General features: G+C 74.2%; 51 protein-coding genes (1 of these 51 cut by a window edge). 37 read left to right on the top strand and 14 right to left on the bottom strand.

The genetic code is table 11. The annotated features are described in order from the left end of the window. On the top strand, positions 1-201 hold the final stretch of the coding sequence (gene ggt, locus ACFV7Q_RS10690) for a gamma-glutamyltransferase (protein WP_385426443.1). Its footprint begins 1,605 nt before the window's first position; only the last 201 of its 1,806 coding nucleotides appear in the window; the start codon falls outside the window, past its left edge; it ends in the stop codon at positions 199-201. A gap of 12 nt (positions 202-213) precedes the next feature. Here ggt and map read toward each other — a convergent pair whose 3' ends face one another. Then, positions 214-981, bottom strand: coding sequence for a type I methionyl aminopeptidase (map, locus tag ACFV7Q_RS10685; RefSeq protein WP_385426440.1), 768 nt, complete (start codon positions 979-981; stop codon positions 214-216). Between the two features lie 64 nt (positions 982-1,045). Here map and ACFV7Q_RS10680 point away from each other — a divergent pair, with 64 nt between their 5' ends. The 9 genes from ACFV7Q_RS10680 (at position 1,046) to ACFV7Q_RS10640 (ending at position 9,156) form a co-directional block, all read left to right on the top strand. Next, positions 1,046-1,297 carry a helix-turn-helix domain-containing protein gene (locus ACFV7Q_RS10680; RefSeq protein WP_385426437.1) on the top strand — a complete coding sequence of 84 codons (252 nt, stop codon included), beginning with the start codon at positions 1,046-1,048 and terminating at the stop codon, positions 1,295-1,297. A 97-nt stretch (positions 1,298-1,394) separates the two neighbouring features. Further along, positions 1,395-1,565: a hypothetical protein gene (locus ACFV7Q_RS10675; protein WP_385426435.1), complete on the top strand. Its 171-nt coding sequence runs from the start codon at positions 1,395-1,397 to the stop codon at positions 1,563-1,565. Between the two features lie 85 nt (positions 1,566-1,650). Then, positions 1,651-1,998 (top strand): hypothetical protein, encoded by a 348-nt coding sequence (locus ACFV7Q_RS10670; protein WP_385426433.1) that lies wholly within the window; start codon positions 1,651-1,653, stop codon positions 1,996-1,998. A 99-nt stretch (positions 1,999-2,097) separates the two neighbouring features. After that, positions 2,098-2,478 carry a PPOX class F420-dependent oxidoreductase gene (locus tag ACFV7Q_RS10665; RefSeq protein ID WP_385426430.1) on the top strand — a complete coding sequence of 127 codons (381 nt, stop codon included), beginning with the start codon at positions 2,098-2,100 and terminating at the stop codon, positions 2,476-2,478. Between the two features lie 45 nt (positions 2,479-2,523). Next, positions 2,524-4,230 (top strand): hypothetical protein, encoded by a 1,707-nt coding sequence (locus ACFV7Q_RS10660; RefSeq protein WP_385426428.1) that lies wholly within the window; start codon positions 2,524-2,526, stop codon positions 4,228-4,230. A gap of 298 nt (positions 4,231-4,528) precedes the next feature. Continuing rightward, the gene (locus tag ACFV7Q_RS10655; RefSeq protein WP_385426425.1) at positions 4,529-5,371 is read left to right on the top strand and encodes a nitrilase-related carbon-nitrogen hydrolase; all 843 of its coding nucleotides are present in this window, start codon (positions 4,529-4,531) and stop codon (positions 5,369-5,371) included. After that, positions 5,368-6,663 (top strand): aspartate aminotransferase family protein, encoded by a 1,296-nt coding sequence (locus ACFV7Q_RS10650; RefSeq protein ID WP_385426422.1) that lies wholly within the window; start codon positions 5,368-5,370, stop codon positions 6,661-6,663. Before ACFV7Q_RS10655 ends, ACFV7Q_RS10650 begins: the two co-directional genes overlap by 4 nt. Positions 6,664-6,679: 16 nt before the next feature. Beyond that, positions 6,680-8,086, top strand: a complete 1,407-nt coding sequence (gene hydA, locus ACFV7Q_RS10645; RefSeq protein WP_385426419.1) for a dihydropyrimidinase — start codon at positions 6,680-6,682, stop codon at positions 8,084-8,086. Between the two features lie 53 nt (positions 8,087-8,139). After that, positions 8,140-9,156 (top strand): TIGR03842 family LLM class F420-dependent oxidoreductase, encoded by a 1,017-nt coding sequence (locus ACFV7Q_RS10640; protein ID WP_385426417.1) that lies wholly within the window; start codon positions 8,140-8,142, stop codon positions 9,154-9,156. 48 nt (positions 9,157-9,204) lie between these two features. On the opposite strand, the gene ACFV7Q_RS10635 is transcribed toward ACFV7Q_RS10640, so the two are convergent. The 3 genes from ACFV7Q_RS10635 to ACFV7Q_RS10625 all read right to left on the bottom strand — a co-directional run bounded on the left by ACFV7Q_RS10635 (position 9,205) and on the right by ACFV7Q_RS10625 (position 11,542). Beyond that, entirely contained in the window at positions 9,205-9,411 is a 207-nt protein-coding gene (locus ACFV7Q_RS10635) for a hypothetical protein (protein WP_385426415.1), read from the bottom strand. A gap of 167 nt (positions 9,412-9,578) precedes the next feature. After that, entirely contained in the window at positions 9,579-10,355 is a 777-nt protein-coding gene (locus tag ACFV7Q_RS10630; RefSeq protein ID WP_385426412.1) for a hypothetical protein, read from the bottom strand. Next, entirely contained in the window at positions 10,352-11,542 is a 1,191-nt protein-coding gene (locus ACFV7Q_RS10625; RefSeq protein WP_385426409.1) for a sensor histidine kinase, read from the bottom strand. Before ACFV7Q_RS10625 ends, ACFV7Q_RS10630 begins: the two co-directional genes overlap by 4 nt. A 247-nt stretch (positions 11,543-11,789) precedes the next feature. Here ACFV7Q_RS10625 and ACFV7Q_RS10620 point away from each other — a divergent pair, with 247 nt between their 5' ends. Further along, on the top strand, positions 11,790-13,127 hold the full coding sequence (locus tag ACFV7Q_RS10620; RefSeq protein WP_385426517.1) for a cytochrome P450: 1,338 nt from the start codon (positions 11,790-11,792) through the stop codon (positions 13,125-13,127). Between the two features lie 39 nt (positions 13,128-13,166). Here ACFV7Q_RS10620 and ACFV7Q_RS10615 read toward each other — a convergent pair whose 3' ends face one another. Further along, entirely contained in the window at positions 13,167-13,655 is a 489-nt protein-coding gene (locus tag ACFV7Q_RS10615; protein WP_385426406.1) for a hypothetical protein, read from the bottom strand. A gap of 91 nt (positions 13,656-13,746) precedes the next feature. On the opposite strand from ACFV7Q_RS10615, the gene ACFV7Q_RS10610 reads away from it, so the two are divergent. The 5 genes from ACFV7Q_RS10610 (at position 13,747) to ACFV7Q_RS10590 (ending at position 17,850) form a co-directional block, all read left to right on the top strand. Continuing rightward, positions 13,747-14,571, top strand: coding sequence for an inositol monophosphatase family protein (locus ACFV7Q_RS10610; RefSeq protein ID WP_385426403.1), 825 nt, complete (start codon positions 13,747-13,749; stop codon positions 14,569-14,571). 117 nt (positions 14,572-14,688) lie between these two features. Further along, a complete protein-coding gene (locus tag ACFV7Q_RS10605; RefSeq protein WP_385426400.1) occupies positions 14,689-16,110 on the top strand; it encodes a phytoene desaturase family protein in 1,422 nt (473 codons plus the stop codon). Further along, entirely contained in the window at positions 16,110-16,619 is a 510-nt protein-coding gene (locus tag ACFV7Q_RS10600; protein ID WP_385426398.1) for an O-acetyl-ADP-ribose deacetylase, read from the top strand. The genes ACFV7Q_RS10605 and ACFV7Q_RS10600 overlap by 1 nt, the downstream gene beginning before the upstream one ends. A 188-nt stretch (positions 16,620-16,807) precedes the next feature. After that, the gene (locus ACFV7Q_RS10595; protein WP_385426395.1) at positions 16,808-17,668 is read left to right on the top strand and encodes a helix-turn-helix domain-containing protein; all 861 of its coding nucleotides are present in this window, start codon (positions 16,808-16,810) and stop codon (positions 17,666-17,668) included. Next, positions 17,665-17,850: a DUF397 domain-containing protein gene (locus ACFV7Q_RS10590; RefSeq protein ID WP_385426392.1), complete on the top strand. Its 186-nt coding sequence runs from the start codon at positions 17,665-17,667 to the stop codon at positions 17,848-17,850. Before ACFV7Q_RS10595 ends, ACFV7Q_RS10590 begins: the two co-directional genes overlap by 4 nt. Before the next feature lie 181 nt (positions 17,851-18,031). Here the strand turns inward: ACFV7Q_RS10590 and ACFV7Q_RS10585 are convergent, their stop codons facing one another. After that, positions 18,032-18,451, bottom strand: coding sequence for a molybdopterin-binding protein (locus ACFV7Q_RS10585; protein ID WP_385426388.1), 420 nt, complete (start codon positions 18,449-18,451; stop codon positions 18,032-18,034). Between the two features lie 267 nt (positions 18,452-18,718). Between ACFV7Q_RS10585 and ACFV7Q_RS10580 the strand changes: the two genes are divergently transcribed. The 4 genes from ACFV7Q_RS10580 to ACFV7Q_RS10565 all read left to right on the top strand — a co-directional run bounded on the left by ACFV7Q_RS10580 (position 18,719) and on the right by ACFV7Q_RS10565 (position 24,308). Beyond that, positions 18,719-19,993, top strand: coding sequence for an APC family permease (locus tag ACFV7Q_RS10580; protein WP_385426386.1), 1,275 nt, complete (start codon positions 18,719-18,721; stop codon positions 19,991-19,993). A gap of 202 nt (positions 19,994-20,195) precedes the next feature. After that, on the top strand, positions 20,196-21,086 hold the full coding sequence (locus ACFV7Q_RS10575) for an ABC transporter ATP-binding protein (RefSeq protein WP_385426383.1): 891 nt from the start codon (positions 20,196-20,198) through the stop codon (positions 21,084-21,086). Positions 21,087-21,225: 139 nt separating this feature from the next. Beyond that, positions 21,226-22,209 (top strand): ABC transporter substrate-binding protein, encoded by a 984-nt coding sequence (locus tag ACFV7Q_RS10570; protein WP_385426381.1) that lies wholly within the window; start codon positions 21,226-21,228, stop codon positions 22,207-22,209. Further along, positions 22,209-24,308 (top strand): iron ABC transporter permease, encoded by a 2,100-nt coding sequence (locus ACFV7Q_RS10565; protein ID WP_385426378.1) that lies wholly within the window; start codon positions 22,209-22,211, stop codon positions 24,306-24,308. The genes ACFV7Q_RS10570 and ACFV7Q_RS10565 overlap by 1 nt, the downstream gene beginning before the upstream one ends. A 12-nt stretch (positions 24,309-24,320) precedes the next feature. On the opposite strand, the gene ACFV7Q_RS10560 is transcribed toward ACFV7Q_RS10565, so the two are convergent. After that, positions 24,321-25,805, bottom strand: a complete 1,485-nt coding sequence (locus ACFV7Q_RS10560) for an MFS transporter (RefSeq protein ID WP_385426514.1) — start codon at positions 25,803-25,805, stop codon at positions 24,321-24,323. 269 nt (positions 25,806-26,074) lie between these two features. Between ACFV7Q_RS10560 and ACFV7Q_RS10555 the strand changes: the two genes are divergently transcribed. From ACFV7Q_RS10555 to ACFV7Q_RS10525, 7 genes are all read left to right on the top strand, one after another. Further along, entirely contained in the window at positions 26,075-27,883 is a 1,809-nt protein-coding gene (locus ACFV7Q_RS10555; protein WP_385426375.1) for an IucA/IucC family protein, read from the top strand. Positions 27,884-27,894: 11 nt separating this feature from the next. Beyond that, the gene (locus tag ACFV7Q_RS10550) at positions 27,895-29,433 is read left to right on the top strand and encodes a pyridoxal phosphate-dependent decarboxylase family protein (RefSeq protein WP_385426372.1); all 1,539 of its coding nucleotides are present in this window, start codon (positions 27,895-27,897) and stop codon (positions 29,431-29,433) included. Beyond that, positions 29,430-31,220, top strand: coding sequence for an IucA/IucC family protein (locus ACFV7Q_RS10545; protein ID WP_385426370.1), 1,791 nt, complete (start codon positions 29,430-29,432; stop codon positions 31,218-31,220). The genes ACFV7Q_RS10550 and ACFV7Q_RS10545 overlap by 4 nt, the downstream gene beginning before the upstream one ends. Then, the gene (locus tag ACFV7Q_RS10540; RefSeq protein WP_385426368.1) at positions 31,217-31,822 is read left to right on the top strand and encodes a GNAT family N-acetyltransferase; all 606 of its coding nucleotides are present in this window, start codon (positions 31,217-31,219) and stop codon (positions 31,820-31,822) included. Before ACFV7Q_RS10545 ends, ACFV7Q_RS10540 begins: the two co-directional genes overlap by 4 nt. Beyond that, positions 31,819-33,123 carry a lysine N(6)-hydroxylase/L-ornithine N(5)-oxygenase family protein gene (locus ACFV7Q_RS10535; RefSeq protein WP_385426365.1) on the top strand — a complete coding sequence of 435 codons (1,305 nt, stop codon included), beginning with the start codon at positions 31,819-31,821 and terminating at the stop codon, positions 33,121-33,123. The genes ACFV7Q_RS10540 and ACFV7Q_RS10535 overlap by 4 nt, the downstream gene beginning before the upstream one ends. A 388-nt stretch (positions 33,124-33,511) precedes the next feature. Beyond that, positions 33,512-34,639 carry a molybdopterin-dependent oxidoreductase gene (locus ACFV7Q_RS10530; RefSeq protein WP_385426363.1) on the top strand — a complete coding sequence of 376 codons (1,128 nt, stop codon included), beginning with the start codon at positions 33,512-33,514 and terminating at the stop codon, positions 34,637-34,639. A 16-nt stretch (positions 34,640-34,655) separates the two neighbouring features. Further along, positions 34,656-36,005 (top strand): rhodanese-like domain-containing protein, encoded by a 1,350-nt coding sequence (locus ACFV7Q_RS10525; protein WP_385426360.1) that lies wholly within the window; start codon positions 34,656-34,658, stop codon positions 36,003-36,005. 19 nt (positions 36,006-36,024) lie between these two features. Here the strand turns inward: ACFV7Q_RS10525 and ACFV7Q_RS10520 are convergent, their stop codons facing one another. The 6 genes from ACFV7Q_RS10520 to ACFV7Q_RS10495 all read right to left on the bottom strand — a co-directional run bounded on the left by ACFV7Q_RS10520 (position 36,025) and on the right by ACFV7Q_RS10495 (position 42,002). Then, complete coding sequence (locus ACFV7Q_RS10520; RefSeq protein WP_385426358.1) at positions 36,025-36,783, bottom strand: class I SAM-dependent methyltransferase; 759 nt, start codon at positions 36,781-36,783, stop codon at positions 36,025-36,027. Between the two features lie 8 nt (positions 36,784-36,791). Continuing rightward, a complete protein-coding gene (locus ACFV7Q_RS10515) occupies positions 36,792-38,045 on the bottom strand; it encodes an aminotransferase class V-fold PLP-dependent enzyme (protein WP_385426355.1) in 1,254 nt (417 codons plus the stop codon). Next, complete coding sequence (locus ACFV7Q_RS10510; protein ID WP_385426352.1) at positions 38,045-39,364, bottom strand: pyridoxal-phosphate dependent enzyme; 1,320 nt, start codon at positions 39,362-39,364, stop codon at positions 38,045-38,047. The genes ACFV7Q_RS10515 and ACFV7Q_RS10510 overlap by 1 nt, the downstream gene beginning before the upstream one ends. A gap of 5 nt (positions 39,365-39,369) precedes the next feature. Next, positions 39,370-40,893, bottom strand: a complete 1,524-nt coding sequence (locus ACFV7Q_RS10505) for a Y4yA family PLP-dependent enzyme (RefSeq protein ID WP_385426349.1) — start codon at positions 40,891-40,893, stop codon at positions 39,370-39,372. A 143-nt stretch (positions 40,894-41,036) separates the two neighbouring features. Then, a complete protein-coding gene (locus ACFV7Q_RS10500) occupies positions 41,037-41,618 on the bottom strand; it encodes a GNAT family N-acetyltransferase (protein ID WP_385426347.1) in 582 nt (193 codons plus the stop codon). Between the two features lie 24 nt (positions 41,619-41,642). Then, on the bottom strand, positions 41,643-42,002 hold the full coding sequence (locus ACFV7Q_RS10495; protein WP_385426344.1) for an ArsR/SmtB family transcription factor: 360 nt from the start codon (positions 42,000-42,002) through the stop codon (positions 41,643-41,645). A 125-nt stretch (positions 42,003-42,127) separates the two neighbouring features. Between ACFV7Q_RS10495 and ACFV7Q_RS10490 the strand changes: the two genes are divergently transcribed. The 3 genes from ACFV7Q_RS10490 to ACFV7Q_RS10480 all read left to right on the top strand — a co-directional run bounded on the left by ACFV7Q_RS10490 (position 42,128) and on the right by ACFV7Q_RS10480 (position 47,210). After that, positions 42,128-43,555, top strand: a complete 1,428-nt coding sequence (locus ACFV7Q_RS10490; protein ID WP_385426342.1) for an MFS transporter — start codon at positions 42,128-42,130, stop codon at positions 43,553-43,555. 10 nt (positions 43,556-43,565) lie between these two features. After that, positions 43,566-45,566: a DNA helicase RecQ gene (gene recQ / locus ACFV7Q_RS10485; protein WP_385426340.1), complete on the top strand. Its 2,001-nt coding sequence runs from the start codon at positions 43,566-43,568 to the stop codon at positions 45,564-45,566. A gap of 66 nt (positions 45,567-45,632) precedes the next feature. Further along, positions 45,633-47,210 (top strand): IS4 family transposase, encoded by a 1,578-nt coding sequence (locus ACFV7Q_RS10480; protein ID WP_385426337.1) that lies wholly within the window; start codon positions 45,633-45,635, stop codon positions 47,208-47,210. A gap of 545 nt (positions 47,211-47,755) precedes the next feature. Here the strand turns inward: ACFV7Q_RS10480 and ACFV7Q_RS10475 are convergent. Next, entirely contained in the window at positions 47,756-48,679 is a 924-nt protein-coding gene (locus tag ACFV7Q_RS10475; protein ID WP_385426334.1) for a hypothetical protein, read from the bottom strand. Positions 48,680-48,828: 149 nt separating this feature from the next. Here ACFV7Q_RS10475 and ACFV7Q_RS10470 point away from each other — a divergent pair, with 149 nt between their 5' ends. The 7 genes from ACFV7Q_RS10470 to ACFV7Q_RS10440 form a co-directional block, all read left to right on the top strand. Then, positions 48,829-49,428 carry a DUF4255 domain-containing protein gene (locus ACFV7Q_RS10470; RefSeq protein ID WP_385426331.1) on the top strand — a complete coding sequence of 200 codons (600 nt, stop codon included), beginning with the start codon at positions 48,829-48,831 and terminating at the stop codon, positions 49,426-49,428. Beyond that, positions 49,425-50,339 carry a hypothetical protein gene (locus ACFV7Q_RS10465; protein WP_385426329.1) on the top strand — a complete coding sequence of 305 codons (915 nt, stop codon included), beginning with the start codon at positions 49,425-49,427 and terminating at the stop codon, positions 50,337-50,339. Before ACFV7Q_RS10470 ends, ACFV7Q_RS10465 begins: the two co-directional genes overlap by 4 nt. 23 nt (positions 50,340-50,362) lie before the next feature. After that, complete coding sequence (locus ACFV7Q_RS10460; RefSeq protein WP_385426326.1) at positions 50,363-52,231, top strand: phage tail sheath family protein; 1,869 nt, start codon at positions 50,363-50,365, stop codon at positions 52,229-52,231. Positions 52,232-52,273: 42 nt separating this feature from the next. After that, the gene (locus tag ACFV7Q_RS10455; protein ID WP_385426323.1) at positions 52,274-52,729 is read left to right on the top strand and encodes a phage tail protein; all 456 of its coding nucleotides are present in this window, start codon (positions 52,274-52,276) and stop codon (positions 52,727-52,729) included. After that, positions 52,726-54,765 (top strand): hypothetical protein, encoded by a 2,040-nt coding sequence (locus ACFV7Q_RS10450; protein WP_385426321.1) that lies wholly within the window; start codon positions 52,726-52,728, stop codon positions 54,763-54,765. The genes ACFV7Q_RS10455 and ACFV7Q_RS10450 overlap by 4 nt, the downstream gene beginning before the upstream one ends. An 8-nt stretch (positions 54,766-54,773) precedes the next feature. Further along, positions 54,774-55,382: a phage tail protein gene (locus tag ACFV7Q_RS10445; RefSeq protein ID WP_385426318.1), complete on the top strand. Its 609-nt coding sequence runs from the start codon at positions 54,774-54,776 to the stop codon at positions 55,380-55,382. Further along, positions 55,379-56,344: hypothetical protein (locus ACFV7Q_RS10440; RefSeq protein WP_385426315.1), on the top strand; the 966-nt coding region annotated here is incomplete at its 3' end. The genes ACFV7Q_RS10445 and ACFV7Q_RS10440, both read left to right, overlap by 4 nt.

The following is a 56,344-nucleotide window of genomic DNA, read 5'->3' as shown; positions in this document are numbered from 1 at the left end:
ACCGAGCTGGAACCCGCCCTGTGGAACAGCCCGCTGCGCGGTGAACTGGAGCAACTGGGCCAGGCGTTCCGGCTGAACCAGGAGATCGGCGCCGCCACCGGCGTCCAACGGCTCCCGGACGGGCGCTGGCTCGCGGCGGCCGAGAAGACCCGACGGGGCGGGGGCTCGGCGATGGCCGTCCACCCGCACGGCAAGCCGTAGCACGGTCACGGTTCACGGCGCGGTGAGGATCCTCGGGCCGTCGGCGGTGATCGCGACCGTGTGCTCCGCGTGGGCGGCGCGGCTGCCGTCGACGGTCCGCAGGGTCCACCCGTCCGCGTCGCACCGGTAGTCGTCCCCGCCGCCCGCCGTCAGCATCGGCTCGATCGCCAGGACCATGCCGGGGCGCAGCTTCATGCCGCGCCCCGGCCGGCCCTCGTTGGGCACGCCCGGGTCCTCGTGCATGCTGCGGCCCACGCCGTGGCCCCCGAATCCTTCCGGTACGCCGTACCCGGCGGCGCGGCAGACCGTGCCGACGGCGTGCGCGATGTCGCCGATCCGGTTGCCGGGCACGGCGGCGGCGATACCGGCCGCCAGGGCCGCCTCGGCCGTCCCGATCAGCCGCAGGTCGGCGGGGCGGGGGCGACCGACGGTGAAGCTGACCGCCGCGTCCCCGACCCAGCCGCCGAGCCGGGCCCCGCAGTCGATGCTGACCAGGTCGCCGTCGCGCAGCCGGCGGTCGTCCGGGATTCCGTGGACGATCGCGTCGTTGACGGAGGCGCAGATCACCGCGGGGAAGGGGACCGGCGCGAACTGCGGCCGGTAGCCGAGGAAGGGCGAGGTCGCCCCCGCCCCGGCGAGGACGCCGCGGGCCACCCGGTCCAGTTCCCGCAGGGACACCCCGACGCGCGCGGCGCCCCGTACCGCGGCCAGGGCGCGGGCGACGACCCGGCCCGCGGCGCGCATCTCATCGATCGACCGTTCTGTCTTGAGTTCCACCATGCCAATAACTATACCGGTAAAACAATACCGGTATGATCGTTGGGGCGGCCGGTACGATGGGCGCATGGTCCGTACCCCCCTGACCCCCGAAGAGCGCGAGCGGGGCGAGCGCCTCGGCGCGCTGCTGCGCGAGGCCCGCGGAGGCCGCAGCATGGTGGAGGTCGCGGCGACCGCCGGACTCTCCGCCGAGACCCTCCGCAAGATCGAGACGGGCCGGGCGCCCACCCCGGCCTTCTTCACCGTCGCAGCCCTCGCCGAGGCCCTGGGCCTCTCGCTGGACGACGTCGTCCGCCGCTGCGCGCTCGTAGCCGCCTGACCCGTTCCGGTGCCCGCGGGCTGTCGTTCGGGCGGCCGCGCGGGGCGAACGGCGCAATCGGCGAGGGCGGCGACCGGGCGCGGGGCAATGTGAAGGGGTGTCAGCCAGCAACGCAGCCGAACGACTCGGACTCGGACTCCTCGGCGCCCTCCTCGCGGGCGGGCTGCTGATCGCCGCCTGTACCGCCCCCGACGGCCGGCCGGCCGACGCGCGCCGCCACCCGACCGCACCGTCCCCCACCCCCGACGGGAGCGCCATGGCAAGGTGACGGGCCGGGGCATTCGGGTGAATGGTCGCCCCCCAGGCCGGGATGAAGCGTTTCGGCAGGTGAAGGCCCTCCTACGCTGCACGGCATGCACAACCGCACCACCGCGGCCGGCATCGCCGCCGCCTCCTCCTTCCTGCTCCTGTCCGCCGTCGGCCCGGCCGATGCGCACCCCGTGCCCGGCCAGCTGCTCTACGCGTACACCGATGACGACGGGCTTCCGGCCGTGGACGTCCTGAGGGCCCCGGAGAGCGGGGTGTGCATCGACCTGCCGGCCCTCGGCGACGCCCCGGCCGTGCACCTGCACAACGACAGCCCCGCCACGGTCAGGCTCTTCGGCACCCGCGGCTGCCTCGGCCACCCCCTCGCCTCGATGCGCCCCGGCGACCGCTCCGCGGTCCACTCCTTCTCGGTCTGGCTGGAACTGCCCCACTGACCCCTGGGCCCGGGCGGCCACAGCCGGTCGGCAGGCTGCTGCCGCCCGGCTCGCCAGGGGCCCGGGGCCGGGCGCCGGGCCGTGGCGTAGCCTCGGGGGATGACCCTCGAAGAGCTCGGGCGGGCGAAGTACGTCAGCCTCACCACCTTCCGGAAGGACGGCACGCCCGTCGCGACGCCCGTGTGGGCCGTGGCCGACGGCGGCGAGCTGTACGTCTGGACCAGGTCCGACTCGTGGAAGGTCAAGCGGATCCGGAACAACGGGCGGGTCACCCTCTCCCCGTGCGACGTACGAGGGCGGGTCGCGCCCGACGCGCCCGTGCTGGAGGGCCGGGCGCGGCTGCTGGACGAGGCCGGGCTGAAGCGGGTGCGGCGGCTGATGTCGCGGAAGTACACGTGGCAGTTCTGGTCGGTGGACGTGCCGGGCGCGCTCGTGCGGTTCGGGCGGCGCCCGCACACGGGGATCGCCGTCAAGGTTTGAGACTCCCGTAGTCCGCCTGTAACAACCGTGGGTTCCAATGCGGGCATGGAGACCGCGGTTACGCTGGTGATCACGCAACTCTCGGGCTATTTGAGCGGGTTGACGCAGAGACTGGACCCGGGGACGGGGTGGTACGGGGAGTTCCTGCGCCGGGACCCCGAGGGTCTGCGGGCCTGTCTGGACGGGGCCGTGATGCCGCCGTGGGACGTGGTGGAGTCGCTGCTCGACGATCTCGCGCGGGCGAGGGGGGCCGAGTTCGCGGCGCGGGAGACCCAGTACGCGGCCCGGCTCCGGGCGGAGGCCGCCGCCGCGTGGGACCGACTGCCGGGCGGCGCCGCGGAGTTACGGGCCCTGATCTCGGCCGCCGCCGAGCAGCGGGAGGCCGCGGAGGCGGCGGCGCGGGTCCTGACGGCGCGGCTCGCCGCCACGGCCGACCGGGCGGAGGCCCATGCGGTCGCGGGGGAGCTGGCCTGGCTCCGGGACGACGCGGCCCGGGCCGCGTCCCGGCACGAGGACCTCACGACCCGCCTGGCGGCCCTGACCGGTCCCGACCCGCTCCCCGCCGTCCCGCGTCAACGCGCCGACACGCCGGCCGCACCGCCCGTCGAACCCCCGGGCAGGGCGGCCGATGCGGCCGACGCCCCACGGGGCGGGTCCGCGGACCGGCAGCCGCACGAGCGGCCGGGCGCATCCTGGGGGGCCTCGGGGGAGCGGGATCCGTACGGGGGGTCGAGCGCCGGCTCGGGGCGGGCCTCCGGTGGGGAGGCGACGGACGGGTACGGCGGCCGGGTGTCCGGCGGAGCCGGTGGGAGCGCGGGCCACCCCGGGGACCCCCGCGGGGTTGCCGAGCAGCCCTCGGGCGCCCCGGCGGCCGAGGCGCAGCGGGGGTATGCGGGGCGGGAGTCGCGCGAGGGGCCGGGGCCGGCTCCGGGTGCTGCGGTGCCGGACAGGGCGCGTCGGGCCGAGGGGCGGCGGCTGCGGGGCGGCGCCGCCCGCAGGGGCGGAGGGGCGCGGTACGCCGGCTCGGCGGCCCCCGAGCCGACCCCCTTCGTCCCGCCGCCCGGGCACCCGGCCGGCCCCACCGCCGCCCCGCCGCGCGGTGCCCGCTTCGGGTCCCCGGAACCGCAGCCGCATGACGCCGGGGCCGGGGACGGTCCGTCGGGCGGGCGGCCCGAGTCGGGGCCCGGGGTGCACGGTGTCGGGGCAGGGCTGCCCCGGGAGGGGCGGGTCCAGGACACCGTGGCCGAGCTGATCACGCTGCGGGCCCAGGGGCGTAGTGGTGAGGCCCACGTGCTGCTGTGCGAGGCGGCCTCCTGGCCGCCCGCGCTGCTGCCGGACCTCGCCGCCGAGTTGGCCCGCGCGGGGCTGGGCGCCGACTGGGCCACCCTGCTGTGGGAGGCGGCCTCGCTCCCGCCCGAGCGGCTCGCCGCAGCCGCCGCGGCCCTCGGAGCGGCCGGCCGGCACGCCGACTGCGAGGCGCTGCTGCGCCAGGGCGTGTCCCGGCCCGCCGCCGAGATCGCCGAGGCGGCGGTGGCCCTGGCCGGGGCGGGCCGCCCCGGCGAGGCCGACGCCGTCCTCGGCGCCTTCGTCCGGGCCCGCACCGCCGAGGAGTCGGCGCGCCTCGCCCGGCGGGACCCGCAGTGGTTCGTTCCGCGCCTGCTCCGGGCCGCCGAGGCCGTCTCCGACGGCTGTCACCGTGACCTCGTGCACGCCCTCCGCGTCGCGAAGCTCCTCACGTCCCGAACTTCCTGACCCCCTGAAATCTCCTGAACTCCCCTGAACTCCCCTGAACTCCCCTGAACTCCCCTGAACTCCCCTGACTCCCTCGGCTTCCTGGACATCTGCGGCTCCTCCACGACCGGATACGACCACCGCCCCGCCACTATGCACCGGAACCGATCGAAAACGACCGGTGCGCGACCCGATCCGACCGACTGCGCCATCCGTGCAAGGCGGTCTTGCCCAGCGGTGTGACGGGGCCTACGTTCTAGTCCCTACGCACTGCGTCTACGTGCGTAGAAGTCGGCGTTCCCGTCGCGAGGAGCAGCTCATGGCCCAAGTCGTCCGCGCCGCACTCGTCCAGGCCACCTGGACCGGAGACACCGAGTCGATGATCGCCAAACACGAGGAGCACGCCCGCAGAGCGGCCGCCCAGGGCGCGCGGATCATCGGTTTCCAGGAGGTGTTCAACGCCCCCTACTTCTGCCAGGTCCAGGAGCCCGAGCACTACCGCTGGGCCGAGCCGGTCCCCGACGGCCCGACCGTCCGCCGGATGCAGGACCTCGCCCGCGAGACCGGCATGGTCGTCGTCGTGCCGGTCTTCGAGATCGAGGACTCCGGCTTCTACTACAACACCGCTGCCGTCATCGACGCCGACGGCAGCTACCTCGGCAAGTACCGCAAGCACCACATCCCGCAGGTCAAGGGCTTCTGGGAGAAGTACTACTTCCGCCCCGGCAACCTCGGCTGGCCCGTCTTCGACACCGCCGTCGGCAAGGTCGGCGTCTACATCTGCTACGACCGCCACTTCCCCGAGGGCTGGCGGGCCCTGGGCTTGGCCGGCGCCCAGCTCGTCTACAACCCGTCCGCCACCCACCGCGGCCTGTCCGCCCACCTGTGGCAGCTGGAGCAGCCCGCCGCGGCCGTCGCCAACGAGTACTTCGTCGCCGCCATCAACCGGGTCGGCCGGGAGGAGTACGGCGACAACGACTTCTACGGGACCAGCTACTTCGTCGACCCGCGCGGCCAGTTCGTCGGCGAGACGGCCGGCGACAAGGAAGAGGAACTCCTCGTCCGCGACCTCGACTTCGGCCTCATCGAAGAGGTCCGCACCCAGTGGGCGTTCTACCGCGACCGCCGACCCGACGCCTACGGAGGGCTCGTACAGCCGTGACCAACCCGATCCCCCTGCTCAGCCGCCACCGCTCCGTCCTGCCCGACTGGCTCGCGCTCTACTACGACCGCCCCCTGGAGCTCACCCACGGCGAGGGCCGCCACGTCTGGGACGCCGACGGCAACCGCTACCTCGACTTCTTCGGCGGCATCCTCACCACGATGACCGCCCACGCCCTGCCCGAGGTCACCAAGGCCGTCACCGAGCAGGCCGGGCGGCTCATCCACTCCTCCACCCTCTACCTCAACCGTCCGATGGTCGAGCTGGCCGAGCGGATCGCCGCCGTCTCCGGCATCCCCGAGCCACGGGTCTTCTTCACCACCTCCGGCACCGAGGCCAACGACACCGCCCTGCTGCTGGCGACCGCGTACCGCCGCTCCAACCAGATCCTGGCGATGCGCAACAGCTACCACGGCCGGTCCTTCTCCACCGTCTCCGTGACGGGCAACAGCGGCTGGTCCCCGACGAGCCTCTCGCCGCTCCAGACGTACTACGTCCACGGCGCGGTCCGCAGCCGCGGCCCCTTCGCGGAACTGTCCGACGAGGCGTTCACCGCCGCTGCCGTCGCCGACCTGGAGGACGTGCTCGGCCAGGCCCGGGGCTCCGTGGCCGCCCTGATCGCCGAGCCGATCCAGGGCGTCGGCGGCTTCACCTCCCCGCCCGACGGCCTGTACGCCGCCTTCCGCGAGGTGCTGGACCGGCACGGCATCCTCTGGATCAGCGACGAGGTGCAGACCGGCTGGGGCCGAACCGGTGACCACTTCTGGGGCTGGCAGGCGCACGCCCGGAGCGGCCCGCCGGACATGCTCACCTTCGCCAAGGGCATCGGCAACGGCATGTCCATCGGCGGCGTCGTCGCCCGCGCCGAGGTCATGAACTGCCTCGACACCAACTCCATCTCCACCTTCGGCGGCTCCCCGGTCACGATGGCCGCCGGTCTCGCCAACCTCGGCTACCTGCTGGAGCACGACCTCCAGGGCAACGCCCGCCGGGTCGGCGGCCTGCTCCTCGAACGGCTGCGCGCCATCGCCGCCACCGTGCCCGCCGTACGGGAGGTACGCGGCCGGGGCCTGATGGCGGGGGTGGAGCTGACCCGACCCGGCACCGACCGGGCCGACCCGGACGCGGCCGCCGCCGTCCTGGAGGCCGCCCGCGAAGGCGGCCTGCTGCTCGGCAAGGGCGGCGGGTACAACACCAGCGTGCTGCGCATCGCGCCGCCGCTGTCCCTCACCGTCGCCGAGGCGGAAGAGGGCGCCGACATCCTCGAACGGGCCCTGCGCAGCATCGTGTAGCCGGGAGGCGCCGCACATGTCCATCCGCACCCTGATCCGCGGCGGCCTCGTCATCACGGCCGCCGACGAAATGCACGCCGACGTGCTGGTCGAGGACGGCCGGGTGACCGCCCTCGCGGCGCACGGCTCCGACACCGCCGAGAGCTGGACGGCCGGCGCCGGCCGTGTCCTCGACGCGACCGGGAAGTACGTCATCCCCGGCGGCGTCGACGCCCACACCCACATGGAGCTGCCCTTCGGCGGCACCTTCGCCTCGGACACCTTCGAGACGGGGACCCGGGCCGCCGCCTGGGGCGGCACCACCACCATCGTCGACTTCGCCGTGCAGAGCGTGGGCCGCTCCCTGCGCGAGGGACTCGACGCCTGGTACGAGAAGGCCGACGGCACGTGCGCCGTCGACTACGGCTTCCACATGATCCTCTCGGACGTCAACGAGGGCACCCTGAAGGAGATGGACCTCCTCGTCGGGGAGGGCATCACCTCCTTCAAGCTCTTCATGGCCTACCCGGGGGTCTTCTACAGCGACGACGGACGGATCCTGCGCGCCATGCAGCGGGCCTCCGGCAACGGCGGGCTGATCATGATGCACGCCGAGAACGGCATCGCGATCGACGTGCTCGTCGAACAGGCCCTCGCCCGCGGGGAGACCGACCCCCGCTACCACGGCGAGGTGCGCAAGGCGCTGCTGGAGGCCGAGGCCACGCACCGGGCGATCCAGCTGGCCCGCGTGGCGGGCTCCCCGCTGTACGTCGTCCACGTCTCGGCGGAGGAGGCCGTGGCCGAGCTGGCGGCCGCCCGTGACAAGGGCCTGCCGGTGTTCGGGGAGACCTGCCCGCAGTACCTCTTCCTGTCCACCGACAACCTCGCGGAGCCGGACTTCGAGGGCGCCAAGTACGTCTGTTCGACACCGCTGCGGCCCCGCGAGCACCAGGCCGCGTTGTGGCGGGGCCTGCGCACCGACGACCTCCAGGTGGTCTCCACCGACCACTGCCCGTTCTGCTTCGAGGGGCAGAAGGAGCTGGGCCGGGGCGACTTCTCGAAGATCCCGAACGGCCTCCCGGGCGTGGAGAACCGGATGGACCTCCTCCACCAGGCGGTCCTGGACGGGCACCTCACCCGCCGCCGCTGGATCGAGATCGCCTGCGCGACCCCGGCCCGGATGTTCGGCATCTACCCGCAGAAGGGCACCATCGCCCCCGGCTCGGACGCCGACATCGTCCTCTACGACCCGCACGCCGAGCAGGTCATCTCCGCGCAGACGCACCACATGAACGTGGACTACTCGGCGTACGAGGGCAAGCGGATCACCGGCCGGGTCGACACCGTGCTGTCCCGCGGCGAACTCGTCATCGACCGACGCCAGTTCACCGGGCGCGCCGGGCACGGGGCCTTCGTGCCCCGCTCCACCAGCCAGTACCTGTGAGCCGCACCGGCACCCGCACCCGTACCCGCACCGCACCACGCAAGGAGCCGCCCATGGACTTCGGCCTCGTCCTGCAGACCGACCCGCCCGCCTCCCAGGTCGTGAGCCTCATGCGCCGAGCCGAACGCAACGGCTTCCGCTACGGCTGGACCTTCGACTCGGCCGTGCTGTGGCAGGAGCCGTTCGTCATCTACAGCCAGATCCTCGCCAACACGCAGAAGCTGCACGTCGGCCCGATGGTCACCAACCCGGGCACCCGGACCTGGGAGGTGACAGCCTCCACTTTCGCCACCCTCAACGACATGTACGGCAACCGCACGGTGTGCGGGATCGGACGCGGCGACTCGGCGATGCGGGTCGCCGGGCGCAAGCCCAACACCCTGGCCCGGCTCGGCGAGGCCATCGACGTCATCCGGGACCTCGCCGAGGGCCGCCAGGCGGTGGTCGACGGCAACCCGATCCGCATCCCCTGGATCAAGAACGGGAAACTTCCCGTCTGGATGGCCGCGTACGGGCCGAAGGCGCTGGCTCTCACCGGTCAGAAGGCCGACGGGTTCATCCTCCAGCTCGCCGACCTCTACCTCACCGAGTGGATGGTCAAGGCCGTCCGGCAGGCCGCGACCGAGGCGGGCCGCGACCCGGCGTCCCTCACCATCTGCGTGGCGGCCCCCGCCTACGTGACGGCCGACGACTCGACGGAGGCCCTGGCTCACGCCCGCGAGCAGTGCCGCTGGTTCGGCGGGATGGTCGGCAACCACGTCGCCGACCTGGTCGGCCGGTACGGCGAGCACTCCTCGATGGTCCCCGACGAGCTCACCGAGTACATCAAGGCCCGTCAGGGCTACGACTACAGCCACCACGGGCGGGCCGGGAACCCGTCCACGGACTTCGTCCCCGACGAGATCGTCGACCGGTTCTGCCTGCTGGGCCCGGCCGAGGCGCACATCGAGAAACTGCGGGCCCTGCGCGACCTGGGCGTCGACCAGTTCGCCGTCTACGACATGCACGACGCGAAGGAGGCCACCATCGACGCGTACGGGCAGCACGTGATCCCGGCGCTGAACGGCTGACCTCCACGACGGGGCCCCGGTACGACCGACGTCGTCCGGGGCGGACGGTCAGCCGCCGTACCGGGCTCGGAACCACCAGACGACCAGGGTGATCACCGTGGTCCCGGCGCCGTACGACGCACCCCGGAGGAACTGGTGCGCCGCCACGCGACGGCGGCGGGCGGCCCAGGACGCCAGTCGGCGGGCCCGGGCACGGGAAGCCCGGTAGCCGCGGACCGGGAGGGACAGAAGACGGGAGAGGAAACCGGAATTCACTGTGAGCTCCTTGGCGTGATCGTCCGTGTGCACCTGCGAGGGGACGCCGGACCCGGAAGCCGCGGGGAGTCCGCGCCCGCCGGCCGGCAGGGTGGGTGCACGTGTAACAGCGTGTCGATCACGGCCCGGCGCAGCCAGGACAGATGTCCCTCGCTCGCCGGGAGGTGTCACGGGTATGCGGCCCGGACGGCCTCGTCGAGGAAGAACTGCCAGTTCCCTGCCGCATAGCGGACCAGGTCGACGAAGGGGGTCCGGCTCTCCGGCAGGCCGATGTCGAACTCGGTGAGGTCCTGGTACATCTCGGGGATGAGCCTGCCCACCGTACGCGGCGCGTATCCGGCCAGCGTCCCGATCTCCTGCCGGGTGCGCGCGCCCAGGGCGACGGCCCGCCAGATGGCCCGCTTGGTCTCGTCCTCCAGCAGGATCCGGCTGGCCGACCGGGCCTTCCTGGAGGGCAGGTAGGGGTTGAGGACCGGGTCGACGTACGGCGCGCCGGCCACTGCCTGCCGTGCAGCAGCCTCCAGGACGTCCAGGCGCCCCGTTCCCGGGCTCTTGGAGCAGTAGGCGCGCACGCCGAGGTCCTGGTACGAGTACAACAGGTGGAGCCGCCGGTTGGCCTCCCCCGAGGTCCAGACGACGGTGGGGACCGGCGACGGGCGGTTCTGGAGGGTGCGGATCGCGGTCAGTCCGCTGACCAGCAGGGCGTTCCCCCGGATGCCGAGCTTCCCGGACGACCGGAGGGCGTCGAAGTCCTTGTTGAGGTGTTCGTACAGGAGGTCGACGACGGCCATGTCGAAGCGCTCCCGCTCCAATAAGCCGTCCAGCCCCAGGGGGTCGCGTACGGGCGTCACCACGTGGCCGTACTCCCGTTCGAGCTCCCTGCCCACCGCACCGGCCAGTAGATCGGAGTCCTCCACGAGGAGGATCCGCATGCCCTGCTTCATGTCGACGTCCTCTTGCTCTGAAGCGGAATGGTCAGTTTCATCGTGGTGCCGCTCCCACCCGGGCCGGGAAGTGCGGTCAGGTCGCCGCCGAGCGAACGGGCGGCGCCGCGCAACCGGTTGAGGCTGCGCGATTCGTCGTCCAGCACGCCCTCGGGAAGTCCGGGGCCGTCGTCCGTCACTTCCACCGCGACCCGGTCCCGGTTGATGTCGCCGTCGATGTCCACGGCGGTCGCACCGTACTTGGCCGAGTTGGACAGCAGATCACCCAGCGCCCGCCCGATCAGGACGGCGACCGGCCGGGCCACGGAGGCCGGCCCCACCCGTGGCGTGGAACCGATGCGCAGCACGCCGGAGAACGTGCGGATGCGTTCGCTGAGCAGTGCGGCCAACGGCACCTGCTCCCGCGTCAGGAGCAGCTCGATCCGGTAGTTGCCGACCGCCTGCTCCAGTTCGTCGAGCTTCTCCTGGACGCGCGGCGGATCCTGGACGTCGGCCCTGATGGCCGCGATGCCCGACTTCACGTGAGAGTGCAGGAAGTCGAAGAACTCCGAGAAGTTCTGCTGCTGGACCTCGATCTGCTTCTCCGCGGCCGCCATGCACATCTTGCTGATCGCCATGCCGAGGATGAAGCCGACGGAGAGCCACATCACGGAGACGCCGGCCGAGGCGGCGTGCGCCCAGGTGATCCTGCCGTTGTTCAGGTACACCAGGAGCAGGAAGAACAGGAAGTACCCGGCCAGCGCCGCCGCTTCGACCGCGCGCCGCCACCGCACCAGCCGCCCCGACGGCCACGGATAGTAGGCGAGGAACAGCCACATCGGAGCGGAGTAGTTGCAGCCCGGCACACAGAGGATCGACTGCCCGTACGTACCCGGGTCGGACATGGTCATGAGCAACGCGTTGACCAGCAGGCCCTGAACCGGATATCCGATCGTCCACCAGCCGCCGCGCGCCAGCGGGCCGTAACCGCGCAACCAGAACGGGACGAAGGCGAGGTGGGCGCACGCCAGCCACAGGACGATCGTGTTCCCCCGGCCGCCGTACGGATCGAACACCGAGCTGACGAACAGCGTCATCGCCTGGAACACCGGTCCGGACCATTCGAGGTTCCCGACCATGTACTTGATCGTCGTGCTGGTCAGTTGTTCCCGGTCCGCAAGGCGCCGGACCTCCGCGTCAGTGGCCACAGCACCGCCCAGGACGTGACTGCTCGCCGCGGAAGGGACCGGTGGGGCCGGCCCGGCCCGCGCAACCGGTGGGACGGGGACGATCGTTGCACACCCCGCGGCGCGAGGAGAGGACAACTGTCCTTCAGTCGAAGCGCGTTCCCCGGACACGCTGGCGCAGCCGCGTGAGGCGCCGCATCCCGCACGTTCGGGTCGGCGTGTCCCGGCAGCAGGACCGACCCAGCTCCGAGGAGTGCACGTGGCAAAGATGTTGGATACCTCGCTCCGTACCGACGACGCCGGGCCGTCCGGCACCCGCCCCCTCAACTACGTCCGTTTCCTCCGCAACCCCGCCCGCTACCTCCTCGACCGCGTCGCGCCGCTGGCCACCGAAGGCCTCACCCCCGTCAGCGGCCGCAACGGTGCGCTGCTGGTCGCCCGCGGCCAGGACGCCGTGAAGGCCTTCTTCACCGACGAGGGGGCGTTCGAGCGGGCGGACGGCGGCATCTTCTCCCTGCCGGCGGGGCAGGGCTGGTCCGGTATGTTCGACACCGTCCTCACCGCCAACGGCCGGGACCACCGCCGCCGCCGGAAGCTGATCGCACCGGCGTTCCACCGCGACCTGACCGACACCTACGCGCGCGTCTTCGAGGACACCTTCCGGGAGTCGAGGTTCGCCGACGCCGATGCGGGCACGTTCGACCTCGTCGCGGAGTGCCGGCGCATCGCCAGGGTCAACATGCTGGTCTGCCTCCTCGGCCTGCCCCCCGCCCCCGCGAACCTCCGCTTGGCCGCAGACGTCACCGACCTGCTGAACTCCATGTTCAACCCCTCGGTGATCCTGTTCCGGTCGTTCCGGACGTGGACGCCCTACGGGCGCTGGGCCCGGCGGGTCGAGAGCGCCTACCGGCGCCTCGCCGCCCTCGTCGAGCGCAGGCGGGAGGAGCCGCAGCAGCGGGACGCCCTGTCCGTGCTGTGCCACGCGGTCGACGAGGAGGGCGGGAAACTCACCACCCCGGAGATCGCGGCGGAGCTGCACGGCCTGTTCGCGGCGGGATACGAGACCACGGCGAGCGCCATGGTCTGGTCGGCACTGACCTGCATGAGCCGGCCCGACCTCGTGCCGGACGACCTGGACGCCGTGGTCAAGGAGACGCTGCGGATGCTCCCCCCGGTGGCCCTCTCGCTGCCGCGCAGGGCGTGCCGTGACGTCCGCCTCGGCGGCTCGGCCCTCGCACCGGCGGGCGCGGTGGTGTTCGTCTCGCCGCTGCTGGAGCACCGCAACCCGGAGGTCTTCGCCGATCCCCACCGCTTCCGGCCGGAGCGCTGGAAGGACCTGCGCCCCCTGCCGTACGCGTTCCTGCCCTTCGGGATCGGAAGGCGGCGGTGCCCGGGCGCCGGCTTCGCCGACCTGCAGGTGCGGACCACCCTCCGACTGCTCTTCGAACGGTCCGGCTGGCAGCTCCGGGACACCCACATCGGCTTCCGGACCGAGAGCGGCGTGATCCTGCTGCCCGACCGCCCCCTCCCGGTACGGCGGGGCCGCGGCCTGCCGCTGGAGCGGATCACGGGTCCGTTGGCGGCCGTCTGGCAGCCCGTCGGCTGACGTGCGCCGACGCGCGGCCGGCCGGGCCCCCGGGGGAGGTCACCCCGGCACGGGCGGGGCCGCAGGCTCCGCGGAGGCCGACGGCTCCGTCAGCCGCGGGTCCAGGGTGATCTGCTGCGGGGTGTAGCAGTCGGCCGTCTCCACGGCCACCTCGGCGCCGCACCCCGCACAGGCGAGGTTCGGCCCCTGCGAGCCGCTCGGCCCGCAGCAGCCCTGGCGGCGCCGCGGGATCGGCTCGACCCCGCGGACGTCGTCCGGGCCGATCACCGCGCTGCGCAGCCCGGAGCCGGGCCGCACGGGCGGCGCCGGCACTCCCTTCGGCGGATGCGTCCAGGACAGGTGGTAGGGCTCCGGGTCGTGGGCGAAGGTTCCCGGGGCCAGGCGCGGCGGGCACTCCTCCCCGTCGGGTACGGCGAACGGCAGCGGGGCCTCGTCCAGCGGCGGGAGCGGCACTTCCCGCACCGGTGCGGTCAGGGCGGTCCCACAGGCCGCACAGAGGAACACGATCACCCCGCCATCCTGCCGCATCCGGGGAGGTTCACCCGACGGTCACCGGGGGGACGGCCGTCGGTCCCCGATTCCGGTGGGGTTCGCCGGCCGGGCGTGGTGTGATGGGGGCATGATCGAAGAGTTCCTGGCACGTGACCTGTCCGCCGTCGAGGAAGCCGTCCGCAAGGCGGCCGCCGCCGAGATCATGCCGAGGTTCCGGCAGCTCGCCGAGCACGAGGTGGTCGAGAAGAGCGGCCCGCACGATCTGGTGACCGTCGCCGACCGCAAGGCCGAGGAACACCTGACGGCCGCCCTCACCCGGCTGCTGCCGGGCTCCGCGGTCGTCGGGGAGGAGGCGGTGCACGCCGACCCGACCGTGTACGGGGCGCTGCGCGGCGACGCCCCGGTCTGGGTCGTGGACCCCGTCGACGGCACCCGGCAGTTCGTCTCCGGCGACCCCCACTTCTGCACCCTGGTCGCGCTCGCCCACCGCGGGGAGGTCCTCGCCTCCTGGACCTTCGCCCCGGCCCTGGACGAGATGGCGACCGCCGTGCGCGGGCAGGGCGCGTACCTGGGAGAGGAGCGCCTGTCCTGCGGCTCCCCGGAGCCGGGTGCCGACCTGCGCGTCGCCATCGCCCACCCGCTGTACACCACCGACGGGGACAAGCGGATCCTGTCCCGCCTGGACGTGCCGGGTGTCGCCGCCCGCGCCTGCGGCTCGGCCGGGCTGGAGTACCTGAAGGTGGCCCGCGGCGAGGTGGACGGACTGGCCTTCACCTGGCCCTCGGCATGGGACCACGCGGCCGGGCTGCTGCTCGTCGCCGAGGCCGGCGGAGCGCAGAGCACCGTCGCGGGGGTGCCCTTCCGCATCGACCGGGACAACGAGCTGCCGTTCGCCGTGGGCCGCGACGAGGCCACCGCCGTACGGATCCGCGAACTGCTGCGCGGTGCCTGACCCCCGTCCCGATCCCGTTCTGACGAACCCGGGGGCCGCCGCGCCCGTACCAGGAGCCCGCGGAGGCGGTCCGAATATCCTGGAGGCGGTGGCGCCGCCGGACGAAGGAGTCGCAAAGTGCCGTCGATTCTCGATGCGGTCGTGGTGGGGGCGGGGCCCAACGGGCTGACGGCCGCCGTCGAACTGGCCCGGCGCGGCTTCTCGGTGGCCGTGTTCGAGGCCGCGGAGGCCGTCGGGGGCGGGGCCCGTACGGAGGAGCTCACACTCCCCGGGTTCCGGCACGACCCCTGCTCGGCGGTCCACCCGCTGGGCGCCGGCTCCCCGGCGTTCGCCGACATGCCGCTGAAGCGGTACGGGCTGGAATGGGTGCACGCCCCGCTGCCGATGGCCCACCCGTTCGACGACGGCACGGCCGCGGTCCTCTCCCGCTCCGTCGCCGAGACCGCAGCCTCCTTCGGGCCGCACGACGCGGGTTCGTACCGGCGGCTGGTCGCACCGTTCCTCGGCAAGTGGGACACCCTGGCCCGGGACTTCATGTCCCTGCCCGCCACCGCCCTGCCCCGCGACCCGGTCACCCTGGCCCGTTTCGGGCTGGCCGGACTGCCGCCGTCCACCTGGCTGTTGCGGCGGTTCCGCGACGAGCGGGCCAAGGCCCTGTTCGCGGGGCTCGTCGCCCACGTGATCGCACCGCTGGACGGCATCGCCACCGGCGCCATCGGCCTCGTCTTCGCCCTGGCCGCGCACGCGGGCGGCTGGCCCATGGCCCGCGGCGGATCCCAGTCGGTGTCCGACGCCCTCGCCGGCTACCTCGCCGACCTCGGCGGCAGCATCCACACGGACTTCGAGGTCAAGCGGCTCGACGAGCTCCCGCCGGCCCGCGCGTACGTCTTCGACACCTCACCGACCGCGCTGGCCCGCATCGCCCGCCTGGGGCGCGCGTACGACGGCTACCGGTACGGGGCCTCCGTCTTCAAGATCGACTATGCCCTTTCCGGGCCGGTTCCGTGGACCGCCGAGGCCCCGCGCCGGGCCGGCACCGTCCAGATCGGGCCGCGCACCCGCGACATCGACGCCGCCCTGCAACTCGCCACCAGCGGCCGGGCCCCCCGCACCCCGTTCCTCATCACCGCCCAGCCCAGCATCGCCGACCCGGGCCGGGCGCCCGAGGGCAAGCACGTCTTCTGGGCGTACGGGCACGTCCCCGCGGGCTGGGACGGGGACCTCACCGACGCCGTCGAACGACAACTGGAGCGCTTCGCACCGGGCTTCCGCGACCTGGTGCTCGCCCGGGCCACGGCCGGCCCGCCGCAGCTCGCCGCCCGCAACCCCAACTACGTGGGCGGGGACATCGCCTGTGGCGCGGCCTCCGGGCTCCAGCTGCTGCTGCGCCCGAAACTGTCCCTGTCCCCGTACACGACCTCCCACCCCGCCGTCTTCCTCTGCTCCTCCGCCACCCCGCCCGGTCCCGGTGTGCACGGCATGTCCGGCCACAACGCGGCCAAGGCGGTCTGGCGGCACCTGCGAAAGGCTGCCCCCTGATGGTCCGCATCACCCTCGTCCAGGGCGACATCACCGCCGAGCGGGCGGACGCGCTGGTCAACGCCGCCAACTCCTCGCTGCTGGGCGGCGGGGGAGTGGACGGCGCCATCCACCGGCGCGGCGGCCCGGAGATCCTGGAGGCCTGCCGCGCCCTGCGCGCCTCCCGCTACGGCAAGGGCCTCCCGACGGGCCGGGCCGTGGCCACGACCGCGGGCCGCCTCCACGCCCAGTGGGTGATCCACACGGTCGGCCCGGTCTGGTCCGCCACCGAGGACCGCTCGGACCTCCTGGCCTCCTGCTACCGCGAGTCGCTGCGCAGGGCGGACGAGCTGGGCGCCCGAACGGTCGCCTTTCCGGCCATCTCCACCGGCATCTACGGCTGGCCGATGGACGACGGCGCCCGCATCGCGGTGGAAACGGTCCGTGCGGCCGACACCTCGGTGGAAGAGGTCCGCTTCGTCCTCTTCGACGAGGCGGCGTACGCGGCGTTCGCCGACCAGGTCCGCTGACCGCGGCGTTCGGCTCGGCGGTGCGTCGCCGCACGTTCGCCCCGACGCAGGGAAACCCCGGAGGGGGCGTCCCGTACGCGCAGTCAGCGTACGGGCACACAGGGTGGACGGTACGGTGTGGCCGTCGTCACCCTGGGTGGGTCGAGCGCGGGGTGATCCCGCGGGTGCGTACGTGGAGGTGACCGCGCATGACGGTGGTCGAGGGTGGAGCGGACAGGACGTGCGGGGACTGGGAGCGGGAGCCGGACCCGTCGGACAGTCTGAGGACGTTCGGCGCGGTGGTCCAGGCCCTGAGGGAGCACGCCGGGCTCAGCCGGGTGGAGTTCGGCACGCGGGTCCGGTTCTCCAAGCACACGGTGGAGTCGGTGGAACTGGGCCGGCGGATGCCGGACGAGGCGTTCGTGGAACGGGCGGAGGAGGCCCTGGGCAACACGGGCGCGCTCAGGAAGGCGGCCAGGCATCTGACCCGGGGCGAACCGGGGCTGGCGGCGTGGTTCCGGCGGTGGGCGCGGCTGGAGAAGACGGCGGTGAGCCTGTGCACGTACGAGTGCCGGCTGGTGCCGGGGCTGTTGCAGCCGGAGCCCTACGTCCGTGCCGTGTTCGACAACAGCATCCCGCTGCTGACGGACGCGCAGGTGGAGGCTCAGGTCGCCGCTCGGCTGGACCGGCAGAAGATGCTGCGTGAGCGGCCGCACGTCCCGTTCAGCTTCATCGTGGAGGAGGCGGTGTTCCGGCGGAGGCTCGGCGGGCCCGAAGTCACGCGGACCTTGCTCGATCACGTGCTGGAGCAGAGTGCGCCGCGGAATGTGACGCTTCAGGTAGCGCCTCTGGGGGCGGAGTCGCATTCGTGCTTGGACGGGCCATTGCAACTGCTGGAAACCCCCGAGGGCAAGCGCCTTGCGTACTCCGAGGGACAGCAGAACGGGCGGCTGATCAGTGGCCCTCAGGAGGTGAGCCTCCTTCACCAGCGCTATGACACACTGCGCTCGCAGGCCCTGAACCCCAAAGAATCGCGGGGCTTGTTGGAGCAACTGCGAGGAGAGCTATGAGCGCGTCGGAACTCATGTGGTTCAAGTCCAGCTACAGCGGCACCCAGGGCGACAGCTGCGTGGAGGTGGCCGTCGCTGCGGAGGCCGTCCACGTGCGGGACTCGAAGGACCTCACCCGCCCGGCTTTCGCGGTCGGCCGCGAAGGCTGGGCCCGGTTCGTGCAGTACGCGGTCGATCACTGATCGGACGGGGCCAACCGTCCCGCGCGGGCCGTCGACACTGCCCCGCACCCGCTGTGCGGCCACGGGGCGACCTCGACGCGGCGGGACCGCAGCCGGTGGTGCCGTCCGACCGGTGCGGGGTGCGTTGCGCCAGCGCCGTGACCGACGTGCGGTTCGGGGCGCTGCGCCCGGGAGCAGCGGGTCAGGTGGCGGAGAGCAGGATCTCCGTCGACTTGATCAGTGCGACGACGGGGGAGCCGGCGGCCAGGCCGAGTGCCTCCGCCGCCTCGTTGGTGATCACGGCGGTCAGCCCGCCGCCCGGCACGTCCACCTGGACGGAGGCCATGGCGCCGCCGACGGCGACGGCCGCGACGGTCCCCGGGAGCTGGTTGCGGATGGAGATGCCGTCCACATGATCGGTGGCCAGGGCCACCTCGGTGGCCTTGACCAGCGCTTTCACCGGGGTGCCCGGGGCGATGCCGAGGTCCTTGACGGCTCCGGCGGTGACGGCGGCGGTGATGTGCTGGCCCCCGGCCAGTCGGACCTTCACCGTGGCCATGGCCTCGTCCGCGGTGACGGCGGTGACGGTGCCGGGGATCCGGTTGCGGATGCTCAGGCTCATGAGTTGCCCGTCCTCGTGGTGTGCTCGGTGCTGCGCCGGTCCGGCAGGACCGCTCAAGATCGACCGTAGTCGGCATTCCGCGGGCCCCGGTCCGGCCGCCCGGAACGGCCCGGCCGGAATCACCCGCCCGGCCCGGGAGCCGGCCGCCGCCCCCGAGGGATCCGCCCGCCCCGCCCCGTACCCTGCCCGCCCGCCCGTTCATGTCCGCCCGCTATCGTCTGCCGCGGTCGGGGCCCGGACGGGGTCCCGTGGCGAAAGGAGCAGGGCATGGCGGAGCCGGCGGCCGCGGCCGGGGGACCGGACGAGCTGCGGCGGCGGCTGGGGGTCACCGACGCGGTGGTCATCGGCCTGGGGTCGATGATCGGCGCGGGGATCTTCGCCGCCCTCGCCCCCGCCGCCCGCGCGGCGGGCTCCGGGCTGCTGATCGGCCTGGCCCTGGCGGCCGTGGTCGCGTTCTGCAACGCCACCTCCTCCGCCCGCCTCGCGGCCCGCTACCCGGCCTCCGGCGGCACCTACGTCTACGGCCGCGAGCGGCTCGGCCCGTTCTGGGGGTACCTCGCCGGGTGGGCCTTCGTCGTCGGCAAGACCGCCTCCTGCGCGGCGATGGCCCTGACCGTCGGCTCGTACGTGTGGCCCGGCCAGGCGCACGCGGTGGCCGTCGCGGCCGTCGTGGCGCTGACCGCGGTCAACTATGCCGGGGTGCAGAAGTCGGCGCTGCTGACCCGGGTCGTCGTGGCCGTCGTCTTGGCGGTGCTCGCCGCCGTCGTGGTCGCCGCCTCCACCTCGCCGGCGGCGGACGCGGCCCGGCTCGCCATCGGTTCCGGCACTGGCCCCGGCGGCGTGCTCCAGGCCGCGGGACTGCTGTTCTTCGCGTTCGCCGGGTACGCGCGCATCGCCACCCTCGGGGAGGAGGTCCGCGACCCGGCGCGTACGATCCCGCGGGCCGTCCCGATCGCGCTGGGCATCACCCTCGCCGTGTACGTGCTGGTCGCGCTCGCGGTCCTGGCGGTGCTCGGCCCGCAGGGGCTGGCGGACTCCAGCGCCCCGCTGTCGGACGCGGCCCGCGCGGCGGGCGCCGAGTGGCTGGTGCCGGTCGTCCGGGCCGGGGCGGCGGTGGCCGCACTCGGGTCGCTGCTGGCGCTGATCCTGGGCGTCTCCCGCACCACCCTGGCCATGGCCCGGGACCGGCACCTGCCGCACGCCCTGGCCGCCGTCCACCCGAGGTTCGGGGTCCCCCACCGGGCCGAGCTCCTCGTCGGCGGTGTCGTCGCGGTCCTCGCGGCGACGGCCGACCTGCGCGGCGCCATCGGCTTCTCCTCCTTCGGGGTGCTCGCGTACTACGCCGTCGCCAACGCCTCGGCATGGACCCTCGCCCCGGGCGAGGGCCGCCCGCCCCGCATCGTCCCCGTCCTCGGACTGACCGGCTGCCTGGTCCTGGCCTTCGCCCTGCCGGCCTCCTCGGTGGTCCAAGGGACCGCGGTGCTCGCCGCCGGAGCCGCCGCCTACGGGATCCGGAAGGCCGCGGCACGCCGCCGACCGTAGTCCCCGGAACGCACCCGGGCCGTGCGCCATTACCGGCCAACTCCGCTTCCCGCAAGGGGTGGTGAGTGTGTGCCGGGGGTGTGTGGTGGTGCACGGGATCTCGACATGGTCACAGCTCCCCCGGTCGTGGGAATGGATCTTAGGTCTGCCTTACCTAAGTTGTATGGTGGCGGTCGAGGACCTGAGACGGGGGAGGGACGCGGTGGCGTTAGGCGACGTCCGGCTGGTGGCGCAAAGACTCGACGTCGGGCATGCGGGCCGCCCGGTACTGGGGCAGGTGGACCTCAAGCTCCGCTCCGGTGCGATCACGGTGCTCGTCGGCCCCAACGGCTGTGGGAAGTCCACCCTGCTGCGCACGGTGGCCGGACTGCTGCCCCCCATCGGCGGAGAGGTGCGCATCGACGACGCGCCGCTGCGCTCCTTCGGCCGCCGGACCCTGTCCCAGCGTCTGGCCTTCCTCCCGCAGACCTCGCAGGCCCCCGCCGGGGTGACCGTACGCGAACTCGTCCGCCACGGCCGCTACGCCCATCGCGGCGCCCTCTCCCGGCACACCGGCGAGGACACCGAAGCCATCGACTGGGCCCTCGGCGTCACCGACGCCGCCCCCCTCGTCGACCGGCGGCTCGACGAACTCTCGGGCGGCGAACGCCAGCGCGCCTGGCTGGCCATGGTGCTCGCGCAGCGCGCCGACGTCCTGCTGTTGGACGAGCCCACCACCTACCTGGACATGCGCCACCAGTTCGAAGTGCTCGACGTGGTACGCCGGCTGGCGCGCGAGCACGCCATCGCCTGCGGCGTGGTGCTGCACGACCTGATGCAGGCCGCGGCCTACGCCGACGAGGTCGTGGTCGTCGCCGGCGGCGGGATCACGGCCGCGGGCGATCCCGCCGACGTGCTGACCCCCGAGGTCATCGACCGGGCCTTCGGTCTGCGCGTGAGCGTCGTCCGTGATCCGGCCACCGGGTACCTCGCCTGTTTCCCGCAGCGGCCGCCCGCCGAGCCCGAGCCGCCCGCCGAGGCCGAGCCGCCCGCGGAAGTCGAGCCGCAGTCCGGAGCCGTGCCCCCCGCCGGGACGGTGCCGCCCGCCGTCTGACCGCTGCCGCCCGCGCGCGGCGCCGTCCGGCTGCAGCACACCGTCCCCCACCCCTCGTGCCCTTCCCCACCTCCCCCCGCCCGTCGACCCGCGCGGTTGACGGGGGACGCCCACCTAGGAGAGATCTGCCATGCAGAGGATGTCGCGCGCCTTGACGACGGCGGGTGCCGCCCTGGCGCTGATGCTGACCGCGGTCGCCTGCGGGTCCGGGACGGTCGGCGAGACCGCGGACCCCAAGAAGAGCGGGGACGCGCCCGCCGGCGCCATCGTCCTCGACACCGCCCAGGGCAAGGTCACCCTGGCCAAGCCCGCCACCAAGGTGGTGGCGTTGGAATGGACGTACACCGAGGAACTGGTCGCCCTCGGGGTCACCCCGGTCGGGAACGCCGACAACAAGGGCTACGGCACCTGGATCACCGCGAAGGGCGCCGCCCTGCCCCAGGACGTCACCGACGTCGGCACCCGCAACGAGCCGAGCCTGGAGAAGATCCGGGCGCTCCAGCCGGACCTCATCGTGATCGACAACGACCGCTCCAAGGCGAACCTGAAGCAGCTCCAGGAGATCGCCCCCGTGGTGTCGTTCACGTACACCACCAAGCCGCAGTTGCAGACGATGAAGAAGAACTTCGCCGAGCTGGCCAAGGCCGTCGGCAAGCAGGACAAGGCCGCCGAGGTCACCGGGCAGATCGACGCCCGGGCCGCCGACCTCAAGGCCCGCCTCGACAAGGCCGGCAAGGGCGGCCTGAAGTACGCCGTCGGGCAGGGCTTCACCGCCAACGGCACGGCCACCGTCCGCATGCTCACCGACGACGCCATCGCCCCGCAGGTGCTGAACCTCGCCGGCCTGAAGAACGGTTGGAAGGGCGAGCCCGACGCCTGGGGCATGACCACCGTCGGCGTCGAGGGCCTGACCAAGGTGGAGGGCGACGCCACCTTCCTCTACGTCGCCGCCGACAAGGACAACCCGTTCACCGGGGCCTTCGCCGCCAACCCCGTGTGGAAGGGGTTCGACTTCGTCAAGAACGACAAGGCCGTTCCGCTCGACCCCGGCACCTGGCTCTTCGGCGGCCCGCTCTCGGCGCTGCACATCATCGACGAGACCGGCAAGGCCCTGAAGGTCTGATGGCCCCGGACACCCTGACGGCCCCCGCCGGCGCCCGGCCGGCGGCGGGGCGCCGCCCCGCCGGGGGCCGCCCGCGGGCCCTGCTCACGGGCGGCGCCCTGGCGCTGGTCCTGTGCCTGGTCGCCCTGGTCCACCTCGGGCAGGGCGCGTCCGGTGTGGGGCTCGCCGACATCACGGACCTGCTCCTGGGCCACGGCGACCCCCGGACCGCCGACATCCTGCTCGGCAGCCGGCTGCCGCGCACCCTGACCGGGCTGGTCGTCGGCGTGGCACTGGGCGTGTCCGGCGTGCTCGTCCAGGGCGCGACCCGCAACCCGCTGGCGGCGCCCGACACCCTCGGCGTCAACGCCGGCGCCTACTTCGCCGTCGTACTGGTGGCGTTCACCGGCGTGAGCCTCGGCCCACTGCCCGCCGGGGGCGCCGCGTTCCTCGGGGGGCTCCTCGCCGTCGCCGTCGTCCACCTGCTCACCAGCGGCGGGGTGATGACTCCCGGGCGGGTGCTCCTCGCCGGGGCGACCGTCGCGCTCGCCGGCACCGCGGCGGCGGAGTTCCTGCAGATGCTCGACGTGCAGGCGACGCGGGGGCTGTTCTTCTGGGGCAACGGGACCCTGATGCAGTCCGGGCTGGAACGGCCGCTCACGCTCGGCGTCCTGGTCGTCGCCGGCGCGCTCGCCGCCCCGCTCCTCGCCCGCCCCCTGGACCTGCTCGCCCTCGGCGACGAGACGGCCCAGGCCATGGGCGTCCGCGTGGAGCGGATCCGGCCCGCGGCCTTCCTCGTCGCCGTGCTGCTCTCCGCCGCGGCCGTCTCGCTGGCCGGGCCGATCGGCTTCGTCGGGCTCATCGCCCCCGTCGCAGTACGGCAGTTGGGCATGCGCAAACACGCCGAACTCATCCCGACCGCGGCCCTGCTCGCCGCGGCCCTGGTCCTCGCCGCGGACGCGGCCGCCCAGCTGATCGCACCCCCGTCCGCCACCCAGCCCGCCGAGATCCCGGTCGGGGTGGTCACGGCGCTGCTCGGCGGCCCGGTCTTCATGGCCCTGGCGCGCCGGATCAGCACCGGAGACGCGGACACCGGGGCTGCCGTCGCGGTCTCCGACCGGCGGCGCGCCCCCGGCTTCGCCGCGGTGCTCGGCGTGGGGCTGGTCGCGTTGGCCGCGGCCGTGGCGGTGTCGCTGCGCCTGGGCGACGTGGAGATCGGCTGGAGCCAGCTCGGCGCGCTGCTCTCCGGGTCCGCGGACCAGATCACCGAGGCGGTGGTCGGCTACCGGCTGCCGCGCGTCCTGGTGGCCGCCGTGGCCGGCGCCTGCCTGGCCGTGGCGGGTGCGGCGGTGCAGGCCGTCGTACGCAACCCGCTGGCCGAACCCGGACTCGTCGGCGTCACCGCGGGAGCCTCCCTGGGCGCGGTCACCGTCATCCTGGCCGTCCCGTCCGCGCCCGCCGTCGCGCTGCCGGCCGCCGCGGCCGTCGGCGGCCTGCTGATGCTGGTCGTCGTCGTCCTCGTGGCCCGGGGCAGTACGGGCGGGGGCCGCCCCGGACTGGACCCGACGCGGGTGGTGTTGGTGGGCCTCGGAGCCGCCGCCACCGCGATGGCCCTCGTCAACATCCTGGTCGTCGGCGCCCAGATGAACATCTCGGCCGCCCTCGGCTGGCTCGCCGGCAGCACGTACGGCCGTGACCTGTCGGCGCTGGGCTGGCTGGCCCTGCCCGCGCTGGTCGCGGTGCTGCTCGTGGTCGTGGCCCGCCCGGTGGACCTGCTCGCCCTGGGGGAGGAGCTGCCGCGCGCCCTGGGCCTCGAACTGGGCCGCGCACGGCTGCTCGTCCTCGGTGCGGGCGCGGTGCTGGCCGCGGGCACGGCCGCCGCCGTCGGCGCGGTCGGCTTCGTCGGGCTGGTCGCCCCGCACCTGGCGCGCCGTCTGGTCGGCGGCCACACGGCGCGGATGGTGCCCGTGGCGGCGGTGCTGGGCGCGCTGCTGGTGGTCTGCTCGGACGCGCTGGGGCGCTGGCTGCTCGCGCCGACCGAGATCCCGGTGGGCGTGGTGACCGCGCTGGTGGGCGCCCCGTACCTGGTGTGGCTGCTGCGCCGGACCCAGGAGGTCTGAGTCGTACGGGCCTCAGGAGGTCCGGGTCGTACGGGCGGCTCGGGCGGCGGGCCCGGCCGGGCCGCGGGCGGTCCCGGCCGGGCCGTCCCGGAGCGTACGGGCGGCGAGGACCCCGAGCAGGCAGACGGCGGCGGAGGCCAGGCAGACGGCCGTGTAGGCGCCGGAGAAGGCGGACCGGGCGAGCGGCCTGAGCGCGGGGTCGAGGAGTTCGAGGCGGCCGGTGCCGACGGCGTCCCGCACCGGTGCGTCGGCGGCACCGCCGAGCCCGGAGCCGAGGCGGGCGGCGAACAGGGCGCCGAAGACCGCGACGCCGGTCGCGGTGCCGAGCGGGTAGCAGGCGTTGGTCAGCCCGGAGGCCAGCCCGGTCCGCTCCTCGGGTACGGCGCCGACGGCGACGCCCATCAGCGGCGGGAAGATGACGGCCCCTCCGGCGCCGAGCAGCACCAGCCCGGCCGTGGTGGCCGTCCAGTCCGGGCCGCCCGCCCCGGCGGCGCCGGACGCGGCGGCGGCCAGCGCCAGCAGTCCCAGCCCCTGGAGCCCGAAGCCGCCCGCGACGAGGGCGTGCGGGGTGAACGTCCGCTGGAGCCGGGCCACGAACAGGCCGGCCAGCAGCAGACTGCCCGTCAGCGGCAGCAGGTGCAGCCCGACCTCCAGGGGGGAGTACGCGTGCACGCTCTGCAGCCACAGGGTGGTGAAGGCCAGCACGCCCAGACTGGACATCCGGGCGAGGAAGCCGAGCGCGGCGGCGCCGGAGAGCGCGCGGATGCGCAGCAGGGCCAGGTCGATCAGGCCGTCCCCGCGGCGCTGGCCGGCCACCAGGGCCGCGGTGAGGACGATCCCGGCGGCCGCCGGCAGCAGGACGCGCGGCGAGGTCCAGCCCGCCTCCGGCCCCACCGTGAGCGGATAGTGCAGGGCGAGCAGGGCGGCCACGGCGAGCACCGCACCCGGGAGGTCGATACGGCGCCGGGCCGCCCCCTCATCGGGCGACGCCGGCGTGCCGGGCATCCGGGCCAGGGCCCCGGCTACGGCCAGCACCCCGATGGGGACGTTCACCAGGAAGATCCAGCGCCATCCGAGCCCGCTCACGAACAGGCCGCCGACCACCGGTCCGAGGGCGCCGGCCGCCGAGGCGATGGCGGCGAACGCGGCGATGGCGGCCTGCCGGCGGGGGCCCTCGTAGGCGGCTGCGAGCAGGGCGAGGCTCGGTGCGAACACCAGGGAGCCGCCCAGCCCCTGGGCGGCGCGCGCCGCGATGAGCGTGTCGGCGTCCGGCGCGAGCCCGCACGCGGCCGATGCGAGCGTGAACAGGCCCATTCCGGCCACGAACACGGTCTTGCGTCCGATGCGGTCGGAGAGCGCGCCCGCGGTGAGCAGCAGCGCTCCGAAGGCGAGGGAGTAGGCGGAGACGGTCCACTGGACGCGGGCGAGGCCGACGTCCAGGGATCCTGCGATGTCGGCGAGCGCGACGTTCACCACCGTGACGTCCAGCGTCATCATCACGCCGCCGGCGCTGACCAGAGCGAACGTCCATCGCGGAGAGCCACTGCGGGAAGGTGCCACTTGATTCACCCCGAGCGCCTGGGCCCTGGAACGGGCATGCGGATTGGTAAGCCTAACCTAAGTTCATTCCTGAGGGAATGTCACGAACCGCGCCCACTCCAGCATGGCCGAAAGTTGCGATTGCGACTTAGGTAAGGCTTCCCTAATCTGACTTCGCCTGGACGGATCGCCTCCGGGCGCCACGAGACGGATACAGGAGCTGCCAGATGCCCCTGCCCCCCGACCATCCCGTGCCGGACCTGCCGGACGTATCCCCAGCGGCCTGGCGGGAAGCCAACCGCCGACTCCTCGCCAAAGCCCTCGGCGAATGGTGCTTCGAGGACATGCTCAAGGCGGTCGAAACCGGCGACGGCTACCGCGTCGACCTCGCGAGCGGCACGACCTACGCCTTCCACGCCGAACCCGGCGCCTACGGCTGGCTGCGCGTCGACCCGGACTCCATCACCCGCACGGCCACCGGCATGCTCGGCAATTCCATCGCACAACCCGCCTGGGACGCACAGCAGTTCCTCGTCGAAGCCGCCACGACGATCGACAGCGACCCGTCGACGATCGCCACCTACCTCACCGAACTCTCGGCCACCCTCGCCGTCGACGCCGCCCGCCTCACCCACGGCGGCGAGACCGCGGCCGAGCTGCGCGCCCTCGGCCACACCGAGCTGGAATGCCGTATGACCGGCCACAACCTGCTCGTCGCCAACAAGGGCCGGATCGGCTTCTCCGCCACCGACGTGCGCCGCTACGCACCCGAGTCCGCGCAGCCGCTCAAGCTCCACTGGGTGGCCGTCCACCGGGGCCTCGCCGAATTCCGCGGCACCTCCGAACTGTCCGAACGCGAGGTCCTCGCACGGGAGCTGGACGAGGAGACGCAAGGACGGTTCACCGCCGTCCTGGAGCGGGCCGGAGCCGACCCCGACGCCTACGTGTGGCTGCCCGTGCACCCCTGGCAATGGGACCACGCCGTCCAGGTCCTGCACGCCGCGGACGTCGCGCAGCGCCGCATCATCCCGCTCGGCGAGAGCCCCGACGCCTACCTCCCCGGCCAGTCGATCCGGACGATGGCCAACGTCACCACCCCCGAGCGGTACGACGTCAAACTCCCCCTGAAGATCCTCAACACCCTGGTCTGGCGCGGCATCCCGCCACACTGCACGGCCGGCGCACCCGTCGTCACGCAGTGGCTGCGCGGACTGGTGGAGCGCGACCCCTTCCTGACGGAGGAACGCCGGACCGTCTTCCTCGGCGAGGTCGCCTCGGTGACCGTCCACCACCCCTACCTGTCCGGTCTCGACGGGGCGCCCTACCAGTACCTGGAGACCCTCGGCTGCATCTGGCGCGAACCGGTGTCGGCGCGCAAGGACCCGGACGAACGGGTCCGCACCTTCGCCTCGCTGCTGCACACCGACCACACCGGCCGCGCCTTCGCCGCCGAACTCGTGCACGCCTCGGGCCTCGAACCGCAGGAATGGCTGCGCCGACTGTTCGACACCCTGCTCGTGCCGATCCTCCACGTCCTCTACCGCTACGGGATCACCTTCAACCCGCACGGCCAGAACACCCTGATCGGCTACGACGACAACGACGTGCCGACCCGCCTGTACCTGAAGGACTTCGTCGACGACGTGTGCGTGTCCTTCACGGACGTGCCCGAACGCGGCCCGGAGCCCGACGGCCACGACCACGTCCTCCCGCGCAAGCACCCGTCCATCATCCGCCAGCACGTGGTCGACCAGGTCTTCGTGGGCCACTTCCGCTACCTCGCACCGCTCTGCGCCGACCAGCTCGGCGTACCGGAGCGGACCTTCTGGCGGCTGGTCCGGCACACCATCCTCGACTTCCACAAACGCTTCCCCGAACTGTCCGACCGGTTCGCCGAGTACGACCTGCTCACCCCCGAGATCCCCCGGTACGGCCTCAACCGCGACCGGATCGTCGTCACCCGCTACGGCGACCGGGCCCTGCGCCACGCGCTGTACCCGAACGGCACCCACCCCAGCCCACTCGCTGCCGACTGAGGAGGCCGAGCGTGATACCGCTGACCGCAGTACCACCCCGGCCCCCCTCCCCGCCGCCGTCGCCCGCCCTCGGCCTCGACGGCCTCGGCGAGGTCCACGCCCTGCTCGGCGAGATCATCGACACCCTGGGGGCCGCCAGCCGCCCGGCCGGACCCGTCCCCGCCGGCACCCCCGCCGACGTCCTCGCCGCGGCCGCCGGGGCACTCGGACCACCCCGCCTTCCCGACGAGGGACTCGGCGCCAAGGCCGCCCTCCAGCGGCTGACGTCGGTCCTGGTGGAACAAGGCCTCGACCTGGCCCACCCCCGGGCCGCCGCCCACCTCCAGCCCCCACCGCTCGCCGTGGCGATCGCCGCGGACACCCTCGCGAGCGCGAGCAACGCCTCCCTGGACACCTACGACTCCGGACCGTCGGCCATCGCCGTCGAACGCTGGCTCCTCGCAGCCCTCACCGGCCTGGCAGGACTCGGCGACCGCGCGGACGGCGTCCTCACCCCCGGCGGCTCCCTCTCCAACCTGATGGGACTGCTCCTCGCCCGCGACGCAGCCGCGCTCCGCCGCGGCATCGACGTCCGCGAACAAGGAGTGGCGGCGCTCCCCGCACCGGTGGTCTTCTGCTCCGAGTACGCACACTTCTCCACCCACCGCGCCTGCGCCACCTTGGGTCTCGGCGAAACGGCCGTGCACACCGTGCCCGTCGACGGGCACCGCCGCATGCGGCCGGAAGCCCTGGCCGCCGCGATGGCGGCCCTCCGCCCCGACCAGACCCCGGTCGCCGTCGTCGCCACCGCCGGGACCACCGACTTCGGCTCCGTCGACCCGCTCGCCCAGATCGCCGAGATCGCGGCCGACCACGGGACGTGGACCCACGTCGACGCCGCGTACGGCTTCGGCGCCCTGTTCTCCGACCGGCTCGCCGACCGCCTGGCCGGACTGGAACTGGCCGACTCCGTCACCCTCGACCTGCACAAGCTCGGCTGGCAGCCCGCCGCCGCCAGCGCCCTCCTGGTCTCGGACAGCAGAGCCTTCACCGCCTTCGACCGCGAGGTCGCCTACCTCAACCCGGCCGACGACACCGAGGCCGGCTACGACGGGCTGCTCGGACGCAGCCTCCAGACCACCCGCCGCCCCGACGCGGTCAAGGCCGCCGCCACGCTCCTGACGTACGGGCGCACCGGCATGGGCCGCATGGTCGACGCCTGCCACGACCTGGCCCGCCACGCCGAACGGCGCATCCTCGCCGAGCCCGAACTGGAGCTGGTCGCCCCGGCCGAGCTGACCACCGTGGTGTTCCGCTACCGCGGCGGTGCGGACCCGGGGGTCGCCGACGCCCTCAACGGCGCCGTCCGCCGCAGCCTGCTCCAGTCCGGCAGCGCCCTCATCGGCCGCACCGAGGCCCCGATCGGTGCGCCGGGCGCCCCGCACGGGGTGTGCCTGAAGTTCACCCTGCTCAACCCCGCCGCCACCGCCGACGACATCGACGACCTCGTGGACACCGTCCTCGACGCCGGACGCACCTGCGAACGACTCATGGAGGAGACCGCCGCATGACGACCACCGCCGCGGCTGCAACCCCCACCACTCCGGCCGACCCCTTGCACGCCCCCGACCCCCGGACCGCCGCCGAGCACGCCCACACCGAGGCCCTGCTGCGCTGCTGGCTCCTGGAGACCGCCACACCCGTCGCCCCCGGCCCGCTGCGGGTCGAACTGCCCACCGCAGGACTGGCCCTCGTCACCGAGGTCACCCACCGCTCGCCCACCGGCTGGCACCGCTTCGCCCCCGTACGCCTCGAAGGCCCCGGCGGCCTCCTCGGTGACCCCGCCGACCCGGTGACCGCCGTCGCCCTGCTCGCCGCGGAGGCCGCCGTGCGGGGCGGCGCCCGCCCCGGCGGGGTCCCCGCGGGCGAGGCCGCCGACCTGGTCGAGCGCACCGCCGAATCCGTACGCCGCGTCACCGCCTTCCTCACCGACCGCCGGGCCCGTCCCGCGCCGCCGCCCGGCACGGACGGCTTCCTCGCATCCGAACAGGCCCTCCTCCTCGGCCACCTGAACCACCCCGCCCCCAAGAGCCGCGACGGCATCTCCGACCACGACACGGCCGCCTTCTCACCCGAGCTGCGCGGCTCCTTCCGCCTGCACTGGTTCGCGGCCGACCCCTCGGTCGTCTCGCACGACGCCGTCGCAGGGGCGCCGTCCCTGGCCGGCCGGGACACCGTCGCCCTCCTCGCCGACCTCGCCGGGCAGCCCCTCGCCGACGGCCGGATACTGATCCCCGCCCACCCCTGGCAGGCCCGCGACCTGCTGCACCGCCCCCGCATCGCCGCCCTCGCCGCCTCCGGCGCGCTGGAACCGCTCGGCGAGCTCGGCCCCGCCTGGTGGCCGACGTCCAGCCTGCGCACCGTGTACCGGCCCGGCGCCGAGGTGATGCTGAAGCTCTCCCTCGGCCTGCGGCTGACCAACTCCCGCCGCGAGTCCACCCGTACGGAACTGCGCCGGGGCCTGGAGATCAACCGGCTGCTCGACGCCGGCCACGCCGACAGCACCTTCCTCGCCCACCCCGGATTCACCATCACCCGCGACCCCGCATGGATCGCCGTCGACGAACCCGGCCGACCGGAGGGCCCGGAGGTCACCGGCCTCGACGTCGCCGTACGGGAAGTCCCGCACGGCATCGCCGACCTGCGCTGCCTCGTCGGCCTGGTCGCCCCCCGCCCCGGCCTCGGCCGCAGCGCGCTCGGCGAGCTGGTGTCCGCGCAGGGCCCCGGCGCCGCCGAGCAGTGGACGGCCGACTACACCGACCGGGTCCTCGTACCGATGCTCCACCTGTACGCGGCCACCGGCATCGGCCTGGAGGCGCACCAGCAGAACACCCTGGTCCGGCTGGACGCACAGGGCCGGGTGGCCGGCGGCGCCTTCCGTGACAACCAGGGCTACTACCTGGCCGCCTCCCACCTGCCGGACCTCCTCAAGCGGACCGGCGCCGACTCCTCCACCCTCGCCGTCGTCGACGACGCCCTCGTCGACGACCGCCTCTCCTACTACCTGCTGCGCAACCAGGCACTGTCGGTCATCGGATGCCTCGCCGTCGACGGACTCGCCGCCGAACGCGACCTCCTGGCCGTGCTCGCCGGCCGCCTGCGGGCCGCCCTCCCCGCCCTCGCCGCCGCTGGCCCGCACGGGGACCGACTGGCGCGCCGCTGGCTGACGGCCGCCACTCTGCCCGGCAAGGCCAACCTCCTCACCCGGCTGCACGGCATCGACGAGGTCCTCGCCCCGCTCGACGCCCAGTCCGTCTACCTGGACGCTCCCAACCCGCTGCAGGAGGCCGCCGTATGACGTCCGCCCACCACCTGCCGCCGGAGACGGACCGGCCGGGCGCCGCCGTCCCCGGACCCCCGCTGCCGCTGCTGCCCGGACCCTGGTCGGCCCGGACCGCCCGGGCCGACGGTGCCGACCTCGACCTGGTCCACGGCTGGATGCGGTCCCCGCACGTAGACGCCTTCTGGCACCAGGCGTGGCCGCGCGAACGCTGGCACGAGGAGATCGCCGGACACCTCTCGGGCGTCGCCGTGCGGCCGGTCCTCGTAGGGATGGACGGTGAGCCGGTCGCCTACGTCGAGGTGTACCGCGTGCTGCGGGACCGGCTGACCGAACACTACGCGTACCACCCCCGCGACCTCGGCGTGCACATCGCCATCGGTGAGGAGGGCCGCACCGGCCGGGGCCTGGGCCGGACCCTGCTGCGGGCGCTGGCCGAGGGGCTGCTCGCCGCCGACCCCGCCTGCACGCGGGTGGTCGCCGAGCCGGACGTGGCCAACACGGCCTCCCTCCGCGCGTTCGACGCCGCCGGATACCGCCGCATCCGGGAGATCACCCTGCCCGAGAAGACGGCCGTCCTGCTCTGTCACCCCCGCCGCGAGGAGGACCTGCCCCGATGACCGGACACGATGTGATCGCCATCGGCTGCGGCCCCTTCAACCTGGGCCTCGCCGCCCTCGCCCGGTCCGTGGACGACCTCGACCTGCTGGTCCTGGAGGAACAGCCCGAATTCACCTGGCACCGCGGGATGATGTTCGCGGACGCCTCGATGCAGGTGAACTTCCTCGCCGACCTCGTCACCCTCGTCGCGCCCGGCCACCCGCTGTCGTTCCTGCACTACCTCCACGACATGGACCGGCTGTACACCTTCACCGTGCGGGAGAACTTCTTCCCCTCCCGCCGGGAGTACGAGGACTACCTGCGCTGGGCCGCCGCCCGCCTGCCCTCCGTCCGCTTCTCCCACCGCGTCGAAGAGGTCCGCTGGATGCCCGGGCCCGAGCACTTCGCCGTGAACGTGGTGCGCGGCGACGGCACCCGGCTGCGCCTGGCCGCCCGCAACCTCGTCCTCGGCATCGGCACCGCGCCCCACGTGCCCGGGGCGCTGGCCGCACTGCCGCCGGAGCGGCTGCTGCACACCTCGGAGTACCTGTACCGGGCGGCCGACGTGCAGGACGCCGGCAAGGTCACCGTGGTCGGCTCGGGCCAGTCGGGCGCCGAGGTCATGGTCGACCTGCTCGGCCGCAACGTGGAGGGCGGCCCCGCGGCGGCCTGGCTGACCCGGACCCCCTCCTTCGCGCCCCTGGACTACACCAAGATGGTCCTGGAGATGACCACGCCGGCGTACATGCAGTACTTCCACTCCCTGCCGGAGCACGTACGGGACCGACTGGCCGGCGAGCAGTGGCAGTTCTACAAGGGCATTTCCACCGACACCCTCGACGAGATCCACGAACTGCTGTACCGGCGCCAGCTGGAGCACGGCCTCGCCGACGTCGAACTGCGCTTCGGCATCACCGTGGAGGCCGCCGCCGTCGACGCGGCGGGCCGGGCGGTGCTGACCTGCAGGCACCGCGACACGGGGGCGGTGTTCGAGCACACCACCGACCTGGTCGTGGCCGCGACCGGCTACCGCAACCGCCCGCCCAGGTTCCTCGACCCCGTCGAACACCTGCTGCTGCGGGACGGCCGCGGACGCTACCGGGTCCGCCTCGACCACTCCGTCGAGCTCGCCGAAGGCATCGCGGGACGCATCTTCGTCGCCAACGCCGAGGTGCACAGTCACGGGGTCTCCGCGCCCAACCTGGACATCGGGGCGGTACGCAACGCCACGATCCTCAACGCCGTCACCGGCCGCGAGGCCTTCCGCCTCCCGAAGCGCAGCGCCTTCACCACCTTCACCGCCCCGCCGCAGAACCCCTGACGCGCCGCGCGGTACCGGGCCCGGGCACCTCCGCCCGGCCCCGGGTCGCCGTCGAAGAGGGCCCGGCGGGCGGGCGGGCCGGGCGTACGCGGGCATACAGCAGCCCCCGGTAGCTTGCCGATCCCGAGGATCATCGGTCGTCGCCGGTGGTTCCTCCGGTCGGCAGTCTCTGCCGGGGGCCTAGCCAGAGCCTGGACAAGTGTCACGCGGGCTCCCGAACGTCTTCGGGAGGCGGTGTGGCTCTTTCTGGTATTCCGGTGTAAGGACTACTTTCCTCCTCTATCAGACCAAGTCAAGGGTTTTGCCGGAATTTTCCGCTGATGGTCCCGGACGTAGACTGAAGGGGACCCGCGTCGTGTCAGGTCAGCGGGCCGACGGAGGTTCCGCGATGACGGCATGGCCCGTTCCGCTCGGGCCCGGTGCCACGGGCTGGGCGCCCGAGACGGTGACGTCAGACCCTTACAACGCCCAGACGCCCGAAGCCGCACTGGCCGAACCGGTGACGCCCGTCGCCGCCCTGTTCGTCCGCGACCACTTCGGCATCCCCGGGACCGCGCCCGACACCTGGCAGCTGCACCTGGGCGGCGCCGCGGCCGCGCCCTTCACCCTCGGATACGCGGAACTGCTCGCCCTGGAGCACCAGGAGCTCGACGTCCTCATGGAGTGTGCGGGCAACGGCCGCGCCCTGATGACCCCCCGCCCGCCCGGCCTCCCGTGGGACCAGCGGGCGGTCGGCTGTCCACGCGTGAGAGGGGTGCCCTTCGCGGTCCTGGCCGCCCGGGCCCGCTTCGACCCGCGCACCGTCGAGGTCGTCTTCACCGGCGCCGACTCCGGCACCGTGCACGGCCGCCCCGCCGCCTTCGAGCGCAGCCTCCCCCTCGACGTCGCCCTCCACCCCGCCACCCTGGTGGCCACCCACATGAACGGCGAGCCGCTCACCCCCGAGCACGGGGCGCCGGCCCGCCTGGTGGTCCCCGGCAGGTACGCGGTCGCCGACGTGAAGTGGCTGGTCGGTGCCCGCGCCGTGACCGAGCCGTTCACCGGCGTGTTCCAGGCCGAGGAATACGTGTACACCGACTCCCGCGGCACCCCCGAGGGGCCCGTCACGACCGTCCGGGTCAAATCGCTGATCACCAGCCCCGAACCGGACGCGGACCTGCGCCGCGGCCACGAGGTCCTGGTGCGGGGGTGGGCCTGGTCGGGCGGAGGCGTGCCCGTGCGCCGGGTGGTGGTGCGGGCGGAGTACGCCGGGGACGGCGGGGCCGGGGAAGACGGGGCCGGGGCCGGGGCCGACGGCCCCGGCGCGGGCTGGCACCACGCCCGTCTGGAGGCCCCGGCCGGCCCCTACGCCTGGACCGCCTGGTCGTACCGGTGGACGCCGGTTCGGCCCGGCCCCTACCGGCTGCTGTCCCGCGCGACCGACGCCCGCGGCGACACCCAGCCGGACGGGGCACCCTGGAACGCCCGCGGCTACGGCTGCAACCCCGTGGCCCGCGTGGACCTGGTCGTCGTCTGAAGGACCCGGTGACCCGATGAACGAGATCGAGATCATGACCACCGCCTCGCTCGGCGACACGAGCTACCTCCTCGTGAGCGGGGACGAGGCCGCGCTCGTCGACCCGCAGCGCGACAGCTGGGAGCTGATGGAGTCCTGCGCCGACCGCGGCGTGCGGATCAGGTACGCGCTGGAGACGCACGTCCACAACGACTACGTCTCCGGGGCCCTGGAGGTCCGCGCCGCGACCGGGGCCACCGTGGCGGGCCCCGCCCGGGCGCCGTACGCCTTCGACCACCTCGGCCTGGCCGAGGGAGACGAGATCACGATCGGCGACGTGACCGTACGGGCGCTGGAGACGCCGGGGCACACCGTCGAGCACACCTCCTACCTCGTCTTCGACGGCCCCCGCCCGGAACCGGCAGCCGTGTTCACCGGCGGCAGCCTCCTCGTCGGCACCGCCGGCCGCACCGACCTCTCCGGCCCCGACCACACCGAGGAGCTGGCCCGCGCCCAGTACCACTCGCTGCGGCGGCTCGCCCTCCTCCCCGACACCACCCGCGTCCTGCCCACCCACGGTGCCGGCAGCTCCTGCTCGGCCGGCCCGGCAGCCGAGGAGCGGACCACCACCGTGGGCGCCGAGCGGCGCACCAACCCGGCCCTCACCACCGCGGAGGAGGAGTTCGTCAGCGGGCGGATGACGGGCCTGCCGCCGTACCCGGCCTACTACCACCACATGGCCCCGGTGAACCGGTCCGGCCCGCCCGTCCTCGGCGGCCCGCCCCCGCTGCGGCCGCTCACCCCCGCCGCGGTCGAGGGGCTCGCCGGGGGCGGCGCGCAGATCGTCGACGGCCGTGACCGCGCCGCCTTCGCCGCGGCCCACCTGCCCGGCTCGATCTGCGAGGAGCTCGACGACCGGTTCGCGAGCCTGGTCGCCGAGGTCGTGCCGTTCGGCACCCGCCTGGTCCTCGTCCTGCCCGAACCGGCCGAGGAGGCGGGCCGCGAGGCGGTGCGCCAGCTCCTGCGGATCGGGTACGACGACATCGCCGGGCACCTCGTGGGAGGCGTCGACGCCTGGGCCGCCGCCGGCCGCCCCCTGCGCTCCTTCCGGACGGCCGACGCCGCCGAACTCGCCGGGCACCTCGCCGAGCGGCGCATCCTGGACGTCCGGCCCGAGCACCCCGACGGCGGCATCCCCGGCGCCCTCGTCGTGCCGCTCGCCGAACTGCCCCGGCGGCTCGGTGCACTGCCCCGGGACCGGGAGTTCTGGACGGTGTGCGGCAGCGGCCGCCGGGCCACCATCGCAGCCAGCCTCCTCGACCGGGCCGGCATCCCCGTCACGGCCGTGACCAGGGGCGGAGCCGGGGACCTGATGCGGCAGGCCTGACCGCCCGCGCTCTGCGGGGTCAGCGCACGGCGGCCAGGACCCGGCTGCTGCCGTACTGCCAGACCGTGCCCACATGGCGGAAGCCGGCCCGGCGCAGCAGCGCGGCGTGGACCGACACCGGCAGGTCGTCGGCGGCGCAGGGCGGGTGGCCGCCGGCGTCCTGGGTGGACAGCAGCGGCGCCAGCTCCGGGTCGGCGGCCGCCCCCGACCACCAGGACGCCCAGTCCTCGTGGGTGAAGGCCAGGCTGCGCTCGCTGTGGCGGCGGCCGATGTCGTGCGCCAGGGCGCGCAGGGGCGCCGAGTCCGGTGCGATGTGGTCGCCGTTGACGAACACCCCGCCCGGGCGCAGCCGTTCGGCCAGGTCCCGGTAGACGCCGGCCAGGGTGGCCCGGTCCAGGTAGTGCAGGGCCGTGGCGGAGACGGCCGCGTCCACCGGCCGGTCGAGGGTGAGCGCGTCGAGCCAGCCGGGCGCGCCGATCAGGGCCCGTACGTACCGCAGCCGGTCCCCGAAGTGCGCCCGGCCCAGCTCCAGCAGCAGCGGGTCCGCGTCGACGGCCAGCACCTCGGACCCGGGCAGCCGGTCGGCCAGGCGCGCGGCGAGCGTGCCCGGGCCGCTGCCCAGGTCGAGGAGGAGGCGGCGGCCGGACGTGGTGTGCGTGACGTGCTCGACCACGTCGGCGATGACCGTGAACCGCTCCTCGCGGTCCACCGCGTACCGCTGCTGCTGGCACTCCCAGCGCTCCACCCAGCGCGCGGCCGTCACTGCGCTCATACCCATAGTGAAAATCATTGCAGGTTGGCGAGCACGGTCAGCAACTCCTCCATCTCTTCGAGCGTGTTGTACACGTGCAGGCTCACGCGCACCGATCCGTCCCGTACACTTCGCCCGGCCTGGCAGTGGTCGTCGGACCGCACCATGAACCCGTGGCTGTACAGGATGAACCCCAGGTCCTGGGAGCCGATCGCATGGTGCCGGAAGGTCACGATGCTTCCGCGCCGCTGCACCCGGGAACCGGCCGCCAGGCTGGTCCGGCAGCCGAGGACCTCGTACGCGGGCAGCCGGTCCAGCCCGTCGGTCAGCACCGCCGCGAGCGCCGTCGTCCACCGCGCGATCCGCCCCACACCGGCGGCCCGGAGCCAGTCCAGGGCGGCCGAAAGGCTCGCGATGCCCGCGGTGTTCGGCGTGCCCGGCCAGCCGCCGGGGCGGAACGCCGGGCCGCGCGCGCCCCGCGCCCACACCGCGCCGGTGCCCGGCAGGGCGAGCGCCTTGTGCCCGGAGAACACCAGGAAGTCCACGTCCAGCTCGGTGAGGGAGACCGGTTGGTGGCCGACGCTCTGGGCGGCGTCCAGGCAGATCGGCACGTGCGGCCCCACCGCCGCGCGGACGCGGTCCACGTTCATGTCGGCGCCGTACACGTGGTGGACGTGCGTCGCGGCCACGAACCGGGTCCGTGGACCGGCCAGTTCGGCCAGCGCCGCCGGGTCGTAGTCCCCGGAACCGGCCTGGCAGGGCAGCTCCCGCACGATGATCCGCACCCCGCGCGCGGCCAGCAGGTCCCGCGCCTCCAGCCACGGGTCGAGGTTGGCCCGGTGGTCGCCGAAGGGGACGACGATCTCGTCGCCGTCGGAGAGCAGCTCCGGCAGCCAGTCCCGGGCGACGGTCCGCAGCCCCTCCGAGGCCCCGCTGGTGAAGTGCACCGACGAGCGCCCGGGGTCCGGGTCCCCCAGGAAGGCCTTCACCTGCTCGCGGGCTCCCTCCACCAGCGCCGTCGTCGCGTTCGCCCACGGGTACGAACCCCGCGCCGAGTTGGCGTTGGAGGTGGTGAGGTAGTCCTGCACGGCGTCCAGCACCGGCTGCGGCTTCTGCGCGGTCGCCGCACTGTCGAGGTAGGCCCGGTCGGGGTGCCCGGCCACGATGGGGAACGCGGCGCGCAGCGGCCGCTGCCACGCGGCCAGCTCCCGCAGCTCCGTCCGCGGATCCCGAGGGGGCGGCGGGGTCGGCCGGATCGGCTGGATCGGCCGGATCGGCGGGCCGGCCATCAGTCGCGCACCAGCGGGGCGCCCGCGTCCCGCCAGGCGATGATGCCGCCCGCGAGGCTGCGCACGTCCGGGTGCCCCATCCGGGTCAGCAGGGCCGCGTACCGCTGCGACTGCTCGCCGACCGGGCAGGCCAGCAGCACCGGCCGACTCGTGCTGAACGGCAGCCCGCCGCGGACGAGCTCCGCGAACAGCTCGTCCACGATGTTGACCGAGCCGTCGATGTGCAGCGCCCCGTACGCGAACGGCCCGCGCAGGTCGACCACCAACGGCTGCCCCGACTCGACCCACTTGCGGGCCTCGGCCACGTCCATCGCGCGCACGGCGGCCAGTTCGGCCCCGGTGACCGTGGCGGCCGAGTTCCGCACGGCGGGCCGGCCCAGCAGCTCGGGCCGACGCTGCCGGACGTAGCCCAGATAGCTCTCGGCCCGGTCGCAGACGATGAACACGGCCGTCCGGCGCTCGGTCAGCCCGGCATCGAGGGCCTTCAGGTGGCGGACCGCGCCGTGGTAGGCGGCCCCGCCGGTCGGGCCGGACAGCAGTCCGCAACGGCGCAGCAGGACCAGCATCCCGTCGAGGGCCTCGTCCGCGCTCACCGCCTCGATCGCATCGTAGGCGGCCGGGTCGAACAGGCCCACCTCCTGCACCTCGTCGGCGGTGCGGATGCCCGGGATGAAGTCCGACTTCGCGCCGACGAGCCCGACCACGCGCACGGCCGGATCGTGGGCGCGCAGCGCCCGGGCGACGCCGGTGGAGGAGCCGGCGGTGCCGACGCAGGCGATGAACCAGTCGGGGGCGCGGCCGTCCAGGTCGGCGATGATCTCGGGGCCGGTGCCCTGCGCGTGGGCCTCGGCGTTCAGCGGGTTGAAGTACTGGTCCGTGTGGAGGTGGGCGCTCCCGGGGGTGCTGAGCTGCTGGTGGAAGAGGGTGAGCGGGTCGGCGGTGTCGGTCGGGTCCAGGCATTCGCTCTGCCCGGGCAGCTCCTCGATCTCCGCGCCGAGCAGGAGCAGCAGGTCCTTGATCTCCGGGACGCGCATGCGGTTGGTGACGCTCTTGAACGGCAGCCCGTGCAGCCCCGCGATCAGGGCCAGGGCCTTGGCGGTGTTCCCGCTGGACAGCTCGACCACCGTCTCGCCGCCGGCCGTCGCGCCGGCCAGCCGGTCGCGGACCATGTTCCAGGCCGGCCGGTCCTTCAACGAGCCGAACGGGTTGAGCATCTCCAGCTTGGCGTAGAGATCGATGTTCCGCAGTCCGTGCACGTCCGGATCGATGCGCACCAGCGGGGTGTTGCCGATGGCGTCGGTGATGCTGTCGTACCTCATGTGCCTCATCCCCCCGTTTCCGTGACCGGCCAGTACTGCTCGTCGAGGCACCAGCGCCAGGCTCCGCCCTCCCCTCCGGCGTCGGTTCCGGTGCCGGCTCCGGCACCCGCTCCCGCGCCGGCCGCGGCGGCTCTGACGGCCACCTTGCGGGCCACGGGCTGCCGCTGGGCCCGGGTGGCGGTGAAGTCCATGCAGTACCCGGCCGTGTTCGGGAAGGCCAGCAGGTCGCCGGGGCGGGGCAGGCGGGGCAGGAAGACGGTCCGGCGGGTGATCAGGTCGGCCTCCAGGCAGAGGCTGCCCATGAGGTGCACCCCGACGGGCCCGACGGCGGGGTCGGCAGAGGGCGGGCTGCCGTCGCGGGGGACGAGGACCGGGTCCACGAGCACGCCGTGCTCCTCCAGGCCGACATCGCCGGCGTTGAGCGCGAGCCGCACCCGTGGCGGGCCGCCGGCGTCGTCGCGGACCTCCATGACCCGGCCGAGGGTCAGCCCGCACTGGTCGACGAGGGCGCGACCGGGTTCGGCGTACAGGTCGCACAGGCTCTCCAGCAGCAGCGTGCCCAACGGGCGTCCCAGTCCCGGCGCCGGGAGGGAGAGCAGCTCGTCGAGGTAGGCGGCGCCGGCCGTCGGCCGGTACGCGGGGTACAGGGCGGGCGCGCCCTTGAGGACGCCGTTCTCCACGCGCAGGCCGTACCCGTACCCGCCCCAGGCCAGTGGTCCGCGCCGGCCGAGCACGGATTCGGTGAGGGCGGTCGTCCAGCCCTCCCACTGGGCGGCGTGCGCGAGGTAACTGATGCCGAAGCCACCGCCGACGTCGATCGCCCGCGGCTGGAAGCCCCGCAGCCGGAGCTCGTCCACGGCCCGTATGCAGCCCTCCAGGGCGACGGCCTTCTCGTCCGCGCTGGTGGTGTCCAGGTGGTAGCCGACGCCCACGGGCTCCAGGGCGTCCCGGAGGGTGTCCAGCAGGTCGAGCAGCCGGGCCAGGTGCCGTTCGAGGGTGCCGAAGCGGGTGGGCCGGGAAAGGGTCCGCGGACCCGCCGCGCCGAACTCCGACAGGCGCAGCACGACGCGCAGCCGGGGCAGGCCGTGGCTGCGCACCAGCCGGGCCGCCTCTGCCAGTTCGCCCGGTCCGTCGGCGTTCAAGGTGGCCCCGCAGCGGGCGGCGAGCCACAGGAAGGCGGGGTCCTTCGGGCCGGTCACCATGATGCGGTCGCCGGTGAAACCCGCCCCGAGGGCGTGCTGCAGTTCCTCCACGGAGGCGGCGTCCAGGTCGACGCCGGTGGCGGCCGCGTGGCGGACCAGGGCGCTGGAGCCGGTGGCCTTGTGGGCGAACCAGATCCGGCCCGGTAGCCGGTGCCGGCGTAGGACCTCGAAGAACGCCTCCGCGTTGCGCTCCAGTTCCTCGGGCAGGACGACGTTCAGGGGCGACCCGAGCGCCTCCACGAGGCCGTGCAGGAACGGCCCGGAGCGCAGCAGGGCCGCAGGGCCCGAGGTGAGCCGCGGTTCCAGGTACAAAGGGGCGTCGCTCATCCCGGCCGTCCCTCCCCGACGACGCATGCGGACCCGCATCCGCGATCACTCGTACGGCTCCGCCCATCATCGCTCCCCGTCTGCCGCAGCTGAAGGGGGCGTAGGAGCACGCGGGGGCGGTTGGCCGGATCGGGACGGCCGTTTCAGAGGGTGAGGCCCATCAGGACGTCGTCCCGGTCGTCCCCGGGCGCCACACGCAGCGCACCCGGCCACCGGCCCACCTCCACCCAGCCGAGCCGCCCGTAGAACTCCTCCAGCCCGCACCCGGACCGGGCGCTGAGCTGCAGCCGCTCCAGGCCCAACTCGCCCCGCGCGATATCGGCCACGCCGGTCATCAGGGAGGTGCCGATGCCGCGGCCGCGCAAGCCGGGCAGGGTCTGGAGGTGGTTGACCACCCCGCAGTGGGCCACCAGCGGGTGCGGGTCATGGCGCAGAACCAGCCAACCGGACAGCGCCCCGTCGGACACGGCGAGGAGGAGCCGGCACCGCAGCGGATCGAGCCCGCGGACGAGGCGGTCCACCGCGGGCGCGACATCGGCCGCGACCACGGGCGGCATCGGCAGTTCGGGGGCGATCACCGCCCCGCCCGCGTTGACCACGGCCGTCCAACAGTCCGTCAGCTGACGTGCCGTTGCGGGCGGCACGCCCGTCGGGGTCGTCAGCTGCACCAACTCGGGCACCACGGGCATCACGGGGACCACCGGCATCACCCCTCGGGACGGCATGGCCCCAGCCTCCCACGGCGGCCGTCAGTCGTGGGGCGCCTCTCCGCTGACCCGGTGGTCGGCGTGGCTCAGCGCCTCCAGGACCAGGCGGCGCAGGTGGCCGTCGCGCAGCCGGTAGTGGACGTGGCGCCCCTCCTTGCGGGACTCCACCAGCTGGGCCAGCCGCAGCTTGGCCAGATGCTGGCTGACCGCGGTGCGCGAGGCGGCGCACTGCTCGGCGAGCGTGCCGACGTCGGACTCGTCCTGGGCGAGCAGCCACAGCAGGTGCAGGCGCGTGGGGTCGGAGAGCAGGGCGAAGACCGAGGCCGCCTCGGCCAGCCGGGCGCTGTCGGGGGTGTGCAGGTGCGCGGGGCTCGCAGGTGGCAAGGGGTCGCTCAAGGCCATGGGGACAGCCTAGGGCCGGACGGTGCGGTTGCGGCCGGGGGTGCGCGGGCACAGTTCGTCATGTGCGCATCTGCGCACATGACGCTACGGTGGAGGGGCGCCCACCGCCGAGGGAAGGCCGCCGCATGCTCTCCGTCCTGCGCAACCGCACCTACCGGCACCTGTTCGCCGCCCAGGCCGTCGCCCTGACCGGCACCGGCCTGGCCACCGTCGCCCTCGGCCTGCTCGCCCACGACATCGCCGGCGCCCGGGCCGGATCGGTCCTCGGCACCGCGCTGGCGATCAAGATGGTGGCGTACGTCGCCATCGCGCCCGTCGTCGCCGCCGTCGCCCACCGGCTGCCCCGCCGCACCCTCCTGATCGGCGCCGACCTGGCCCGCGCCGCGGTGGCCCTGTCCCTGCCGTTCGTCGACCGGGTCTGGCAGGTCTACGTCCTGATCTTCGTGCTCCAGGCCGCCTCCGCCGTGTTCACCCCGGCCTTCCAGGCCGTGATCCCCGACGTGCTGCCCGAGGAGCGCGACTACACCCGCGCGCTGTCCCTGTCCCGACTGGCCTACGACCTGGAGAGCCTGTTCAGCCCGGCGCTGGCCGCCGCCCTGCTCGCCGTCACGAGCTACGACCGGCTCTTCCTCGGCACCGTCGCAGGCTTCCTCGGCTCGGCCGTCCTGGTCGCCTCCGTCGTCCTGCCCCGACCGGGGGCCGCGGCGACGGCTGGGGCGACGGCGACGGCCGGGGCGACGGCGGGCGGTGCCGACCCCACCGCCCCCACCGCCGCGACCGCCGCCACCACCGAAGCCGCCGCTGACGCCGGCACGGGCGCCGGCACGGGCGCCGGCCACGACGGGGGACGGCGCGGCGGGCGGGCGTACGCGGCCGCCACCGCCGGTGCCCGGCTCTTCCTCGCCGCCCCGCAGTTGCGCGCCCTGCTGCTGCTCAACCTCACCGTGGCCGCGGCCGGCGCACTCGTCACCGTCAACACCGTCGTGTACGTCCGCGACCACCTGGGCCGCCCCACCGAGGACGTCGCCCTCGCCCTCGGCGCCTACGGAGCCGGCTCCATGGCCGTGGCCCTGCTCCTGCCCCGCGTCCTGGACCGGGCCGCCGACCGCACGGTGATGCTGCGCGGCGCCCTCGGCCTCACCGTGGTGTTCGCCACCGTCGGACCGCTGACCGCGGCGGGCTCCGGCAGCTGGCGCTGGCCCGCCCTGCTGGCGGCCTGGGCGGCGTTCGGCGCCGGAAACTCCCTCGTGCTCACCCCCGCCGGCCGGCTCATCCGCCGGGCCGTCCCGGCCGGGCGGCGCACCGAGGCCTTCGCCGCCCAGTTCTCCCTGTCCCACGCCTGCTGGCTGCTGACCTACCCCCTGGCCGGCTGGGTCGGGGCCGCCGCCGGCCTGACGGCCGCCGTCGCCGTCCTCGGCGCGGTCGCCGCAGCGTCGGCCGCCGCCGCGGCCCGCCTGTGGTGGTCCGCCGCGGCCGAGGAGCGCCCGCGCGGCCGCCGTCCCGCCGCGGTGGTTTTCCACAGGGCGGAGCGGGGTGTCGCAGGAGGTCGGTAGGCTGCCGGACATGACCCTTTCGGACGCGTCCCCCGAGACCAGCGATGCCCTGCAGGTGCTTCACCGCGTCTTCGGGTACGACTCCTTCCGCGGCGAGCAGAAGGAGATCATCGAGCACGTCACCGCCGGCGGCGACGCCCTGGTGCTGATGCCCACCGGCGGCGGCAAGTCGCTCTGCTACCAGATCCCGGCCCTCGTCAGAGGCGGAACCGGCGTGGTGATCTCGCCGCTGATCGCGCTGATGCAGGACCAGGTGGACGCGCTGACCGCGCTCGGCGTCCGGGCCGGCTTCCTCAATTCCACGCAGGGCTTCGACGAGCGGCGCACCGTGGAGCAGCTCCTCCTCGCCGGCGAGCTCGACCTGCTGTACCTGGCCCCCGAGCGGCTGCGCACCGAGGGCACCCAGCGGCTCCTCGACCGGGCCGAAATCTCGGTCTTCGCCATCGACGAGGCGCACTGCGTCGCCCAGTGGGGCCACGACTTCCGGCCCGACTACCTCGCGCTGTCCATGCTCCACGAGCGCTGGCCCAAGGTGCCCCGGATCGCCCTCACGGCGACGGCCACCCCGGGCACGCACGCCGAGATCGCCGCCCGCCTCGGCCTGCAGGACGCGCGGCACTTCGTCGCCAGCTTCGACCGGCCGAACATCCAGTACCGGATCGCCGCCAAGAACAACCCCGTCAAGCAGCTGCTGGAGCTGATCCGCAGCGAGCACGAGGGGGACGCCGGCGTCGTCTACTGCCTCTCCCGGGCCTCCGTGGAGAAGACCGCCGCCGCCCTCGTGGAGCACGGCATCGACGCCGTCGCCTACCACGCGGGCATGGACCCGGCCACGCGCGCCGCGAACCAGGCCCGCTTCCTGCGGGAGGACGGCATCGTGGTCGTGGCCACCATCGCCTTCGGCATGGGCATCGACAAGCCGGACGTCCGCTTCGTGGCCCACCTCGACCTGCCGAAGTCGGTCGAGGGCTACTACCAGGAGACCGGCCGCGCCGGCCGCGACGGGGAACCGGCCACCGCCTGGCTGGCGTACGGCCTGCAGGACGTGGTGCAGCAGCGCAAGCTGATCGACGGATCCGAGGGCGACGACACCCACCGCCGCTCGCTCAACGCACACCTCGACGCGATGCTCGCCCTGTGCGAGACCGTCGAGTGCCGCCGCGTGCGGCTGCTGGCCTACTTCGGGCAGGAGTCCAGCCCCTGCGGCAACTGCGACACCTGCCTGACCCCCGCCGAGTCCTGGGACGGGACCGTCGCCGCGCAGAAACTCCTGTCGACGGTGTGGCGACTGGCCCGGGAGCGGCGGCAGAAGTTCGGCGCCGGACAGATCGTCGACATCCTCCAGGGCAAGAAGACGGCCAAGGTCATCCAGTTCGACCACGACACCCTCTCGGTGTTCGGCGTCGGCGCCGACCTGTCCGCCGGCGAATGGCGCGGGGTCGTACGGCAGCTGCTGGCACAGGGCCTGCTGGCGGTCGAGGGCGACTACGGCACGCTGGTGCTGACGGACGCCAGCGGCGACGTGCTGGGCGGCCGGCGGACCGTGCCGATGCGCAAGGAGCCGGCGCCCGCCGCCGCGGGCCGGACCCGCAAGGAGTCCGGGGCCCGCTCCGGGAAGGCCGCGCGGGTGCCGGCCGACCTGCCGGCGGCCGCCGTACCGGTCTTCGAGGCCCTGCGGGCCTGGCGGGCCGCGACGGCGCGCGAACAGGGCGTACCGGCGTACGTCGTCTTCCACGACGCGACCCTGCGGGAGATCGCGACGCTCCTGCCGACCACCGTCGACGAACTCGGCACGGTCAACGGCGTCGGTGAGGCGAAGCTCGCCAAGTACGCCGAGGGTATCCTCGACACCCTCGCCGGGTCCGCAGCCGGCACGACGCAGCCCGCAGCACCGGCCGCAGCCCCCGCAGGACCCGCCGGCCCGGGCCGCACCGCACCGCAGGAGCCCTGGGACGAAGAGCCGCCCCTCGACCCGGAGGAGACGGACCCGCCCTGGGACGACTGGGAGTAGTCGCCCCCCGGGGGCCGACACGGCCAATGCAGTTGCCTTTGAGTCGCGGGGATCGTTGCCCCGCGTGTGACGGGGTGGGGCGCAGGGCAGCGGGTGCGGATCGGGATCCTGACGAAGGTGTTCACCGCTGAGCTGGTCGACGCGGCGATAGCCAAGCACGGCCGGGCCGAGCAGCGGCGCCGCCTCCTTCCGGCGCGGCTGGTCGTGTACTTCGTCCTGGCGCTGTGTCTGTTCGCCCGGGAGTCGTACGAGGAGGTGCTGCGGGTGCTGACCAGCGGCATCCCGGGCAGCCGGGCGCTCGCGCGGGTGAACCGGTCGTCGTTGTGCCGGGCCCGCGCCCGGCTCGGCGAGGACGGGCTGGAGACCGTGTTCCGCCAGGTGGCCGGCCCGCTCGCCACCCCGGCCACGCCCGGCGCGTGGTGGCGGGGGCTGCGGCTCCTCGCCCTGGACGGCACTCAGTTCGATCTTCCGGATTCGACGAGCAACGGCGACACCTTCGACGGCCCCTCCACCACCGGCGGCGTCCCCTTCGGCTTCCCCCAGGTCAGGGCGGTGGTCCTCGCCGAGATCGGAACGCACGGAGTCCTCGATGCCCGCCTCGGCGGCTACCGCGACGGAGAACGCAGCCTCGCCTACCCGCTGGCCAGCTCCACCGGTCCCGGTGACGTGGTCATCGCCGACCGCGGCTTCTGGTCGGTCGAGTTCGCCCACGCCTTCACCGCGGCGGGCGCGGATCTGCTGGTCAGGCTCCAGTCCAACCACCTGGGCACCGCCCAGCAAGAACTTCCGGACGGTTCGTATCTGTCGATGGCGCGACCGGGCAAGGAGGTCCGGCTCCGAGCCGCGCGAGAGGGTCGAACGCTGCCCCGACATGTGATCTACCGCGTCATCACCTTCGCCAAGGGCGACAAGGTCGCCTACCTGGGCACGACGCTGCTGGACCCCGAGCAGTATCCGGCCGCCGAGCTGGTCGCGCTCTACCGGGAACGCTGGGAGATCGAGCTCGCCTTCGACGAGATCAAGAACCACCTCGGCCCCGGCGGGCCGATCAGGTCGCGGACACCGGAAGGCGTCCGGCAGGAACTGTGGGCCTATCTCGCCGTTCACCACGCGATCCGCAAGTTCGCCCACGCGACGGCGCTTGCCCGTCCGGTCGTGGACGCCGACCGTGTCTCCTACCTGAAGTGCGTCCGCATCGTCCGCCGCAGCATCCCGTCCCAGCTCGGAGCGACCCCCACCAAGCTCACCCGTTCCTTCGCCGAGGCCGGGCGGGAGGCACGCGCACGCCTCCTCCCGGCCCGGCGCGGCCGGGACTGCCCACGCGCGATCAAGAAGCCGAACCGCTGGCCTGTGCTGAGGACTCGCGCCAGACGCGGCACGGTCCAGCCCGGTCGCTGGACGCACAACCAGACCTCGAAGCCGAAGAGCAACCGTCGGCCGGGAGGCCGGTGCTCAAGGGAACGCAAGCCCGGACCTCGCCCTAGATGTCAGCGTCTGTCATACGCCCATCAGTCACTGCGGCGGCAATCAGTGCCACAAGGTTGTCGGTCCAGCAATCGGACTCTTTCGTCGCTACCTCAACGCCGCATCCGCCGCAGACGAGGTTGGGCCCGTCTTGGCCCGCGAGCCCGCAGCAACCACTGACACGCTGCGGGTCGGGGTGAAGCACCGTCCCAGGAACGTTGTCCGGGTGGAAGATCAGAAGGCTGCCGTCGAAGTTGGTCTTGAAGGTCCCCAGAGCCATCCTCGGCGGAGCGACTTCGTGGCCCGGCGGCCGCTCGGGACCCCTCACTGGTTCCCCCGACACCACTTCGCTGGTCACGGGCTGCTGACAGTTGGCACAGCGGAAGATGGTCATGCCGTCATTCTCTCGGGCTGCACGCGGCGCTATGAGGCCGGGACGCTAAGGCAACTGCATTGGGCCGACACGGCCCCCGGGGATTGAGCCTCTTGTGCCGCATCCGGCGTCCCTTCTCGTACAGCGCGTCGGGCCCGTCCGACCGACCCGGCCCAGACAGCGATCATGACGCGGGCCCGCGCTCACAGGACATCCGGCGAACCCGTGGGCCGGCCGGGAGTCATCCCCCCGTTCCGCCCCTCGCACCGACGTCCGGTCACCCGCGGGGCGACGATCCCCGGACTCACGGGCAACTGCACGCACCGTCGGGGCCCGGGTGCGGCGGCCGAGGCTACCCGGCCACGGCCGGGGCGGGTTCCTCGTCCTCGGAGTCCGGGCCGGCCTCCCGGGCCGGCTCGGCGTGTGCCGGGCACGGCGGACACAGGCGGGTGTACTCGGCCATCACCTCCTCCACGGTCTCCCGCTGCTTGCGCTCGCACGCCCGGCGCCGGGTCTCCTCCTTGCACAGCAGCTCCGCCCGGGCACCCTCCAGCACGGCGATGGCCTGCCAGCCCTTGAGGACGCACAGCAGCGCCTTGCACAGGCAGTCGACGAACTCCGAGACGCCTGCGAAGCCCCGGAAGGCCTCCGCGATCCGGCGCAGCAGGACCAGCAGGCGGGCGTAGAGGCGTACGACGTCCTGCCCGAGCACCGGGTCGCAGACGTCGGCCAGCAGCTGCACCGCATCCGCCTTGATCTTCACCGCCCGTTCGGGCAGCGCCGTCACCTCGCCCTCCAGCGCCGTGAAACAGGCCGCCGCCTTCTCGGTGTCCTGCGCGTACCGGGCGATCCGGGCCGCGAGGGAGGCCACCGTGTCCTCCGGGTGGACCGTGTCCGAGAATTCGCACCCGCAGTCGTCCACGCAGCACCCCCAACCGCCCGCGCACCTGCGGATGTCTTCGAAGACCCGGTCCACGGCCTGCGCCAGGCAGTGCCGTTGCTCGTGCCCGACCCGGCAGCGGATCTGCTCGCGGACCTTGCCGAGCGTCGCGGCCGCCTCGTCCAGATCCGCCTTCGCGGCCAGCCGGGCCCGGGTGTAGCGGGTCCGGGCCCCGTTGAACTTCTCCTGGAACTCCCGCAGCTGCGGCAGGTGCTCCTGGGTGACCTCGGCCCGGCGCTGGATTCCCGTGGCGATGCAGGCCAGTTCGTCGATGGCGCCGGGGTCGCAGCCGCCGGTGCTGCTGCCGGCGGGGTGGGTGTGCGCGGTGCTGCTCATGCGGGCTCTCCTGGTCGATGCGGGCAGGCACGAGCCGAGTGTGGGCCCGGCGGTGTCACCGGCCCGTCGCCCGGCCATCGCCACCGGCGCCCCGGCCGGGCGCGGGTCCGGCAACGCGCCCGTGACGGGGCGGGCCGCAGCATCGCCCCATGGCTGGATACCGGGCTCTCGCCGCCGTCGGACGCAGCGTCGTCGCGCTGCTCAACCGGCGCTTCGCCGAAGAGGTCCCCGTCGGGCGCCGCCCGGAGGCCGTCCTCGCCGGCCCCGTCGACTTCGACAAGGTCGACACCCCGGGCTCCGTGATCCGCAACCCGGCGGTCTCCGTGTACTGCTACCGCCTGAGCATCGACCGGGAGACCCGGCCCGCCCTCGCGGCGCTGGCCGCCCAGGACGGGCTGCCCCGCCTGCCGCTGCGGATGCACCTGATGGTCGCCGCCTGGGACCAGTTCGTGGAGGCGGAGCTGGAATGGCTCGGGCTCGCCGCCCGGATCCTGGAGGCCGAGGCCCTGCTCACCGGGCCGCTCCTGCACCCGAGCGGCGACTGGCTGCCCGGCGACTCGGTGCAGGTCGTCCCCGACGAACTGGCGATGGACTCGATGAGCGAGGCCTTCCAGGCCATGACCACCGACTACCGGCTCTGCCTGCCGTACGTCGCCCGGGTCGTCCGTATCGACGGCCCGGCCGGACCCGCCCCCGGTACGGTCACCACCGTCGCCGCCGGCCCGGTCTCCGCGGAGCGCGCACGATGACCGGGCGGCCCACGGAGCGGGAGGACCCGATGACCCCTGCCGGGCGGGAGGACCCGATCACCGTCGACGCGGGGACGGCCGAGGTGCTGCACCGGCTCGCCCTCGCCGTCCGGCCGCTCGACGCCCGCACCCGCGCCCCCGCCGGGCCCGGGCTGCGCGTCAGCTGCGAGTACGACCCCGTCCCGGGCCGCCGGCCGCACCCCGGTGACCTGCTCCGGCCGCTCGAAGGCCACGGAGCGACCGGGTTCGTCCTGCGGCACGGCACGTCCGGCGGGCTGCCGCACACCGTGACCGTCCGCGTCGACGACCCCGCCCGGCGGTGGATCCCGCGCCGCTTCCGCATACCGCTGTGGACCCGGCCCGAACTCGCCGGGGCCGACACCCGGCCGCCGTCCGCCCCGTACGTCCGTGCCGACGCCCGGCTGCTGCTGCCCTGGCTGCTGCCGGGCCCCGCCCACCCCGTGCCGCTCGGCACGACCGGCATCCGGCTGCGCGTCACCACCGCCGCCGGGACGCCGGTGCCCTGGCCGCGGGTCGACGCCTTCGGGCCCGGCGGCGTCCCGCTCGGCTGGGCGCACGGCGACGAGCACGGACAGGTGCTGCTGCTGATCGACGGGGTGGGCGTCCTGCCCTCGCCGCCGCCGTCCCGGTTCGACATCGCGCTGCGCACCCACGCCCCCGACCCGCCGCCCGGCCCGGCCGCGGGCCCGGCCGCCGACCCGCTCGCCGCCCTCGTCGCCGAGCCGGTCGGGCGCAGCACGTCCCCACCCCGGCCGCAGGACCTCGACAACGCGGTGCTGCGCGGGACCGCCCGGCCGGCCGGGTACCTGAGCGGAGCCGCCGACACCGTCCGCACCCTCACCATCGGTCACGTGGTCCACGCCGCCGACCTGCCCCACATCCCCGCCTGAGCCGCGTCCGAGGAGAGCCGCCGATGCCCGAGTACCTGACCCCCGGCGTGTACGTCGAGGAGACCAGCTTCCGATCCCGCTCCATCGAGGGCGTGCCGACCAGCACCTTCGGCATGGCCGGGCGGACCGAGTACGGCCCCGTGCCGTACGCGCTGTCCGACGGCCCGGCCGTGTCCCCCGCGCCGGCCCTCGTCAGCGGCTTCACCGAGTACGAACGGGCCTTCGGCGGCCTGCGGATCGGCGACGAGGACTGCCCGCTCGCCCTCGCCGCCCGAGCGTTCTTCGCCAACGGCGGCCGCCGGCTCTACGTCTCCCGGGTCTTCCGCTTCACCCGCACCGCCACCGGCGCCATCGACGTCCTCCGCAACTTCGCCTCCCTGGCCCTGCCCGCCCAGGGCACCCCGCTGCTGCGTTGGTGGGCCCGCTGGCCCGGTTCCGCCGGAGCCCGGATCGGCGTCGCGGTGACCTTCCGGCGCGGCAAGAACATCCTCGTCCCCGGTCCCGACGGCACCCTCCGGCTCACCGGGGTCCAAGAGGGCGCCGCCGTCGAGGTCGCGCAACTGGCCGCCGGACAGCCGCCGGTCATCGCCGACTCCGTCCCGCCGGACCCCCTCAAGGTCCGGGTCGTGGCCCGCCGCGCCGACGGCGTGCTCGGATACCGGGACGACCGGACCGGCGGCTTCGAGGCCGTGACGGCCGGGTTCGCCGCCTTCCACCTGACCCTCGCCGTCACCGTCCGCCTCGGCGACCGCGTCGACGTCTACAACGAACTGGAACTCGACGACCGGCACCCGCGCTCCGTCGGCAACGTCCTGCAGGCGGCCGATCCGGCCGACGAGTTCTCCCTCGTCCGGCTGGAGACCGTACCGCCCGCGGCGGGGGCGCCCGCGGTGACCTCCGGCGCGCGGCTCGCCGCCCTGCTCCTGGCCGGGCAGGGCGGACTCCACCTCACCGGCGGAGGCGACGGCGACCGGCTCGGCCCCGAGGACCTGGCCGGCCGCGAGGCCGACCCCGACAGCCTCGCCAACCCCGCCCTCGGACTGGGCGCGCTGGCCGAGATCGACGACATAGCCGTCGTCGCCGCCCCCGACACCGTCACCCTCCGGCCGGCGGACCAGAAGACCGCGGTCGACCACCTGATCGGGCACTGCGAGCGGCTCCGCTACCGGATCGCCGTCGTCGACCCGCCCCGCGACAGCTCGATCTCCGAAGTCCGCAGGTTCCGCGCCCAGTTCGACAGCAAGTACGCCGCCCTCTACTACCCGTGGGTGAGGATCACCGACCCGACCCGGCGCCCCGACCCCGGCGCCCCCGCCCCCCTCCTGGACGTCCCGCCCTCCGGGTACGTCGCCGGCGTCTACGCCCGCAGCGACGCCGAACGCGGGGTGCACAAGGCGCCCGCCAACGAAGTCCTGCTCGGCGTCGACGACTTCACCGTCAACGTCACCTACGACCGGCAGTCCGTCCTCAACCCCGAGGGCATCAACGCCCTGCGCTTTTTCGAGGGCCGCGCCCGCCGCGTGTGGGGCGCCCGCACGATGAGCTCCGACCCCGAGTGGAAGTACGTCAACGTCCGCAGGCTCTTCATCTACCTGGAGCACTCCATCGAGAAGTCCACCCAGTGGGCGGTCTTCGAGCCGAACAACGAACGCCTGTGGGCGTCGGTCCGGCAGTCCGTCGAGGACTTCCTGTTCGCCACCTGGCGGACCGGCGCCCTGCTGGGCACCAAGCCCGAGGAAGCCTTCTTCGTCCGCTGCGACCGCACCACCATGACCCAGAACGACCTCGACAACGGGCGGCTGATCTGCCTGGTCGGCGTGGCACCCACCTACCCCGCCGAGTTCGTCGTGTTCCGCATCGGACAGTTCACCGCCGACGCGCGGCGCAGCTGACCCGTCACGCCCCACGCCCGAGAACGGGAGACAACACCGCCCATGGCCACCCGCAACAACCCGTACGGCGCCTTCAACTTCCTCGTCAAACTGGGCGACACCGGCGGCGAGGACCAGATCGCCGGAGGCTTCTCCGACTTCAGCGGCGCCGGCAACGAGGTCAAGTACTCCGAGTACCGCAACGGCAACGACCCCGAGAACCACGTCCGCAAGATCGCCAACACCAATACGACGAACGACGTCACCCTCAAGCGGGGCATCATAGGCGACCTGCGCCTCTTCAACTGGATCAAGGCGGTCCGCGAAGGCGCGTACGACGCCCGCACCGTCACCGTCACCCTCCACGACGAGGGCCGCACCCCCGTCTGCGCCTGGGTGCTGCACGCCGCCCAGCCGAAGAAGTGGGTCGGGCCCACCCTCACCGGCAAGGGCGGCGGGGAGGTCGCGATGGAGGAACTGCACCTCGTCGCCGAACGCATCGACTTCCAGTCCCTGTGACCGGGCCCGGACCGCGCCTCGGCGCCCCGGGCGCGTACCGCGCCGCCCGACCCGCGCCGCCCTCCTCCGACCCGGTCCGGCTCGACATCGCGGGCTTCGTGGGCGTGGCCCCGCGGGGACCGGTCGACGAACCGGTGCCCGTCGACCGCTGGTCCGACTACGTGCGCCGGTTCGGCGGCTTCGAGGGGCCCGGGCTGCTGCCCCACGCGGTACGGGCCTTCTTCGCCCAGGGCGGGGCACGGGCGTACGTGCTGCGGGTGGCGCCGCTGCCGCGTGCCCCGCACCCCGCCGCGCAGGAGGCCTGCGCGCTGCACCGGGTCACGCTCGTGCGCGCGGACGGGCCCGTGGGCTCCGGACCGGGCGGGGTGCCGTACGAGATCGGCCTGCGCGCCCGCGACGAGGGCAGCTGGGGAGGGCGGCTGTCGGTGCGCTGGGACTTCACCGCCTCGGACCGGTTCGAGGCCGCGGCCGACGGGCCGGAGCTGGCCCTGCCGCCCGGGCGCACGCCGCCCGCCGGATCGGTGCTGCGGCTGCGGGGCCCCGGGCTGCCGCCCGCAGGCGGGTTCTTCCGCATCCTCGCACTGGCCGAGCGGAGGAACGGCTTCGGCCCTCCGGCCGTGGTCGCCCTCCTCGACCGGGCTCCGGTGCACGGCACCGGCGCGGGTTCCGGGGGCGGCGGTGCGCGGGCGGTCGCCGTCGAGGCCGAGGTCGTCACCGCCGACGTCACCGTCGCCGACCAAGACCCCGCTAACCCCCGCCGCGAGCGGTTCGCCGGGCTCGGGCTGAGCCGCGGGCACCCGCGCCACGCCCCCGCCGTACTCGCCGCCGAGTCCCTGCTGGCCGTCCCCGACGGTGAGTGGCCCGAGGCCCTGCTCCCGCCCGACGCCTACCTCACCCCCGCCCTGTCCCGGCCCGTCCGCCCCGGCGCGGACCGGTACGCCGCCATCGGCGCCGACAGCTTCCACGGCCCGCTCCCCGTCGAACTGCTGCCCCACACGGCCGACGCGGACAGCAGCGGCCCCGACGGCGGCGCCGACGGCAGCACCGCGGGCGCCGCCGTCGGCGCGGACCGGATGGCGCTCGTCCCCGAGATCGGGCTGCTGTCCGCCCCCGACCTGCTGTGGCAGTACGGCGAGAGCGCCCCCGCCACCGAGACGCCGCCCCGCCCCGTCGGCGGCCGCTTCGCGCCCTGCCCGCCGCCCCCCGCACCCCTCACCCTGGCCCCCGCCCGGCCGCGCCCCCTGCTGCTGGACCCCGCCGCCCAGCTGCCCGAGATCCTGCGCCGCCAGCAGCGGCTCGTCGCCCTCGCCGAGCACGGGCGCCGGTTCGTCGCCCTGCTCGACGTACCGCCCGGACTGCCGGTCCGCGCCGTCGCCCGCTGGCGCGCCGCCTTCGACAGCACGTACGCGGCCGCCTACCACCCCTGGCTCGGCGTGGTGGAGGCCGACGACCCGGACCGCCGTGCCGTTCCCGTACCCCCCTCCGGCTTCGCGGCCGGGATCATCGCCGAACGCGAGCGCCGCCTCGGACTGCCCTGGGGCCCGGCCAACGCCCTCGCCGCCGGGGCCGTCACCGCCGTCCAACCGCTCGGCGACGCCGACTGCGACGCACTCCACCTCCTCGGCATCGACGTCTTCCGCGCCGAGCGCGACGGCTTCCGCCTCGCCTCGGCCCGCACCCTCTCCCACGACCCCGACCACCGGCAGCTGAGCGTGCGCCGGCTGATGACCGTGCTCCGGCTCACCCTGGACCGGCAGGCGCAGGCCCTGGCCTTCGAACCGCACACGCCGCAGCTCCGCGAGGAACTGCGCGGCTCCGTCCTGCAGCTGCTGCGCGGCCTGTACCGGGCCGGCGCCTTCGTCGGCGACAGCGAGGACGAGGCCTTCTTCGTACGCTGCGACGAACGCCTCAACCCCACCCGGTCGCAGGGACTCGGCAGGCTCGTCGCCGAGATCGGCGTGGCACCCGCGCAGCCCCTCGAATACCTGGTCCTGCGGATCGCGCAGGACGCCGACGGCTCCGTTGACGTGAGGTGAGACCGGCCGTGCCCGAGCAACAGTCCGAACTCGTCCAGGCCTTCCGGTTCCGGATCCGCATCGTCCGCAGCACCGCACCGGGGCGCACCGCACTGCCGCCGCCCCGCCTCCCCGGCCCGCTCGCCGCCGCCGGTCCCGCCCCGGGCAGGGCGGGACCGGCGTCGGCCGCCCCCGGCGCCGGCGGGCCGGACCGGGCCCCCGACCGGCTGGGCGACGGCGGGTTCCAGGAGTGCTCCGGGCTCGGCCTGGAGGCCGACCTGCGGGAGTACGCGGAGGGCGGCGCCAACGACGCGGTGGTGCGTCGCGTGGGGAGGGTCCGGCTCCAGCCGCTCGTCCTGCGGCGCGGCATGCTCGTCGCCACCGGCGGCGGCAGCGCCGACACCGCCCTGTGGGACTGGCTGCACGGCATGGTCGCCGGTGCTGCCCCGGTGCCCCGCTACGACGGCGACGTGGAGGTGCTCGACACCACCGGCCGGCGGACCCTGGCCCGCTGGACGTTCACCCGCGGCCTGCCCCTGAAGATCACCGGGCCGGCGCTCAACGCGAGGACGGGGGAGATCGCCGTGGAAGAACTGCACGTCGCACACGAGGGCCTGCGCCTGGAGCGCACCCCGTGACGGCCACCGCCCACGCCACCCTGACCCGCCTGAAGGTGACCGGCGCGCAGGGGCCGCAAGGCACCCCCCGGGTCGAGGAGGCCGACCGCCCCCTCGAAGTGCAGTTCAACCCCACCACCCTGCGGATCTCCCGCAACAACAACGTGGACCGGGGCGGGGCCACCACCCGAACCCAGAAGGTGCAGCACCCCGCCCAGGAGGGCTCCACGCTCACCTTCGACCTGGAATTCGACACCGCCGAGCAGGGCGGCGCCGGCCGCTACGTCGACGTACGCCAATGGACCGCCCTGGTGCGGCAGTTCGTCGAGCCGCCGCCGGCAGCCCCGGCCGATCCGCCGCCGCCCGTCCGCTTCGTGTGGGGGACGCTCCGCTACAACGGCATCGTCACCCAGGTCAACGAGGAGCTCGACCACTTCGCCCCCGACGGCACCCCGCTGCGCGCCAAGGTCGCGGTGACCATCGTCGAGCAGAACTTCGCCTACCAGGCGAACGCCGAGGGCCCAGGCGCCAGGGACGCCGGGGCCGCCACCGAAGCCGGCGACCAGCGGGCCGGAGCCGTGCCCGGCACCGCCGGCACCAACCGCCCACGCCGGGTGGTGCAGGCCCACGCCGGGGAGTCCGCCCCGCAGTTGCTGTCCCGGGTCGGACTCGACCCGGCGGCCTGGCGCGGGGCGATGAGCGGACTCGACGGCCCGCTCGGCCTGGCCGCCGGGGCCGGCGTGGTCCTGGGGACGGAGGCCGAAGCGGGCCTGTCCGCCTCCGCGGGCATCCACCTGTCGGCGGGCTACGCCGGGGGAGCGGCGGCCACCTCCACGGCGGGCCTGGCCGCCGCCCTCGGCATCACGGCCGGCGCCGGAGCCGGCCCCCTGGCAGGAGGCGCACCAGCGGGCACGGGTTCGGGGGGCCCGGCCGTCCAGGGCGGCCCGCGCGTCCCCGGCGTCGACCGCGGTACACCGGGCAGC

This window comes from Streptomyces sp. NPDC059851, from assembly GCF_042732005.1.
Lineage (GTDB): Bacteria > Actinomycetota > Actinomycetes > Streptomycetales > Streptomycetaceae > Streptomyces.
Note: the sequence above shows the minus strand (reverse complement) of the source record. Positions and strands in the feature narration are given on the sequence as shown.

Coding starts and splice junctions, on each gene's coding strand:
- map (WP_385426440.1), bottom strand. CDS start 981: ATGGTGGAACTCAAGACAGAACGGTCGATCGATGAGATGCGCGCCGCG.
- ACFV7Q_RS10680 (WP_385426437.1), top strand. CDS start 1,046: ATGGTCCGTACCCCCCTGACCCCCGAAGAGCGCGAGCGGGGCGAGCGC.
- ACFV7Q_RS10670 (WP_385426433.1), top strand. CDS start 1,651: ATGCACAACCGCACCACCGCGGCCGGCATCGCCGCCGCCTCCTCCTTC.
- ACFV7Q_RS10665 (WP_385426430.1), top strand. CDS start 2,098: ATGACCCTCGAAGAGCTCGGGCGGGCGAAGTACGTCAGCCTCACCACC.
- ACFV7Q_RS10660 (WP_385426428.1), top strand. CDS start 2,524: ATGGAGACCGCGGTTACGCTGGTGATCACGCAACTCTCGGGCTATTTG.
- ACFV7Q_RS10655 (WP_385426425.1), top strand. CDS start 4,529: ATGGCCCAAGTCGTCCGCGCCGCACTCGTCCAGGCCACCTGGACCGGA.
- hydA (WP_385426419.1), top strand. CDS start 6,680: ATGTCCATCCGCACCCTGATCCGCGGCGGCCTCGTCATCACGGCCGCC.
- ACFV7Q_RS10640 (WP_385426417.1), top strand. CDS start 8,140: ATGGACTTCGGCCTCGTCCTGCAGACCGACCCGCCCGCCTCCCAGGTC.
- ACFV7Q_RS10630 (WP_385426412.1), bottom strand. CDS start 10,355: ATGAAGCAGGGCATGCGGATCCTCCTCGTGGAGGACTCCGATCTACTG.
- ACFV7Q_RS10620 (WP_385426517.1), top strand. CDS start 11,790: ATGTTGGATACCTCGCTCCGTACCGACGACGCCGGGCCGTCCGGCACC.
- ACFV7Q_RS10615 (WP_385426406.1), bottom strand. CDS start 13,655: ATGCGGCAGGATGGCGGGGTGATCGTGTTCCTCTGTGCGGCCTGTGGG.
- ACFV7Q_RS10610 (WP_385426403.1), top strand. CDS start 13,747: ATGATCGAAGAGTTCCTGGCACGTGACCTGTCCGCCGTCGAGGAAGCC.
- ACFV7Q_RS10600 (WP_385426398.1), top strand. CDS start 16,110: ATGGTCCGCATCACCCTCGTCCAGGGCGACATCACCGCCGAGCGGGCG.
- ACFV7Q_RS10595 (WP_385426395.1), top strand. CDS start 16,808: ATGACGGTGGTCGAGGGTGGAGCGGACAGGACGTGCGGGGACTGGGAG.
- ACFV7Q_RS10590 (WP_385426392.1), top strand. CDS start 17,665: ATGAGCGCGTCGGAACTCATGTGGTTCAAGTCCAGCTACAGCGGCACC.
- ACFV7Q_RS10585 (WP_385426388.1), bottom strand. CDS start 18,451: ATGAGCCTGAGCATCCGCAACCGGATCCCCGGCACCGTCACCGCCGTC.
- ACFV7Q_RS10580 (WP_385426386.1), top strand. CDS start 18,719: ATGGCGGAGCCGGCGGCCGCGGCCGGGGGACCGGACGAGCTGCGGCGG.
- ACFV7Q_RS10570 (WP_385426381.1), top strand. CDS start 21,226: ATGTCGCGCGCCTTGACGACGGCGGGTGCCGCCCTGGCGCTGATGCTG.
- ACFV7Q_RS10565 (WP_385426378.1), top strand. CDS start 22,209: ATGGCCCCGGACACCCTGACGGCCCCCGCCGGCGCCCGGCCGGCGGCG.
- ACFV7Q_RS10560 (WP_385426514.1), bottom strand. CDS start 25,805: ATGATGACGCTGGACGTCACGGTGGTGAACGTCGCGCTCGCCGACATC.
- ACFV7Q_RS10555 (WP_385426375.1), top strand. CDS start 26,075: ATGCCCCTGCCCCCCGACCATCCCGTGCCGGACCTGCCGGACGTATCC.
- ACFV7Q_RS10545 (WP_385426370.1), top strand. CDS start 29,430: ATGACGACCACCGCCGCGGCTGCAACCCCCACCACTCCGGCCGACCCC.
- ACFV7Q_RS10540 (WP_385426368.1), top strand. CDS start 31,217: ATGACGTCCGCCCACCACCTGCCGCCGGAGACGGACCGGCCGGGCGCC.
- ACFV7Q_RS10535 (WP_385426365.1), top strand. CDS start 31,819: ATGACCGGACACGATGTGATCGCCATCGGCTGCGGCCCCTTCAACCTG.
- ACFV7Q_RS10530 (WP_385426363.1), top strand. CDS start 33,512: ATGACGGCATGGCCCGTTCCGCTCGGGCCCGGTGCCACGGGCTGGGCG.
- ACFV7Q_RS10525 (WP_385426360.1), top strand. CDS start 34,656: ATGAACGAGATCGAGATCATGACCACCGCCTCGCTCGGCGACACGAGC.
- ACFV7Q_RS10520 (WP_385426358.1), bottom strand. CDS start 36,783: ATGGGTATGAGCGCAGTGACGGCCGCGCGCTGGGTGGAGCGCTGGGAG.
- ACFV7Q_RS10515 (WP_385426355.1), bottom strand. CDS start 38,045: ATGGCCGGCCCGCCGATCCGGCCGATCCAGCCGATCCGGCCGACCCCG.
- ACFV7Q_RS10510 (WP_385426352.1), bottom strand. CDS start 39,364: ATGAGGTACGACAGCATCACCGACGCCATCGGCAACACCCCGCTGGTG.
- ACFV7Q_RS10505 (WP_385426349.1), bottom strand. CDS start 40,893: ATGAGCGACGCCCCTTTGTACCTGGAACCGCGGCTCACCTCGGGCCCT.
- ACFV7Q_RS10500 (WP_385426347.1), bottom strand. CDS start 41,618: ATGCCGTCCCGAGGGGTGATGCCGGTGGTCCCCGTGATGCCCGTGGTG.
- ACFV7Q_RS10495 (WP_385426344.1), bottom strand. CDS start 42,002: ATGGCCTTGAGCGACCCCTTGCCACCTGCGAGCCCCGCGCACCTGCAC.
- ACFV7Q_RS10490 (WP_385426342.1), top strand. CDS start 42,128: ATGCTCTCCGTCCTGCGCAACCGCACCTACCGGCACCTGTTCGCCGCC.
- recQ (WP_385426340.1), top strand. CDS start 43,566: ATGACCCTTTCGGACGCGTCCCCCGAGACCAGCGATGCCCTGCAGGTG.
- ACFV7Q_RS10475 (WP_385426334.1), bottom strand. CDS start 48,679: ATGAGCAGCACCGCGCACACCCACCCCGCCGGCAGCAGCACCGGCGGC.
- ACFV7Q_RS10470 (WP_385426331.1), top strand. CDS start 48,829: ATGGCTGGATACCGGGCTCTCGCCGCCGTCGGACGCAGCGTCGTCGCG.
- ACFV7Q_RS10465 (WP_385426329.1), top strand. CDS start 49,425: ATGACCGGGCGGCCCACGGAGCGGGAGGACCCGATGACCCCTGCCGGG.
- ACFV7Q_RS10460 (WP_385426326.1), top strand. CDS start 50,363: ATGCCCGAGTACCTGACCCCCGGCGTGTACGTCGAGGAGACCAGCTTC.
- ACFV7Q_RS10455 (WP_385426323.1), top strand. CDS start 52,274: ATGGCCACCCGCAACAACCCGTACGGCGCCTTCAACTTCCTCGTCAAA.